Raw genomic sequence first — 57,671 nt, 5'->3', positions numbered from 1 at the left:
GTGAACTGGTATGTGCTGAAAACCCCGGTCGAGCTGTCGGCGGCGCAGTTGCGCCGCTTCACCAGCCTGTATCCGCACAACGCGCGACCGCTGCAACCGCTGCTCGGCCGCGCCGTGCTGGAAAGCGCCGATTAAGGCGCTACGCGGATTTATTTCACCGTCAGCTTGCCCGTGCCGGCGTTGCCGAGCACGGACTGCTTGACGTTGGCCGCGCTCAGCAGGTTGACGCTGTAAGGCACAGTCCAGCCCACCGCATTGCTGAAGCTGCATGCGCCGCCCGCGCTCAGGGCGCCGCCGTTCAGCAGCGAGCCCGACTCCACAATCGCGCCGGTCATGCTGGACGAGCCCGGATTCTTGATGATGTCCGGGCAGCTTGACGCGCCGGCGATGTCAAACGCGTTGTTTTGCGCAATGATCTTCGCTTTGTACGCCACGCCGATGCTGTACTGATGCTGGTAGATCGGATGCGTGCGCGAGCCTTCAAAGTAGTTGTTGTAGATGTGAACTTTGCCGAAGCGCACGCGCGGCGCGCGCTCGGCCACGTTCAGGAAGTAGTTGTTGTTGAAGGTCACGGTCAGATGGCCGTCGTCGCTGGTCTTGCTGTCGGATGAGCCGATCAGGTTGTTTTTCTCGTGCAGCTCGAAGCGGTTGTTGGAGATGGTCACGTAGTCCGAGCCATTCTTGACGTCCAGCGCGCCGTCGTGGCATTGCTTGATCTTGCCGTTTTCGATGGGCAGCTTGTCGTCGGTTTTGGGCGCGTCGGTGAATGCGTTGTGATCGATCCAGACATTCTTGGAGGCCAGCACGGTAATGCCATCGTACTCCGAATTCCAGTTGCCGGTGCTGCCGTCATCCGGGTCCCAGACCGGCGCGATATCGCACGGCATCACAATATTCAGGTTGCGGATGATGACGTTCTGCTTGCCGTTGATGACGAGGTTGGCGTTGACCAGCTTGGTGTCGCTGCCGATGCCGATCAGGGTGGTGTTGCTGCCGAGCTTGATCTGCAAGCGCGCGGCCTGATCGGTGGTGTCCTTGTAGGAGCCGCCGTTGTCGGCCGCGGTCGGATCGATGGTGCCGTACAGTTTGATGATCTTAGGATTATCGCCCTGCGCCTTGATGGCGGCGACCAGTTGCGCTGCCGAGTTGACCGTATAGATGGCCGTCGCCGGCGCCGCCGCGCCACCGGTGGTGCCACCGTTCTGGCCGGCCCAGCCGGTGGATGGCGCCGCCTCCAGGGTGGCGTTGGTTGGCGGCGGCGTTGGGGTCGGAGTCGGAGTCGGCGTTGGGGTCGGGGTCGGGGTCGGGGTCGGGGTCGGGGTCGGGGTCGGCGTTGGAGTTGGGGTCGGCGTTGGAGTTGGCGTTGGCGTTGGCGCGGCCAATGGTCCGACCGCGCATTTCTTGGCCAGCCCCGGATACGGATCGCTGCCAAAAGTGGAAACGTCACACAAGATGTCGCCCGAGAACGTCCCGATCACCCACTTATCCTTGATACCGAACGACACCTGCCGGCTGCTGGCGCCGACCTTGCAGGTGCCGCCGCTATCGGCGCATTTGGAAAAGCCGCTGGGCCAGTCCACCGCCGATGCACTGGCACTGCACAAGAGTGCGACCGCGCCAAAAATCACTGTGTGTTTTAGAGCCATTACCGTCTCCTCATGATTGTTATTGGAGACGTCATCATACAACTACGTGAAAACACTGACTTAAAATTAATCAATAAACCGCTTTTTTCTGCATATATCTGTAGTTATGGTGCCACATTGGCAATATCATCAGACAACTTTCCAAATGACAATTATGTGGCCGATTCGCCAAAATTCGCCGCGATCAACTCGCGCAGCCAGCACAAACCGGGGTCCTGGTGATAGCGACGGTGCCAGAACATATTGGTCTGCAACAGCGGCAGGCCCAGCGGCGACGGCGTCTGGCGCAGCTGGAACGGCCCGGCGGCGCGCTCGGCCAGCTTTTGCGGCACTGTCGCCACCATGTCGGTCGTACTGAGGATGTATGGCACGGCCGCAAAGTGCGGCACGCTAAAGGCGCGCTGTAGATCAATGCCGGCGGCGGTCAAGGCCTGATTGATGGCGTCATACGGGCTCTCCATCGCCGTGACCACCAGATGCCGGGCCGCCACCAGACGCGCCTGGGTCAGGCGTCCCGCCGCCAACGGATGGCCGCTGCGGAACAACGTGACCACCGACTGCCGGAACAGGCGGCGCTGAAACCACGCCTCGGGAGCATCCTCAAACGCGCCCAGCACCAGATCGATCCGTCCCTCCTCCAGCTCGCTGCGCAGATGAACCGCCCCCAGCCGCACAGTGGCGATTTCCACTTGCGGCGCCAGCGCCGCGCACTGCTCGATCAGGCGCGGCATGAAGTGGATTTCGCCGACATCGGTCATGGCCAGGGCAAATCGGCGGCGGCTGACTGCCGGCTCGAACGCCGGCGGCGGCCGCAAGGCTTGTTCCAGCTGCGACAGCGCCGCGCTGACGGCGTCCGCCATGCCTTCCGCCATCGGCGTCGGCTGCATGCCCTCGGCGGTGCGCACGAACAGATCGTCGCCGGTGCTCAGGCGCAGCCGCGCCAGCGCGTTGCTCACCGCCGATTGCGTCAGCCGCAGGCGCTTGGCGGCGGCGGAAATCTGGCGTTCGCGCATGATCTCGCGGAATACCAGCAACAGGTTCAAATCCAGGTCGCGCAAGTCCATTATTTACACCATAAATAGTCTACATTTTTGCATTTATATCGCAAATTTCACGTGTTTGCACTACATTGAGCCTCAGACATCAACAAGGAGACCTCCCTCATGAGCTACTTATCCGGCTTCGGCAACGAGTTCGCCACGGAAGCCCTGCCCGGCGCCCTGCCCGCGCACCAGAATTCGCCGCAACGCGCGCCCTACGGCCTGTATGCGGAACAATTGTCCGGCACCGCCTTCACGGCGCCGCGCTCGCACAACCGCCGCAGCTGGCTGTACCGCATCCGCCCGTCCGCCATGCACCAGCCGTTCAGGCAGATCGGCAATGGCCGCATCGTCAGCGACTTCAACCAAGTGCCGGCCCCGCCCAACCAACTGCGCTGGGACCCACTGCCGCTGCCGGATGCGCCAACCGATTTCATTGAGGGCTGGGTCACCATGGCCGGCAACTCCGGCTGCGGCATCCACCTGTACGCCGCCAACCGCGACATGCAAGGCCGCTACTTCTACGACGCCGACGGCGAACTGCTGATCGTGCCGCAGCAAGGCCGCCTGCACATCGCCACCGAAATGGGCGTGATCGACATCGAGCCGCAAGAGATCGCCGTGATTCCACGCGGCGTGCGTTTCCAGGTCAGCCTGCCGGACGGCAGCGCGCACGGCTACATCTGCGAAAACTTCGGCGCCCTGCTGCGCCTGCCGGACATGGGACCGATCGGCTCCAACGGCCTGGCCAATCCGCGCGACTTCCTGACCCCGCAAGCGGCCTACGAGGACAAGGAAGGCGACTTCGAACTGGTGGCCAAATTCAGCGGCAACCTGTGGAGCGCCAACATCGGCCACTCGCCGCTGGACGTGGTGGCCTGGCACGGCAACTATGCGCCGTACAAATACGACCTGCGCCACTTCAACACCATCGGCTCGATCAGCTACGACCATCCGGACCCGTCGATCTTCCTGGTGCTGCACTCGCCATCCGACACGCCCGGCGTGGATACGCTGGACTTCGTGATCTTCCCACCGCGCTGGCTGGCAGCCGAGAACACCTTCCGTCCGCCCTGGTTCCACCGCAACGTGGCCAGCGAGTTCATGGGCCTGATCGAAGGCCAGTACGACGCCAAGTCGACCGGCTTCCGCCCCGGCGGCGCCAGCCTGCACAACTGCATGAGCGGCCACGGCCCGGACGCGCCGACCTTTGAAAAAGCCAGCGCCATCGACACCAGCACGCCGCAAAAAGTCGACAACACCATGGCCTTCATGTTCGAGACCATCAACGTCATCCTGCCGACCGCGCACGCGCTGGCCTCGCCACAACTGCAAGCGGACTACTATCAGTGCTGGCAGGGCTTCAAGAAATTCTTCAACGGGAACCAGGCATGAGCATCCAACTGAACGAAACCCACGACCCGGCGCTGCGCAGCTGGGTGGCGTCGGCCAACACGCCGGACACCGACTTCCCGATCCAGAACCTGCCGTTCTGCCTGTTCCGCCGGGCCGGCCGCAATGCCGTGTTCGGCGGCGGCGTGGCCATCGGCGACCAGATCGTCTCGCTGGCCGCGCTCGGCCGCGCGCTGGAGGACGCCGATCCGCTGGCGCGCTCGGCCGCCGTGCTGGGCGCGCGCTCCAACCTCAACGCGCTGATGGACGCCGGGCCGGCCGCCTGGTCGGCGCTGCGCCTGGCCCTGTCGCGCCTGCTGCGCAGCGACGCCGCGCCGCGTCCGGAAATCCTGGTGCCGCAGGCCGAGGCGGAATTCGCCGTGCCGGCGCAGATCGGCGACTACACCGATTTCTACACCTCGATCCATCACGCCACGGCGGTGGGCAAGCTGTTCCGGCCGGACAATCCGCTGCTGCCCAACTACAAATGGGTGCCGATCGGCTACCACGGCCGCGCCTCGACCATCGGCGTCTCGGGCCAGACCTTCCACCGTCCGCGCGGCCAGACCCGTGGCGCCACCGAGGCCGAACCAGTGTTCGGCCCGAGCAAGCGGCTGGATTATGAGCTGGAGGTGGGCATCTTCGTCGGCGGCGGCAACGCGCGCGGCGAGCCGATCGAGGCGGCCGACGCCGAGCGGCACGTATTCGGCCTGTGCCTGTTGAACGACTGGTCGGCACGCGACCTGCAAGCGTGGGAATACCAGCCGCTGGGGCCGTTCCTGTCGAAGAACTTCGCCACCACCATCTCGCCGTGGATCGTCACGCTGGAAGCGCTGGCGCCGTACCGCGCCGCATGGCAGCGCGACGCCGCCGATCCGCAGCCGCTGCCCTACCTCGATTACCCGTCGCTGCGCGACAGCGGCGGCTTCGATATCGAACTGGAAGTGCTGTTGCAAACAGCCGCCATGCGCCGCGACGGTATCGCGCCGGCGCGCATCTCGCTGTCCAACTTCCGCCATTCCTACTGGACCGTGGCGCAGCTGCTGGCGCACCACACCGTCAACGGCTGCGCCTTGCAGGCCGGCGACTTGCTGGGATCGGGCACGCAGTCCGGTCCGCAGCCGGAAGAAGCCGGCTCCCTGCTGGAAATGACCGCCGGCGGCAAACAGCCGCTGACGCTGCCCAACGGCGAGCAACGCATCTTCCTGGAAGACGGCGACACCATCGAAATGCGCGGCTGGACCAAGGCCGGCCGCCATCCGCGCATCGGCTTCGGCGCGGTGGCAGGCACGGTGCTTCCCGCGCGCTGAGCGGGCTTGCCCCGAACCTGAAGGTGCGGGGCAAGCCCGGTTCACGAAACACTCATGACCGTACCGACATGCTAACCGCCGCCTCATTGCAGCGGTTGGGCACCATGGTGCCCGGGTCAATGGCGACGAGGCGATCGGCTGCGGCTATCGTCTCATTGTGGTGCGCGAGGATGACACGGGCAATGGTCGATATGGATTACCTGAGCTGCTCCTGCACCTTGGCAATGCCTGCGACGGCGCACTGTTCATCCAATTGACCACCCGGGGCACCCCCCACTCCCACGGCACCGATCACTTCATTACCCACCTTGACAGGCACACCTCCGCCCAGTAACAGGTAGCCTGGAATGTGCACGAGGTTGGCAGCGGCAGGGTTCTTTTGCGAACGCTCCCACATGGCCAGTGTCGTTTCCCTTGCCGATAACGAAGTGTATGCCTTGAGGCGGCTGGAGTCGATCGTGTGAGGGCCTCCATTGTCTGCGCGTTGTACCGCACGAACAACGCCAGCGCGATCGACTACGGTGGCGCTCACGGCATAGCCGTTGGCAGCACAGGTGGCCACAGCTTGAGCGGCAATTTGCGTTGCCAGTTCTAGTGATATGTTCTTCTCGATGCGCACGCCGTCGGCATGAGCTCCAGCGCAGGCGATCAGTGACAGAGTGATAGCGGCGGCTTTTATAAGAGTGTTCTGCATGGTTTCAGTTAGTTGGGTTTGAGCTGTTTTGCTCCGGAACCACCCAATGTGGTGCCGTATGAGAACTGTAGAAGGTGCGGCTGGTTTTGCCTATCCGTGCGACTACCTACCCCCCTGTAAGACTAACAAGCCACAGCGATATGCAGGGATGGAACACGGACAATGCCCAGTCTCGCATGGTGTTGGAAGGCGGCTTGAACCGTTCGTGGCCGACCGTGAGGTTTCCCCAGCTTCTGGCCCATAGATGTTGAACCACTACTGGACCAGCGAGGCATATTGCCGCACCAACTGCGCTAACGATTCCACGGCAAGCTTGGCGTACAGGCTGGCGCGATGGTTTTCCACCGTGCGAGGAGAAAGCTCCAGCGCGCGACCAATTTCCTTGTTAGTCAGGCCGTCGACGATAAAGCAAAGCACCTCGCGTTCGCGAGGCGAAAGCTGGGCGTGTCGCTCGCGCGCCCGCTGGCTGAGTTGGTGATTCTGTCGCGAATGAAGGTGCTGACGAACGGCGCTCTGCAAGGCATCGATAAGTACCTCGTCGTCCACTGGTTTTTCCAGGAATTCTACTGCACCAGCCTTGAAGGAGCGACGACACATGTCGACAGTACCATGGCCCGTGAGCATGATGATCGGTTGATCCACACCCCGCGCAATGAGTTGCTCCATCACTGTCAGGCCACTGATGGCAGGCATGCGCATATCCAGCACGATGACGCCGATGCTGGTGGGATCGAACTCCGTTATGAACGACCGCGGGTCAGCCCAGGTCTGTACACGCAGTCCCACGGTGCCGATTAACATGCTAAGGCTGTCTCGCACAGCGGTGTCGTCGTCCACCAAATGGATGAGGGGTGAAGAAGCTTTATTGGACATGGACTAAGGTGCGGCGGCAAGGGTCAGGACAAACTCGGCACCGCGCCCTGTTGCAGTAGGGAGGGGTACATCAGGTGTCAGTACCAGTTGAGCTCCCATGGCCTGTGCCAGACTCTCGCACAGCGTGAGGCCCAGGCCCAAGCCCCCCGAGCGGGTGGTGTAAAACGGCTCAAACAAGTGCGGGCGAGCTTCTGGTCGTACGCCGGGGCCATGGTCGCACACCGACAATGCGACATGCCTCGCACCCAAGTTCCGCATGACAATTCGAAGCTGGCGCTCGGCAGGGGGCACTTGTGACAAAGCATGCAAGGCATTCATCAGGAGGTTATGGACGATCTGCTGCAAGGCCACAGGATCGGCGAGCACCAATGGCAGCGCAGGCTCGGAACAGATGGTCGGCGTGATATTCCCCCGCTCCAGTTCTGGCTCCAGCAAGCGCAGAACCTCCTGCACGGCGGGGCCCAACGGCAAAGGCCGCACTTGCTGCGCCAATTCCGGGCGCTCGACCAAGCGACGTAAGCGTCGTACCACGCTGGATGCCCGGCGGGCTTGTTCCACAGCGCGGACTATGGCCGTCTGTACGCTGCTCAAATCGGGCGGATCTTTCGCCAGCAGACGCTGCGCAGCCTGTGCGCTGGATAGCAGCGCGGTGAGCGGCTGGTTCAACTCGTGCGCCATGCCAGCCGCCAGTTCGCCCAGCGTGTTTAGTTTCGCCACTTGGTTCAGTCGCAGCAGTTCTTCGCCCCGGCGGCGCGACGCCCGCTGGCGCCGCCATCCAAGACTGCCCGCCCATAGCATCCCCGTGAGGACACACCAACCAAGCATGCGAAACCATGGAAGCTCCCGCGGGCTGACCGTGCGCCGCGCCACCACGTCCAGCGGCTGGCTCGGGATAGTAAGCCGCTTGTGAAAGGTGTAGGTCCAACCAAAATCAACTCCATGGGGGGGGCCGGACTGCACCACAAATGCCGCTCCCCCCAATTCCAGAATCACACGCACCGGGCTGCTGTCCATATCCATAGGCCACTCGTTGTACGGCACTGTAGCGCGCAGGTCGATATTCAACGCATAACTGGCCGGGGTACTGGCCATCACCAAGTGATAACGGCCAGCGGGCAAGTCGATCAACGCCATCTCAGGCCGCCCGGACCGGCGCGACGCAGCCTCGGCCTTGGCAAGCGGGATTTGCAGCGCTGCGGGCCACTTCCCTTCCTCGGTCCGCTGCAATACGGACGGTATCTGAGGGTATACCGATGACAATCGAGCGAGCGCCGGCGGAAAGTTTGCTCCCGCACCGATGGTCGGCACGGATGACGGCTGCAACAAAGCCAGCGTGGAGATCACCGCGTCATGCTGCACCACCCGTTGACTCAGCCTGCGATGTGCGATGCGCCCGTCTGTCTCAAAGGCCGCCCGCAATTCCTGCAAGCGCGAATGTGCGAGCCAGACGGCACCGCTAACCGCTACGACAGCCCATAGGAACCAAGTAGCGGCATGAAGTTTTGCGCTTTCGCGGCGACTTGCCTTGATCATGTGTCGCAACCAGCTGGCACTAACTTGGCGCAAGACTCAAGACCTTCGACCACGAATTCAATCTGGGGGCGTAGTCGCCCGTTGATTTAGAGGCCATTTACCATCCGCATTTTTATAATATTCCAATAATCGTGGTGGTTCATTTTAAAAAAATTTCCATCTCGGCTGTAGGCAGCCCGAGTGCATGCCGTCCAACTCAAGTCCGGCCATCGCAGATCCCCCCCAGGCACGCGGCGATCGAGCGCCGCCACGTGCCGATATGCGACGCTGAACTACCTCTAGAACTTGGTGCGGACGCCGATCGCCACAGCGTGCGGCGAAGCGCCAACACCGTCCGCGACAACGGCCACGCCATTTGCCGAGCCCACACCATACGCGGCAGCACCTTCATTGGACACGCGCGAATAACCGCCATACACGCTGCTGCGCTTGCTGAACAAATATTCGTACAGCAGACCGTAGCTCTTGGCGTCGGCGTTGGCCACCGTGCGGTTCTTCAGATTGCCGTAGCTGGCTTTCCATTTGCCCTGACCGAACGGCACTTCCAGCTCCAGCGACCAGAAATTGAAGTCCGGCGTGGCGGCGGTGGCGGTATCATTACGCACCGTCTCGTAGATCGCGTACGGCTTCACGGCGCCGAAGTCATACGCCACGGAACCGGCGGCGTACTTGGTGTGGTTGCCCGGAATCGACGGCGCCTTCTTCTTGTCGGCATAGCTCAGCGCGGCCAGCAACTGCCCGCGCTCAAGGTTCAGTTGGACGTTGAAGACGTCGCCATAGCGCTTGTCCGGCGCGGCGGCGCTCGGCACCGTCACGTTCTCGCCTAACGCGTAGAACACATTGGCGGTCACGCCGTTGTACGAAGGCGACACATAACGGATCGAGTTATCGAAGCGCACGTCGTCGATCTGCGGAATGAACGATGCCGTGGCGTCCGCAAAGCCGACCTGGTGCGTGGTGAATTTTACGTGCAGCAAGTGCAGCGGCATGTACTGGCGGCCCAGCGTCAGCGTGCCCACCGCATCGCTGGCCAGCCCGACGTAAGCGTGACGGCCAAACAGCAAGCCCCCCTGCGCGGCGACCCCGCTGTCGACGTTGAAGCCGTTTTCGATGCTGAATACCGCTTTCAGCCCGCCACCCAGGTCCTCATTGCCCATGAAGCCGAGTCGGCTTTGGCTCAGGCTGCCGCTTTGCAGGCTGTTCTGATTGCCGATCTTGCCGCCGCCGTTGGCGAACTGAAGGTTGGTGTCCACAATGCCGTAGACGGTGACGTTGCTGGTGTTCTGGGCTTGTGCGGCGGCGCTGCTGGCGACCAGACCCAGCAGGACATATTGCATTGCTCTCAAGATTATCTCCGATTGTTATAGGGCTGCGCATCATATTGCTCCCCTGCCCGGACGGTGTGCGCCGGTGCGAACGGCTGGGGTGGATTGAGTATCGAGTCTGGCATCTTGAAGGACAATCAATTAATATTGATTAACTTTTCATAAAAACTTAACAATTACGTATCATGCCTCTGCCACGCTATACCCTCCGCCAGCTGGAAGCTTTTTCGACCGTTGCGGAAACGCTCACCTTCACCGAGGCGGGCAATCGCCTCGGCCTGACGCCGTCCGCGGTGAGCCAGCTGGTGGCGGAACTGGAGGGCGCGGTCGGTTTCCGCCTGTTTGACCGCAGTACACGCAAGGTGGCGCTGACCTCGGCCGGCAAGGAATTCTTGCAGGCGGCGGAGTTGGTGCTGCGCCACCTGCGACTGGCGGAAGCGGCCGCGGTGGACCTGCGCAAAGGGTCCACCGGCCTGGTGCGCATCGCGGCGCCGATGGTGATCGCCGGGGCGATCCTGCCGCGCATCATCAAGTCGCACGCCGAGGCTTTCCCCGATGTGACGGTGCGCATCCGCGATGCATCAGTGGAAAGCATGACCGAAATGGTGTCGACCGGCGAAGTGGACTTGGCCATGGGGCCGGACCGCAACAGTGGCGCCGCCGCCACCCACGTCAATTTGTTCGAGAGTCCGTGGGTGCTGTGGTGCGCCCCAACCCACGCGCTGGCCGGCAAGACGCTCCTGCGGTGGCAGGATTTGCGTGGCGAGGCGCTGGTGGCGGCCGGCCGCGACCATGAGCGCGCCACCATGCAGGCCCGCGGCAACGCCCCGGACGGCGAGGGGATCACCCCGGCCGACATCGTCGACAATATCTCGACCGCGCTGGGGATCGCCGCCAGCGGCCTGGCCGCGACGCTGTCCCCGGCCTACGTGTCGCTATGGGCCGAGCGCTTCGGCCTGATCATGCGCCACATCGAGGAACCGCGCGTGACGCGGCAAGTGTGCCTGTACCTGCCGACCCACCGCACCATCTCGGCCGCCGCGCGCGGCTTTGCCAGCTACATCGCGCAACAGTACGGTGTCGGCGAGGCGCTGGCGCACTACGGCTCATAAGGCCTTGCCACACTCGATCAGGCTATCGGTCATGATCAGCGTCAGCGGATTGTCGCTGTCCGCCTTCCAATGCGCGGACACCTGCGCCAGCAGGCCGTCGGTCGCCACCGGCAGCATGACGATGCGGTGCTCCAGCACCAGCCGCCGCGCGTAGCTCAGCGGCAACAGGCACACCAGCTCGCTGGAGTCGAGCATGGCGACATTGGTGGTCAGCGACATCGATTCCACCGCCACGTCAAGCGCGATCTGCTTTTCCTGCAACAGGCGGGCCAGGGCTTTGTAAGCGAGCGAGCCTATCGACGGCACAATCCAGCCGGTGGTGGCCAGCTCGCCCCAACCCAGTTCGCGGTGGCCGGCCAGCGGGTGATGCAAGCCGCTGCACAAGACCAGCGGGTCGTGCGACAGCACGGTCGACTGCGTGGATGGCGGGCCGTCTTTCTCCGTGCCGCGCGCCACCACGACGTCCAGCTTGCCCTCCTCCAGCATTTCCAGCAGCCCGTCGGCCGGCCCCTCGTGCAGCTTGATGCGGGCGCCTGGCGCCAGCTCGCGGAAACGGCGTATCGCCTGCGGCACCAGCACCTGCGCCGCCGTGGTCACGGTGCCGATCGCCACCGTGCCGGAGACGCCCTGCGCCAGCGCGGCGATCTCGACCTCCGCGTTGGTCAGCTGTTGCAGGATTTCGCCGGCGCGGCGCGCCAACCGCTCGCCCATCACCGTGAACTCGATGCGGTTGCCGGCCCGCCGAAACAGGCTGACGCCGGTTATGTTCTCCAGCTCCCTTAACTGTTTCGATATGGCCGGCTGGGTCACGTGCAGCGCGTCGGCCACCCTGTACACCTGCCCCAGTTGTTGTAACGCCACAAGAATCCGCAGCTGATTGATTTTCAGGCCGCCTTCGGAAAAGCGCCGTATCGGCATCAGCCGGTTGCTCTGGTTCATACCCTCTCCATAACTTTTTTTCATTATGGCAGAAAAATTGCTCAATCGACGAGTCAGTGCCGCTTCGCTATCGTTCCGGCATCGGCAGGAGACAACATAGATGAACGAGCATACTGGGCGGGACAACATGGCGGGCTTATGCGGGACCTTGGCCGCTTGCGCACCGCTGCATAACCAAAACGACATGGAGCGTTACCAGCGGGGGTGGGGCGCCAGCGCTACGGAAATCGCCAAGACTGTCGCGACCTGCCGCCGTCCGCACCAGCCCCACCCGCTCCAACAACCTCATCCCGGACACATTTTCAATTGACCTGTCGCGTGCCCCCCACGCATTTCGCAACTGCCGGCTCCTGCCAGCCGGCGCCTATAAAACCATTGGAGACTTTCATGCCACTCAAACCGCTCATCGCCGTACTGCCAGCCGTGTTCGCGTTCACCCACGCGGCGGCCCAGGCCCAGGTCAAGGTCGGCGTCAGCCTGTCGGCCACCGGCCCGGCGGCCTCGCTGGGCATCGCCCAGAAAAACAGCGTGGCCCTGCTGCCGACCAAGATCGGCAACACCACCATCGAATACATCGTGCTGGACGACGCCTCCGACAGCACCACCGCCGTCAAGAACGAGCGCAAGCTGGTGACCGAGCAAAAGGTCGACCTCATCCTCGGCTCGACCACCTCGCCCAACTCGCTGGCCATGATCGACCTGGCCGCCGAATCGGGTACGCCACTCATCACCATGGCCGCCGCCGCGTCGCTGGTCGAGCCGATGGACGCCAAGCGCAAATGGATCTTCAAGACGTCGCCAAACGATGCCCACATGGCCAGCGCCATCGTCAACAGCATGGTCGATCAAGGCGTCAAGACCGCCGGCTTCATCGGCTTCGCCGACGCCTACGGTGAAAGCTGGTACCGCGAGTTCGCCAGGCTGGCGGAACAAAATCACATCAAGATCGTCGCCAGCGAACGCTTCGCGCGCACCGACACCTCCGTCACGGGACAGGCGCTGAAGATCATCGGCGCCAACCCGGACGCGGTGCTGATCGCCGGCGCCGGCACCCCGGCCGCGCTGCCGCAAAAGACGCTGAAGGAACGCGCCTACAGGGGCAAGCTCTACCAGACCCACGGCGTCACCAACAACGATTTCCTGCGCGTGTGCGGCGCCGATTGCGAAGGCACCTTCGTCGCCGCCGGCCCGCTGGTGGTGGCGGACCAGCTGTCGGACGCGTTCCCGATGAAGCAGGCCGCCCTGAGCTACAAGAACACCTACGAAAAGGCCTACGGCGCCGGCAGCGCCAGCACCTTCGGCAGCCACGCCTGGGATGCCGGCCTGCTGCTGAGCGCCGCCCTGCCGGAAGCGCTGAAGAAGGGGAAGCCCGGCACGCGTGAATTCCGCCAGGGCCTGCGCGACGCGCTGGAGAACATCAAGAACCTGCCGGTGTCGCATGGCATCGTCAACATGGGGCCGAACGACCACGTCGGCCTGGACCGCCGCGCCCGCGTGCTGGTGAAGATCACCAACGGCAAGTGGACCTTGCCTGAGGCGAAGTAACAGACACGGCCCCTCCGGGGCTGGTCCATTTTCTTTCCCGCCGCCGCCGCCCCGATCCGGGCGGCGCGCCGGCTGTTTCGCGAGTTTAATCATGGATATTTCGATTGCCGCCATCCTGACCCAGGATGGCATCACCAACGGCGCGGTGTATGCGCTGATGGCGCTCGCGCTGGTGCTGGTGTTTTCAGTCACGCGCGTCATTTTCATTCCGCTGGGCGAGTTCGTCGCGTTCGGCGCCCTCACGCTGGCCACCATCCAGGCCGGCCGCTTCCCGCAGGCCGCCACCCTGCTGGCCGTCCTGGGGTTGCTGGCCTTCCTGCAGGAGGCGTGGCACCTGTGGCAGCGCGCGGCCGGCCGCCGCCTGGCGCTGGCGCCGCTGCGCACCGCGTTCGGCAAGTTCGTGCTGGCGCCGGCCGCCATCTATGCCCTCGCCCACTTCGGCGCCCGCCCCGAGCTGCCGCTGGCGCTGCAGGTCGCGCTGGCGCTGATCGTGGTGGTGCCGCTCGGCCCGCTGGTGTACCGTCTGGCGTTCCAGCCGCTGGCCAGTGCCAGCACGCTGGTGCTGCTGATCGTCTCGGTCGGCGTGCATTTCGCCATGCTGGGGCTGGGCCTGGCGCTGTTCGGCGCCGAAGGCTCGCGCACCACGCCCTTCACCGAGGCCCGCTTCGACCTCGGCACGCTGGCCGTCTCGGGCCAGAGCCTGGTGGTGATCGGCGTCTCGCTGGCGCTGATCGCGGCGCTGTACTTCTACTTCGAACGCACGCTGGCCGGCAAGGCGCTGCGCGCCACCGCCATCAACCGCCTCGGCGCGCAACTGGTCGGCATCGGCACCACCCAGGCCGGCCGGCTGGCGTTCACGCTGGCGGCGGGCATCGGCGCCCTGTGCGGCATCCTGATCGCCCCGCTCACCACCATCTACTACGACTCCGGCTTCCTGACCGGCCTGAAAGGCTTTGTCGGCGCCATCGTCGGCGGCCTGGCCGCCTACCCGGCGGCGGCGGCCGGCGCCCTGCTGGTTGGTGTGCTGGAATCGTTCTCGTCTTTCTGGGCCAGTACCCTCAAGGAAGTCATCGTGTTCACCCTGATTATTCCCGTGCTGCTGTGGCGCTCGCTGAAATCCACCCATATCGAAGAGGGAGAAGAATAATGAAACGGCCTCTTTACCTGTTCATCGCCGCCATGGCGGCGGTGCCCCTGCTGCCGACGCCGGAATACTGGATCACGCTGGCCAACTATGTCGGCCTGTACGCGCTGGTCGCGCTCGGCCTGGTGTTGCTGACCGGCGTGGGCGGGCTGACCTCGTTCGGCCAGGCCGCGTTCGTCGGCCTGGGCGCCTACACCTCCGCCTACCTGAGCACGCGCTACGGCCTGTCGCCGTGGTTCGGGCTGCTGGCCGGGGTGGTCATCACCGCCGCCGCCGCGCTGTTGATCGGCATGATCACCATGCCGCTGTCCGGACACTACCTGCCGCTGGGCACCATCGCCTGGGGCCTGTCGCTGTTCTTCCTGTTCGGCAACCTCGACTTCCTCGGCCGCTACGACGGCATCAACAGCATCCCCGAGATCCCGGTGTTCGGCTACGCCATCGCCAGCGGCCGCGAGATGTACGGCCTGATCTGGCTGCTGGTGCTGCTGGCCGTGTTCGCGGTGCAGAACCTGCTCAATTCGCGTCCCGGCCGCGCCATCCGCGCGCTGAAGGGCCGCGGCGTGATGGCCGAGGCCATGGGCGTGGACACCACCTGGATGAAGATCGCCATCTTCGTGCTGGCGGCGCTGCTGGCTTGCCTGTCCGGCTGGCTGTACGCCCACATGCAGCGCACCGTCAACCCGACGCCGTTCGGCCTGAACACCGGCATCGAGTACCTGTTCATGGCGGTGGTCGGCGGCGCCGGCCACGTCTGGGGCGCCCTGCTCGGCTCGACCTTGCTGACCTTGCTCAAGGACCAGCTGCAAACCGTGCTGCCCAAGCTGCTCGGTTCCAACGGCAACTACGAGATCGTGGTGTTCGGCGTGCTGATGGTGCTGCTGCTGCAACGCGCCCGCGACGGCGTCTGGGCCTTCGTGCGCAAGCGCTTCCCGGCGGCGCCGCCGGCGGTGGCGCCGGACGACGCGCCGGTGCTGGTGCGCCGCGCGCGCCACAAGGCCGGCACCACGGTGCTGGAAGTCGACCTGGCGCGCAAGATGTTCGGCGGCCTGGTGGCGGTGAATGACATGCAGTTCGAGGTCAAGGCCGGCGAGATCGTCGGCCTGATCGGCCCCAACGGCGCCGGCAAGTCCACCATGTTCAACCTGGTCACCGGCCTGCTGCCGCTGACCTCGGGCGAAATCCGCTTCCGCGTCGGCAACGAGATGCGGCGCATCAACGGCCAATCGTCGCGCCAGATCGTCCGCCACGGCATCGCCCGCACCTTCCAGCACGTCAAGCTGATCCCCGACATGAGCGTGCTGGAGAACGTCGCCCTCGGCGCCCACCTGCGCGGCCTGCATGGCGAGATCGGCGGCCTGGCCGCCGCCATGGTGCGCGGCAACCGCAGCGAGGAGCAAGTGCTGCTGTTCGAGGCGCGCCGCCAGTTGGAGCGGGTCGGCCTCGGCCATCTGATGTACGAGGAGGCGGGCAACCTGGCGCTGGGCCAGCAACGCATCCTCGAAATCGCCCGCGCCCTGTGCTGCGATCCGACCCTGCTGTTGCTGGACGAGCCGGCCGCCGGCCTGCGCTACCAGGAAAAACAGGCGCTGGCCGAGCTGCTGGCCAAGCTGCGCGCGGAAGGCATGAGCGTGCTGATCGTCGAACACGACATGGACTTCGTCATGAACCTGGTGGACCGCCTGGTGGTGATGGAATTTGGCACCCGCATCTCGACCGGCCGCCCGCAGGAAGTCCGGTCCGACCCGGCGGTGCTGCAAGCTTATCTCGGCGGCGTGGACTAAGGAACCGACATGAATACTACACAACCAATTTTGCATGTGCGCGACCTGCATGTGGCCTATGGCCGGGTGGAAGCGCTGTACGGCATCAGCCTCAAGGTCGGCGCCGGCGAGATCGCCACGGTGATCGGGCCCAACGGCGCCGGCAAGTCGACCATGATGAACGCCATCGCCGGCGTGCTGCCGGCCTACGCCCGCACCGCCGGCAAGGTGGAACTGCAAGGCGAGGACATCGCCACCGTGCCGGTGGAGGACCGGCTGGCGCGCGGCCTGTGCCTGGTGCCGGAGACCCGCGCGCTGTTCGCCACCATGCCGGTCGAGGACAACCTGCTACTGGGCAGCTACAGCCGCTACCGCGCCGGCGACCGCCACTACGCCGACCAGCTCGACATGGTGTACGAACTGTTCCCGCGCCTGAAGGAACGCCGCAAGCAGCAGGCCGGCACCCTGTCCGGCGGCGAGCGCCAGATGGTGGCGCTGGGCCGCGCGCTGATGGCCAAGCCGCGCCTGCTGATGCTGGACGAGCCCAGCCTCGGCCTGGCGCCGCGCATCGTCCAGGAAATCCTGCATATCGTGGCGCGGCTGAAGCAAACCGGCGTCGCCACCCTGCTGGTCGAGCAGAATGCCCGCGCCGCCCTGCAAGTGGCGGACTACGCCTACGTGCTGGAAACCGGCAACGTGGCGCTGGAAGGCCCGGCGCGCGAGCTGGCCGGCGATCCGCGCGTGATTGAAACCTATCTTGGCCTGTCGACCAAGGCCGCCTGACGCCCCTCACATCTGAATGGAATGACTATCATGACCGATCTGTTTGACAACCCCATGGGCCTGCAAGGCTTCGAATTCGTCGAATTCGCCTCGCCCACCCCGAACGTGCTGGAGCCCGTGTTCGAGATGCTCGGCTTCACGCTGGTCGCGCGGCACCGTTCCAAGGACGTGGTGCTGTACCGCCAGGGCGGCATCAACTTCATCGTCAACCGCGAGCCCAACAGCCCGGCCGCCTACTTCGCGGCCGAGCACGGCCCGTCGGCCTGCGGCATGGCGTTCCGCGTCAAGGACGCGCACCGCGCCTATGCGCGCGCGCTGCAACTGGGCGCGCAGCCGCTGGAGATCCCGACCGGGCCGATGGAGCTGCGCCTGCCGGCCATCAAGGGCATCGGCGGCGCGCCGCTGTACCTGATCGACCGCCACCAGGAAGGCCAGTCGATCTATGACATCGACTTCGGGTTCATCGCCGGCGTCGACCGCAACCCGCCGGGCGTCGGCCTGCGCCTGATCGACCACCTGACCCACAACGTCTATCGCGGCCGCATGTCGTACTGGGCCGGCTTCTACGAGAAGCTGTTCAATTTCCGCGAAATCCGCTACTTCGACATCTCGGGCGCATACACCGGCCTGACCTCCAAGGCCATGACCGCGCCGGACGGCAAGATCCGCATCCCGCTGAACGAGGAAGCCAAGCAAGGCGGCGGCCAGATCGAGGAATTCCTGATGCAGTTCAATGGCGAAGGCATCCAGCACATCGCGCTGCTGACCGATGACCTGACCGCCACGCTGGACCGCCTGCAGCTGGCCGGCGTGCCATTCCCGCCGCCACCGCCGGCCACCTACTACGACATGCTGGCCGAACGCCTGCCCGGCCACGGCGCAAACGTGCCGGAACTGCAAACGCGCGGCATCCTGCTGGACGGCTCGACCACCGGCGGCGCGCCGCGCCTGCTGCTGCAAGTGTTCTCGACGCCGATGCTGGGCCCGGTGTTCTTCGAGTTCATCCAGCGCAAGGGCGACGACGGCTTCGGCGAGGGCAATTTCAAGGCCCTGTTCGAGTCGCTGGAGCGCGACCAGATCAGCCGTGGCGTGCTGCAGACTGAGCGTGCTTGACGATAGCGAGCGAAAGCATTCGTCGCAATAAAACGGCGGGGCGATCGGAACGTCAGGATAGGGGGAGCCGGTGGCCCAGGTGAGCTTTGCTTCGCGTTCCTGGTCGGCAAACAGGCTGTGTTTGATCATCGGAATCAGGTAGGAGTCAGGTCGTCAATATCAGGCCAGAACTGGGTGGTTTTTCAAGGTGCCCTACAGACGAACTCTCGCAACAGCGGAAAAACAAGACGGAACTGCGGTTGTGTTAAATGTCGCGGCCGGTCCGGCCGGATTTCAGTCTGAACGGCGCGTCAGCCGGGTTTGGATTTGCGCCCGCCCGATGTGGCGCCTGCTTTAACGGCTTAAGAACGTGTTCACGATCTCCGAAGCAGTATCGCCAAGAAGGCCAGGTGGATGAACTGTAAGCTGGTGTTGAGCCACCGCTCGCAGTTCTTCCTTTGCGGTCCGTCACCTCGGCCGTCGTCACGGCAATGGCGTGGGGCAGCCCCTGCGTGCCCACACAGATGTGGCGTTTGATGCCAGACAACCTTCTTACCCGCGTCGTAGCCTTTGCTACCAGCCGTGTCCGTGTTCTTCACACTTTGCGCGTCAACGATCAGGAGCGTTGGCTTGGCGCTGCGCTCCAGTTTCTCGCGGGCCGCGCCAACCTGATTTTTTTAACGCCCGCTCCATTTCGCAAAGCATGCATGCACCGTCCTCCATTTCGGAAAATCCCTCGGCAACATCCTCCACGCTTTCTCACCCCGCAATTATCCGACTATTTGGCGAGATCGTGAACACGTTCTAAGCCGGTTTTTTATTCCACGGCACCTCCAATCCCAATTTCGGCGGTTCCGGCTTCCCCCCATGTGTTCGTTGTTTAACCGTGTCGCACCACCTAATCGTTCTATTGACTTATAGTTTATCGATAAATATAATATATTTATGTGATATAAAATAGGAATGCTTGACCATGAACCGACCCGTCCAGTTTGACCCAGCCACGATGCGCGCCGCAGCATCGCAGGCATGCGGCCTCCTGAAAGTGCTCGCCAACCCTGACCGACTGCTGCTGCTGTGCCAGCTTTCGCAAGGCCCTCTTTGCGTAAGCGAGCTTGAAACCATTTTGGGGATTCAACAGCCAACGCTTTCCCAACAACTCGGCGTGCTGCGCGACGAGGCGCTGGTGGCGACGCAGCGCGAAGGCAAGCAGATCTTCTACAGTATCGCCAGCAGCGACGCGATGGCCGTGATGCAAGTGCTATACCAACTGTATTGTGAAAAACCGAACGGAGCAACGTCACGATGATCGATTGGGTAAATTTCACGCCGTGGGCCTCGCTGGCCGGCGGCGCATTAATCGGCTTGGCTGCGGCGCTGCTCGTCCTGTTCAACGGCCGCATCGCTGGCATCAGCGGCATCGTGGGCGGCTTGCTGCAATTGCCGAAGGGCGACATTGCCTGGCGCGTCGCAATCCTGCTTGGCCTGATCGCCGCCCCCGCCGCGTACGACCTGTTCGCCCCGCTGCCGGCGGTGCAGGTCGACGCCGGCACTGCCACGCTAGTGGTGGCGGGCCTGCTGGTCGGCTTCGGCACGCGCTATGGTGCCGGCTGCACCAGCGGCCACGGCGTTTGCGGCCTGTCGCGACGCTCGCCGCGCTCGCTGGTGGCGACAGCGGCCTTCATGGCGGCAGGCTTCGTCACCGTTTTCATCGTTCGTCATATCATCGGATAGGGAGCACATCATGCACATCATCATGGCACTCGTTGTCGGCTTGGTCTTCGGCCTCGGCCTGATCGTCTCCGGCATGACCGATCCGTCCAAGGTCATCGGATTCCTCGACCTGACGGGCCGCTGGAATCCGTCGCTCGGTTTCGTCATGGGCGGGGCCATCCTGGTCGGACGGGTCGCGTTTCGCTTCGCCGCCGGGCGCGACAAGTCGCTGCTCGGCGACGTCATGCGACTGCCCACCGCAACTCAAATCGATCGCCGGCTGGTGTTGGGCGGGCTGGCCTTCGGTACCGGCTGGGGGTTGGCCGGTTACTGCCCCGGCCCGGTGCTGGCATCACTCGCAAGCGGCGGCAGCAAGCCATTCATTTTTGGCGCGGCAATGATGGTCGGCATGGGGATCTTCGAATTACTGGAACGCCTGCCGGTGCGCCGCAAGCAAGCCGCCTGAGGAGCAACGCCATGTTGATCGAGCTCGGACTTGGATTAGTGGTCGGCGTCATCCTTGCCCTTACCGGCGCCGGCGGCGGTATCCTGGCGGTGCCACTGCTGGTGTTCGGCATCGGGATGGGTGTCGCCCAAGCCGGCCCGATCGGCCTGCTGGCCGTCGGCATGGCAGCTGCCCTCGGCGCAGTGCTCGGACTGCGCGAGGGAATCGTGCGCTACCGCGCTGCCATGCTGATCGCCGCGTCCGGCATGCTGCTGGCGCCGCTCGGTTTGTGGTTGGCGCACCGGCTCGACAACCGCTGGCTCAGCGTTCTGTTCGCGATGATCCTGTTGCTGGTGGCGCTACGCACATTCCTCCAGGTGACGCGCCCGCCAGCCGCCGTCCCGGCCAATGTCCATTCCGCACATCCTTGCAAGCGCGATGGCGCAACCGGCCGTTTCATCTGGACCAGCAGTTGCGCGCGCGCGCTGGCGCTGTCGGGCACCGTTGCCGGCCTGCTTTCAGGTCTGCTTGGTGTCGACGGCGGCTTCGTCATGGTGCCCGCGTTGCAGCGCTACACGGACCTGGCAATGCGATCGGTGGTGACCACCTCGCTGGCGGTGATCGCCCTCGTCTCGGTAACCGGCGTCGTCACCAGCGCCGCAACTGGCGGCATGGCGTGGAGCGTGGCGATACCGTTTTCCGCCGGCGCCCTCGCTGGCATGCTCGGTGGCCGCATAGTTTCGGCTCGCCTGGAGGGCCCCCATCTTCAGATCGGCTTCGCCGCTGTATCGGCCGCGGTTGCCGTCGGCATGATCGTCAAGTCGGTATTGTGAAACTGTCTTTAACTTCGCCTCTTTGGAGATCCGCCATGAATATCAATCCTGTTCAACTGTTCGATGTCGAATCGTCGACCTTTACCTACATTCTCGTGGCCGACGACAACGAGTCGGCGGTTATCATCGACCCGGTCGAGCGCCACTGGGAGCGCGACTTGGCGCATCTTGAGCGGCTCGACCTCAAGCTTGCATACGTGCTGGAAACCCACGCTCATGCCGACCATGTGACGTCAGCGGGCAAGCTGCGCGAGCTCACCGGCGCCCAGGCCGCGGTTCCATCCGGCTGCGGCATCGCGCCGGCCGAGGTGCAGTTGAACGATGGCGACGTGATCCGCTTCGGTCCGCATGACCAGATCGAGGTGCTGCACACGCCTGGTCACACCGCAGGCAGCGTCAGCTATGTCTGGCGCGGCAACGTGTTCACCGGCGACACCTTGCTGATCGACGGCTGCGGTCGCACCGATTTCCAGAGCGGCAGTTCGGCTGCGCTGTTCGACAGCGTCGTCGGCAAGCTGTTCGCGCTGCCCGATGCCACACGCATGTGGCCTGGCCACGACTACAAGGGGCAGTCGGTGTCGACCATCGGATGGGAGAGGCGGCACAATGCCCGTCTCACCAATCGCAGCAAGGAAGATTTCGGCGTACTCATGGCGGCACTGAACCTGCCGAAGCCGAAGTTGATCGACATGGCCGTGCCCGCCAATCAAAACCTGGGGCTGCCGCATGGCGCATGACAATTATTTCAATGATCCGGTGCAAACCTGGGACGCGCGCTTTGGCGCCCCGGATTTTTTGTTTGGAACCGGGCCAAACGCTTTTCTGGCTAGCCCTCGCCGGCTGCTCGCTGCCGGTAAATCGGCCAGCCACAAACGGCCAAGTTATTTTGGACACGTTTTTTAATGCTACCGTAATCCGGCCAGGCTGCGTCACCGCGATGACTGGTTCGCTAGCCAGTGCTGGCCGCGCCGCGATCATTCAGATGGACCAGGTGACCCAACAGAATGCCGCGCTGGTGGAGGAAGCGGCCACCGCAGCGGATTCGATGCAGGAGCAGTCAAGACAGCTGGCGGTGGTGGTGGGTACCTTCAGGCTGCCGGAGGAAGCTGCCGCACAGCGCACCAGAGGGGTCGATGACCGCGGACGTGGCCTCGCCAACGTGAAGCGTCGATGAGTCCCGCCGATCAAATCGCTATGGAAGAGGCGGCGCTTGAGAGAAGCCGGCAGTTTATCGGACGAATCAGGTATCGGGATACAGACCATGAACGCGGCCGAACAAACGCGTCATGCCGAGGATGGCGTCGATATGGGGCGTCGGCACGCCAAGGTGCCGGCCCATGTCGCGCACGATGCCGACGATGCCATCGAGCTCCAGCGGCCGTCCGGCTTCCGCGTCTTGCAACATCGAGGTCTTGAACGCGCCCAGCTTTTCCGTCACAACGTGGCGATCTTCCGGTGTCTGCTGGATCTCAAGGCCGATGCGCGCGCCGATGTTCGCCGCCTCGTTCATGGCGGCGCTGCACAACTGCCGCACCAGCGGATCGGCCAGTACGCGGTCGCCGGTGGCGCCGGTGATGGCCGATAGCGGATTCATGGTCAGGTTACCCCACAATTTGTACCAGATGTCATAGCACACCCGCTCGGAGTGCGTGACATCGAAACCGGCATTGGTAAACAGCTCGGCCAACCGCTGCACCCGCGCGTCGCGTCCACCGGCCGGCAGGCCAATGACGAGCCCGCGCCCCATGTTGTGCTGTATCAGCCCCGGTTCCACGACCGACGCGCTGGCATGCACCACCGCCCCCACCAGTTGCCGCTGAGGGATGCAACGGGTGACCACGCCGCCCGGGTCCACACTGTCGAACGACATGGTGGCCAGGCCGGGAATCGCACCGGCAAACCACCAGGGCACGCCATTCATGGTGGGCAACACCAGGGTCTGCGGCCCGATGAAGGGCGCGACAGCTGCCGCCACGCCGGCCAGCGCCGGGCCTTTTACGGCTATCACCAGCAGGTCGGGCGTTCCCAATACGGCCATGTCGTCGCTGGCGCGCACCGGGGCCCGCAACAAGCCGTCGACGCTGCGAAGGCGCCAGCCATGCTGCCGCAAGGCTTGCAGCGTTTGCCCGCGAGCCAGCGCACAGACCTCCGCATCACCCGCCGCCGCCAGCCGGGCTCCGAACAGACCACCGATGGCGCCCGCTCCCGCAATGCAGACCTTCATCGAGCAGCACCTGTGCCCGCGTGCCTGAGATTCGCCCTGAAATGCGCGGGCACGCACCCATCGAAGCCCAGCTCGGCACAGCTGACCTCAAGCGTATCGGTGGACGCCTGGCCCAGGCTCACCGTGGTCCCAGCCGGTTCCGGAGCAAAACCGCCGCTCTCGACCGAGTAGCACCATTGACGGCGGATCTCGCCGGCGCATGCGACCGGCACAATGACAGTAGTGAGGTTCAGGCCAAGCGCACCTTGCCTGAAGAGGATGTTGGTTGATTTTGTTTTCATAGGAATCTTCTCGTGTTCACCAACGATAACCAACTGAAATGGTAAGTGTCGACTGAAGAATTTTTCTATTGGAATAACTTAAAGTTATCCGCGTCGGAAATCGGCGGCGTCGGCCGGAGAACGACGCCGCCAACCGCATTTTGAATCAAACACAGTCAGAAGGTATGGCGCAGGCCGGTCAACAGGCCGTTCTGCGTTTTCCCGGCGCCCACCGTGCCGCCGGCGTCCAGCGATACCGCCGCGGTGCCGCCATTCTTCATCCGGCCCAATGCAGCATAGACGGCGGTGCGTTTCGAGAAGTAATAGGTCAGCCGGCCAACCAGCATGGTCACGTCATTGGCGCTGTTTTTCTGGTCGCGATGGGCCAGCTGCGTGTCGAGCGTCACCACCGGCGTCAGCGGATAGCTGACGCCGAGGTAATACAGATCCGATTCGGTCAGCCCCGTGGCCGCGTGCGTGCTGCGGTCCATGACGCCACCGCCTATCTTGGCCTCTCCCGCCTTCACATAGCCGTTCAACATCACGCGCTTGTCGCTGTTATTGCTGCTGGTCAGGCCATTGGCCGCGCCCGTGTTGCCGTACATGATGTCATAGGCGACATTCAAGCCGTAGGACGGGGTTTCGTAACCCAGCAACCCGGTCACCTGCCGGCACGCTTTGGCGTTGCCCGCGACCTCGCCGCCGCAGTTGGTGGCGCCCGGACCGCCGGCCGACGAATTGTCGCGCCCGGTGCTGTAGGTGGCGCCGGCCACCACGTTATTGAAGCTGCCATAGTAGCCAATCGCGTTGTCGCTGCGGGCATTCGGGATGTAAGGATCGATGCTGCTGATCGAGAACAGGTTCGGTCCCAGTACATCCGACTTGAGCGTCGCCATGAAGGTCATATTGACCTGGCGGCCTATGGTGAGCGTGCCGAAGTCTCCTTTCAGGCCAAGCGAGGCCTGGCGGCCAAACAGGCGGTTGCCCTGGCTCAGGCCGCCGGTATCGAGCAGCAGGCCAGCTTCCAGCGTGAAGACCGCCTGCAAACCGCCGCCCAGGTCCTCGGTTCCGCGAAAACCGATGCGCGAAGGGAATGAGCCGGTCAGGCTCGGCATTTTGGTGATGGAATGGCCAGCGGCGTCGGCATTGGTCGTGTGCACGATGCCTTCGTCCAGCAGCCCGTAAACCGTCACCGTGCTTTGTGCCATGGCCTGGCCGGCGCTGATGACAGCCAGCGCTGCCGCCGCGCCTTGAATCGCATATTTCATAGTTGTCTCCCTTGTTATGTTTTGGAATTGCTGATAACGCCGCTTATTCGGCGTCGGGTTGGCGCGCGGGATGGGCTTGCGCGAATGCTTCCAGCTTCTGGCATTCGGCATCAATCGCCCGCAGCGTCGGGTAAGGCGCAAGATCGATGTTGAAGCGTTGCGCGTTGAACAGTTGCGGCACCAGGCAGCAGTCCGCCATGGTGGGCGTGTCGCCGAAACAGAAGCGGCCGCGTTGCGGTGCGCGCGCCAACTCCTGTTCCAGCGCATCCAGCCCGGCCTTGGTCCAGTGCGCGATCCACGCTTGCTTGACGTCGTCGGCCTGCCTCATCGGGCCGGAAAGGTATTTCAGCACGCGCAGGTTGTTGAGTGGATGGATATCGCAGGCCATCGCCAGCGACAACTGGCGCACGTAGGCACGATCGGCCGCCGTTGCGGGCAGTAGCGGATGTTGCGGGTATTGCTCATCCAGGTATTCGATGATCGCCAGCGACTGGCTGATGTCGACGCCCCGCTCACTCAGCACCGGCACCAGCCGCTGCGGGTTGAGCGCCGCGAATGGCGCCGCGAATTGTTCCCCGCCGTTGCGGTTCAGGTGCACCGGCGTATACTCGTAGGCCAGTCCTTTGAGGTTGAGCGCGATGCGGACGCGATATGCGGATGAACTGCGAAAATAATTATGGAGGACCCGTTCTGCCATGTTTAAACTCCAAGGTATTGATGAATGATTTCCGGCCTGGCGCGCAGTTGATCGGAATCGCCGTCCCACACCACGGCGCCCCGCTCCAGCACGTAGTGGCGATCGGCCAGCTTCAGCAGCGCGCCGATGTTCTTGTCGATCACGATTTGCGACAGTCCTTCTCGCTTCAATGCCGCCAGCGCGTTCCAGATTTCGGTGCGGATGATGGGCGCCAGCCCTTCGGTCGCCTCGTCCAGCACCAGTAGGCGCGGATTGGTCATCAGCGCGCGCCCGATCGCCAGCATCTGCTGCTCGCCGCCGGACAATTGCCAGCCAAGATTGGCGCGCCGCTCCTGCAGGCGCGGGAACAGGCGATACACGCGCTGCAAGGTCCAGGGCGCCAGCGGATTGCCGGCGCGCGGCGCGCGGGCGGTGGCCACCAGGTTTTCCTCCACCGTCAGGTCATGGAAAATCTGCCGTCCTTCCGGCACCAGCCCCAGGCCCAGCCGCGCGATCTGGTGCGATGCCATGCGCGCCAGCGGCTGGCCGCCAAACGCGATGCTTCCAGCCTTGGCGGTCAACAGGCCGAACAGGCACTTGATGGTGGTCGAGCGCCCCATGCCATTCCGCCCAAGCAGCGTGACGACCTGGCCGTCTTCCACCGCCATCGATACCCCGAACAGGGCCTGGGCATGGCCGTAGGCGGCCTGCAAGCCGTCGATATTCAACAAGGTGCTCATGCTTCGATGCCCTCCTCTCCCAGATAAACCGCCTTGACTTCGGGATGGTCGCGAATCTCATCCGGCGTACCGGTGAAGATCACCTTGCCGTACACCAGCACCGAGATGCGGTCGGCCAGCGCGAACACCGCGTCCATGTCGTGTTCGATCAGCAGGATGGCGTACTGGCCTTTGAGTCCCGCCAACATGCGCACCACGGCCTGCGACTCCTGCGCGCTCATGCCGGCCATCGGCTCGTCCAGCAGCAGGAATCTCGGCCTGGCGGCCAGCGCCATGGCCAGCTCCAGCTGGCGGCGCTGGCCGTACGCCAGATCACCGGCCAGGGTTTCCGACAACGCGGCCAGCCCGCAGGCAGCCAATGCCTCGTCGGCCTGTTGCGCGAGATCGCGGCGCCCCAGCAGCGGCTGCCAGAAGCGGAAACCATGTTCGCGCGCGCCCAGTGCCGCCAGGGTGGCGTTCTCGCGCACGGTAAATGGCTCGAAAATCGAGGTGATCTGGTACGAGCGCAGCAAGCCGCGGCGGGCGCGCTGGTCGATCCGCAATCCGGTCACGTCCTCGCCGTTGAAATGAATGGCGCCGCTGTTGGATGCCAGCTCGCCCGACAGCTGATTGATCAGCGTGGTCTTGCCGGCGCCGTTCGGGCCGATGATGGCGTGCAGCTCGCCCGGGCGGATATCCAGCGACACGTTATCGGTCACCAGGATGCCGCCATAGCGCTTGACCAGCGCCGAGGTCTGGAGCGCGCTCATGGGTGCTCTCCCGCCGGCAGCGCGGCCGTGGCAGGCGGTGGCACCGGCGTGCGGCGCACGACGCGCGTGCCCCAGCTCTCCAGCAGCCCAACAAGACCGGTCTTGCCCAGCACGCTGATCAGTACAATCGACAGCCCAAACACGGCCATCCAGTGCTCGGTCAGCATCTTCAGCAACTCCTCCAGTCCGAGGAAAGCCAGCGCCCCCAGCAAAGGGCCGGCCACCGTGCCGATACCGCCCAGCACGATCATCACGATCAGATCGCCGGACATCATCCAGGTCAGCGTCGACGGCGAGGCGAACGCGGTCAGGTTGGCCAGCAGCATGCCGGCCACGCCACACAGCACCGCCGACAGCACATACGCCGCCAACTGATAGCGCTTGCCACGCAGGCCGATGGCGTCGATGCGGCGCGGATTCTGGCGCGCGCCGCGCAGCACCATGCCGAACGGCGCCACCCGCAGGCGCGCCATCCACCACAGCACCAGCGCCAGCAGGCCGAAGGCCACCCAATACACCGTGCCGGCCTGGCCCAGGTCGGCGCCGAGGAACTTGCTGGTGGCGGCGATGGTGGTGCCATCGTCGCCACCGTACTGCTTGAGGCTGACAAACACGAAATAACCCATTTGCGCGAAGGCCAGCGTAATCATGATGAAGCCGATGCCGGAGGTGCGCAGGCTGACCGCGCCGGTCACCAGTCCCACCAGACCGCATACCGTTACGCAGCACAGCAGGTGCAGCCAGCCGTTATCGACGCCATGGAAGGCGGGAATCGCCACGCTGTAAGCGCCCAGTCCCAGGAACAAGGCATGGCCAAGGCTGACCAGGCCGCCAAAGCCCAGCGCCAGGTTGAGCGCGCTGGCCGCGATCGCATAAATCATGATCCGCGCGAAGAAGGCCAGGTAAAACGGCTGTTCGGCAAGCTGGGCGGCCAACGGCACCGCGGCCAGCGCCGCCATCAACAGCACGGGAACCAGCGTCGCTGGCTTGGATAATATGGAGGACATCAGTTTCTCCCGGCAGGGAACAGTCCCTGCGGACGGACGGCCAGTACCAGCGCCATCAACACATAAATCAGCATCGAGGCCAGCGCCGGACCGGCCGCATTGGCCACCTCGCGGCTGGCGACTTCGCGCAACAAGGATGGCAGGAAAGCGCGGCCCAGCGTGTCGGCCACGCCGACGATCAGCGCCGCATAAAAGGCGCCGCTGATCGAGCCGATGCCGCCGATGACGATCACCACCAGCGTGGTGATCAGCACCGGTTCGCCCATCCCCGACTGGATCGACAGGATAGGCGCCGCCATCACGCCGGCCAGGCCGGCCAGCGCCGAGCCCAGCGCGAACAGCAAGGCATTCAGCAACTTGATATCCACGCCCAGCGCGGCGACCATGCCCGGATTGGTGGCGCCGGCGCGGATCAGCATGCCGAGCCGGGTTTTATGCATCAGCAAATGCGCGCCCAAGGCCACCAGCAGGCCGACCACGATGATGGCGAAGCGGTACGACGGGTAGCTGATGCCGAGCAGGTCGACCGTGCTTTCCAGGAAAGCCGGCACCGGCAGGAAATACGGCTGCGGCCCCCAGACGATGCGCACCAGCTCGTTAAAGAACAGCACCATGCCAAAGGTGGCCAGCACATGGTCCAGGTGATCGCGCCGGTACAGCCGCGCAATCGCCAGCCGCTCCAGCACAAAACCCAGCGCCACGCAGCCGCCCACCCCGGCCAGCAAGGCCAGCCCGAACGACTCGGTGTGGGCGTAGGCGCTGGCCGCGAAATAGGCGCCCAGCATGTACAGCGAGCCGTGGGCCAGATTCACGAAGCTCATGATGCCGAACACCAGCGTCAGCCCGGCCGCCAGCAGGAACAACAGGACCCCGAGCTGCAAGCCATTCAGCAGCTGGGTCAATAGCAGACTCATGCTCATGATCCGCTCCGTCAAGGCAAGCGACACTGGGCGGCGTAGGCGTCGCGGTGCTGGGTCAGCGGTGTGCCGACGTTCTTCACCACCGCCGCGCCGCCCTCCTTCACCACCTGGAAGGCGTAATAGTTCTGGATCGGCAGATTGTTCTTGTTGAAGCTGAACGGTCCGCGCACCGAACGGAACTGGTCGCCGGAAGCCTTGACGGCCGCGGCCAGCGCGCGCTTGTCGCCAACCTTCCCTTGCAGCTTGCCGAGCGCGACATGCAACAGCCGGCCGGCGTCGTAGGCGGCCGCCGCATATTCGCTCGGCACACGCTTGTACTTTGCCGTGAAGGCGGCGACGAAGGCGCGATTCTCGGGATTGTCCAGCGCGGCGTCCCACATGGCGCCAAAGGTGGCACCGACGGCGGCGTCGCGCAGCGCCGGCATGGTGACGCCATCCACCGTGAACACGGAATAGTTGGGCAGCTTGGCCAGCATGCCGGCCTGGCTCAGCTGGCGGATATAGTTGACGCCCATGCCGCCCGGATAAAACGCGAACACGGCGTCCGGTTTGGCGGCTTGCAGCTGGGCGATTTCGGAAGAATAGTCGGACTGGCCAACCTGGGTGTAAACCTCGTCCACCACCTCGCCCTTGAAGTAGCGCTTGAAGCCGGCCAGCATGTCCTTGCCGGCCTGGTAGTTCGGCGCCATCAGGTAGACCCGCTTGATGCCCTTGTCCTGCACGTATTTGCCCATGCTTTCGGCGGCGCCATCATTCTGCCAGGCCACCGAGAAGATATTCGGCGCGCAGCTGGCGCCGGCCACCGGCGACGGTCCGGAATTGGTGAGGATGGCCACCGTGCCCGATTCGGTCAGGCTTTTCAGGCTGGCCATCATCACATTCGAGAAGCTCAGGCCGACGATGGCGTCGACCCGGTCTTTGTCGATCAGCTTGCGCACGGCCTGGCTGCCGATTTCCGGCTTGAGCTGGTCGTCTTCCTTGAACACCTGCACCGCCTGGCCGCCCAGCTTGCCGCCGGACTGTTCCAGCGCCAGCATGAAGCCATCCACCTGATCCTGTCCCACCACCGCCTGGCTGCCGGTCAGCGGCGCCATCAGCCCCAGCTTGACCTGCGCCATCGCACTGCCGCCGGCGCACAGCATGCCGCATACCGCCAGGGTTGCCCAACCGTTCTTCGTTTTCATCTTTTGTCTCCTGTTGATTTTTTAGTGGTTCAGATGTCGCCGAGGTCGACGTAGACGCGCCCGTTTTCAATCTTGACCGGGTAGGTCCGCAGGTCCACCGTCAGCGGGGCGCACATGGCTTTGCCGCTGCACACGTCAAACTTGCCCTGATGCAGAGGGCATTCGATTTCGCTGCCTTCCAGAAAACCATCGCTCAGGCGCGCGTGGCCGTGGGTGCAGATGTTGTCGGTGGCGTAGACCTGGCCGCCGACGCCGTAGAAGGCCAGCTCGCGGCCCTGTACCTCGACCGCCGTGACGTCCTCGTCCGGGACGGCGTCCTGCGCCAGCGCGTCTGTCCAAAGTTGTGTCGTCATGGCTGCCTCAGATTGGATAAATTAAAGAATTGGGGATCATCTCGGTGTCGTAGACGCACAGGCGCGAGGCCAGCCGCAGGCCGTCGGCGGTGCGGCGGACGCGGTCCAGATAGCGGCCGGCATTGAACACCGTGGTTTCCTGGCTCAGCTTGGTGCGGAACACCGTGTAATTGGTTTCGGTCACGATAAGATCGCCATCGTCGCTGACGATCAATGGCTGGCCGACCACGTGCCGCTGGTAGTACGGATCGTGGAACAGCGTTTCGCGGATGCCGTAGGCGCGATCGCGCAGCATGCCCTTGCTCAGCAGGGCCAGCGTGGCCAGCGGGAAGCCGCGCTCATGGTTCTCGCGCGGCTGCACCTTGTACTCGCAGTCGTCGGTGAACAGCGCGATCCAGCGCTCCCAGTCGTTGCTGTCGACCGCCGCGCTGTAGGCCGCATGCAGCTGGCAGATCTCAAAATAGGTTTGCGGTTGGCTCACGGTCATACCTCCATCACTTTGCGCCAGTAGTTGTACATGCCGCGTATCAGCGTCTCGGTGACCATGTGCTCGGTGTCCTCGCATTCCAGGCCGCCCAGTTCCGCCAGCGCGCGGTGGAACGGCTTCTGCTCGAAGCCCTGCTGCGAAAACTCGATCACCTCGCCGTCGTCGGCCGACACAAAGCCTGCCGGGCCGAACAGATTGGCCTGGATCAGGCGGCGCTGCGTCATTTCCTCGGTGTCGTCCTCGAAGCCGAAATGGGTCCAGACGAAATCGAAGGAACCCTCGCCGTTCGGCTGGATGTGGCGGGTCGACACGCTGTTGACCTGCTGCTGGAAGATCACGCTCGGGAACACCGTCATCATCACGGCGGTGGGGCCGCCCCACCATGGCTCAGGCACGATATCGAGCAGGCGCTTGTCCTCGATCTCCATGCTTTCCTTGAAGCTGGTCACGCCGGCGGTGACCTCGGCCTTCTGGCCGCCGCTGCCGCGGGTGGAGATCATGGCGGCGTGGCGGAAGTGCTCATCCATGCGCAACGCCGACTTGTTATCGGCGCGCCACAGGCCGTAGGTCACGAACCAGGTGTGCAGCAGGCCCGGATGATAAGGGTCCTTGATGTTTTCCTGCATCAGCTTCCAGTTGCCGGGAATGCGCTGGCGGTTGTAGCCCAGGATCTTCAGCTGCCGGCCATTCAACAAGCGGTCGAAGTACGACAGGATTTCCGGGCCGAGGAAGTCCTCCAGCGGTTCGACGTCATGATCGAACGAGGCGAACACCACGCCGCCCCGGGTGGCCACCTTCAGTCTGGTCAGGCCGTGATCCTCGGTCTTGAAATCCTTGGGCATGCCGCCGTTGACCTTGCCATCCTGCTTGACGCCCCGGCGGAACGGCACGCCCTGCAACTCCCCTTGCAGGTTGTAGTTCCACTGGTGATACGGGCAGACCAGCTCTTTGCGGTTGCCGTGACGCTCGCGGCAGAATTGCATGCCGCGATGGGCGCAGACATTTTCCACCACGGTGATGCCGCCGTCCTCGCGGCGCACCATCACCACCGAGCGCTCGCCGACCACGGTGCGCTTGAAGTCGCCGTGGTTGGGAATCTCGGCTTCCAGCCCGACATAGCACCAATGATTCTGGTAGAAAAAGCGCTCCAGTTCGCGCTTGTACAAATCGCTGTCGGTATAAGCCCAGAATGGAATCCGGCTGGAACCGGCCTGCTCCCATGCCGGCTTGATCGGAAAGACCGGATGCTTATTCATGATGTTTCCCTTTGCCGACCCGCACCACAATCTCGCCCAGGCCGGCGATGGCGCCGCGCATTTCGTCGCCGGCCACCACCGCGTTGACGCCCTCCGGCGTGCCGGTCATGATGATGTCGCCCGCCTCCAGCGTTTCATAGCGCGACAGATAGGCGATCGATTCCGCCACCGACCAGATCAGCTTGTCGATATCCGAGGACTGGCGCGGCGCGCCGTTCACGCTCAGCGTGATGGCGGCGTGCTGCGGATGGCCGATGGCGCTTGCCGCGTGCAGCGGGCCGATCGGCGCCGACTGCGAGAACGATTTGCCGAATTCCCACGGGCGGCCTTTGTCGCGCGCTTCCAGTTGCAGGTCGCGGCGCGTCATGTCCAGGCCCACCGCGTAGCCGTACACATGCTCCAGCGCCTGCTCCACCGGAATATCGGCGCCACCCTTGCCGATGGCGACCACCAATTCAATCTCGTGATGATAATTGGCGGTGTTGGGCGGATAGGCGATGGTGACGGCCTCGGCGCCGGCGCGCACCACGGCGTTGGCCGGCTTCATGAAGAAGAATGGCGCCTCGCGGGTTGGGTCCTTGCCCATTTCGATGGCGTGGGCGGCGTAATTGCGGCCCACGCAGAAGATGCGGTTGACCGGGAAGACGGCGTCCTGGCCGGAAATTTCAAGGGTGTTGATGGCCGCTGGCGGGATGGCGTATTGCATGGTTGGCTCCAATCGATGGTCGTTATGGGTGGTTATGCGTGGCATCAGCGCTTTTCTTCGCGCCACATGCCCAGCGCCTGCTGGACGGGACGGTCGGAGAAGCTGAAGAGGATGGTTTCGCTGCCGGCGGTCAGGGTCAGCGTGTACCACGGCGGCACGACGAACACGTCGTTCTCCGCAAAATGGAAGCTCTCCTCGCCGATCTGCGCGCTGCCCGCGCCCTCCAGGCAAACGTAGACCGTGCCATCGGTGCAGCGGTACGGCGCGGTCTTGAAGCCGGCCGGCAGCAGCTGGGCGTAGGCGCCGATGGTCGGCATGGGCGAGGCGCCGGTGGCCGGATTCACATAGCGCATCTTGTGGCCCAGATGGGGATCGGCCGGCCCGCCGGCGGCGATCGCGCTCAACGCCGCGCGCGTTTGCGCGTAGGGATAGACGAAGATCCTGGTCGGATCGCTGGCCTGCTGCTGAAAGTCCACCGGCAACAGATTGCTGCCATAGCGCGCCAGCGCATCGCCCTCGGGGCGCGTGGTGGCCTGGCTGGCGTGATCGCCATGCTCGTGGAAGCCGGTGTCGAAGAAACGCACCAGCGGGATATCCAGGCCGTCCAGCCACACCACCGGTTGATCGCCCGGGTTGCCGTGGTCATGCCAGGTCCAGGCCGGCGTGATGATGAAGTCGCCGCGATGCATGGTGGTGCGCTCGCCGTTGACGGCGGTGTAGGCGCCCTCGCCGTCCAGCACCAGCCGCAAGGCGGTCTGAGTGTGGCGATGGGCCGGCGCCACCTCGCCCGGCAATATCATCTGCAAGCCGGCGTACAGCGACTGCGTAATCGAGGACTGGCCGCGCAGCGCGGGATTTTCCAGAATCAGCACACGACGCACCGCCTCCTCGGCGGTGATCAGCTGGCCGGACGCCATCACATGTTCGCGCACGTCGGCGTAGCGCCACAGCGCCGGCACCTGTTTGGGACGGGGCGCATTCGGCACCAGCGTCCCCAGCACTTCCCACAAGGGCGTCAGGTGATACTGGTCGATGCGGCGGTAAAATTGTTCGCGCGCTGGATCGGGCGCCGCGGCGCTGGTAGTCGGGTTCATCTGGGTCTCCATCAGGTGGCACTGGCATAGAACGCGTCGGCATAGACGTGTTCCGGTTGAATTCCGCGCCGGCGCAGCAGCAGCGTGGCGGCATCGACCATGGGCGGGGCGCCGCACAGATAGGCGCGCCAGCCTTCGAGATTGGGCAAGTCTTCGGCCACGGCATCGGTGACCAAGCCGCGGCGGTAAGCGCCATCGCGCACGCCCATCGCGACAATAATCCGTACCCGCAGGTTGGAATGGCGTTGCGCCAGGCTGGCCAGCTCGTCGGCGCAGTAGATGTCGGCCGGCGAGCGCACGCCGAAGTACACATGGATCTCATTGCGCATGCCGGCCGCCAGCGCGCCGCGCAAGATGGACAGTACCGGCGCCAGCCCGGTGCCGCCGGCCACGCACAGCATCGGACCTTCATGCTTGCGGCGCAGATAGGCCGTGCCCATCGGACCGCTGACGCGCACGCTGTCGCCGACTTTCAGGCGCTCGGCGATATAGCCGGTCACACGGCCATCCGGCACCAGCCGGACGTGGAATTCCAGCAAATCGTCACTGTCCAGGCAGGCCATCGAATAAGGCCGGACGTGTTCGGGAGTGAATTGCAGCATCGCGTACTGGCCGGGCGAAAACGACAACGGCTTGGCGCTGCGCAGCACGATGCGCTTGATGTCGTGGGTGGCATCCTCGATGAAGACCACCTCGGCCTTCACGATCCGCGCCGGATGGGTGACGATCTCGTCGGGCTCGGGGACTTCGATCACGCAGCTTTCGTTCAGGGTGCTCATGCACGCCAGCACGTACTGGCCTTCGTTGGGGTTGGTGATCTTGGCTTCCTGCCCGGATTCCACCACCCGCCCTTCCAGCACCTTGCAGCGACAAGTGCCGCAACGGCCAGCCGTGCAGCTGTAGGAAATCGGGATATTGTGTTCGCGCAGGACCGCCAGCAGATTGTCGCCGGCGGTGACGGGCACGCTTTGGCCCAGCGGTTGTACGATCAGTTCCATCATGCGATCCATGTCTCGTCGTTCTATTTTTGACGAGTATAGGAACTGAGGTAATATAAATATATAGAATCTGGTGAATGAATAAAATCACTCAAATGAATATTACTTTATGGAACTAAAAGACGTCGACTTGAACTTGCTGCTGGTGTTCCATCAGCTGCTGATGGAACGGCGGGTGTCGGTGGTGGCGGAAAAGCTGGGCCTCAGCCAGCCGGCGGTCAGCAACGCCCTCAAGCGCCTGCGCCTGCTGCTGGGCGACGAGCTGTTCCAGCGCACTTCGAAGGGAATGGAGCCGACACCGTACGCCAACCAGCTGGCCGAACCGATCGCTTATGCCTTGAGCACCATCCACAGTTCGCTCAACGACAAGCAAAGCTTCGATCCGCTGACCAGCAATCGCAAGTTCACGCTGGGAGTGACCGACATCGGCGAGATTTACTTCCTGCCCAGGCTGATGGTCTTGCTGGCCACGGTGGCGCCGAACGTGACCATCAGCTCGGTGCGCAATACGGCGGTCAACCTGCGCGACGAGATGGAAACCGGCCACGTCGATCTGGCGATCGGCCTGTTACCGCAATTGAAGGCCGGCTTCTTCCAGCGCCGGCTGTTCCACCAGCAGTACGTGTGCATGTTCCGCGCCGGCCATGCGTTGGACAAGGCGGAAATGACGGTCGATGAATTCTGCGCGGCCGATCACGTGGTGGTGGTGGCGGCCGGCACCGGCCACGCCGACATGGACGCCACCATCGAGCGCAAAGGCATCAAGCGCAAGGTCAAGCTGACGGTGCCGCACTACGTGGCGGTCGGCCACATCATCGGCAGCACCGACATGATCACCAGCGTGCCGGAACGCTTTGCCCGTGCCTGCGTGCAGCCGTTCAAGCTGCGCTACGTGCCGCACCCGGTGGTCAGGACGCCGATCGACATCAATGTGTTCTGGCATGCGAAGTATCACCGCGACCCGGGCAACCAGTGGTTGCGCAGCCTGATCTTCGAGCATTTTTCCGATCAGGCCGATGCGGCCGCGTAGTGGCCGGGGAAGCGGCCAATCAGCGCGCAGCCTCCCGACGGAAAACACCTACGTGATTTGACTACAGCAGTTTAGGGATTACCCCATATCGCCCCTGCGGTCTCTTGGTTAAACTATTTTCAATATTATCAGGAGACGCATTTATGGGAATCGGCAAGCGCATGACATTGGGATTTGGCGTGGTGGTCGTGCTGTTGGCCGTGGTTGCCGTCCTCAGCGTGCTGCGCTTGAAAGAAAGCGCCAGGATGTCCGACGAGATCGTCAACGACCGTCACGTCAAGGCCATGCTGGCATTGCAGGTCAAGAGCGATGTCAATGAGATGGCGCGCAATCTGCGCAACGCCTCGCTGGCCCGGGTGCCCGAGGACAGGAAAAAATTCCTCGACAAGCTGCGCGCGGCCAACGAGAGCACCAGCCGCCACCTCGCTGAACTCGACAAGATGATCAACACCGCGCGGGCGCGGCAAATCTACACCCAGATAACGGCGGCGCGCAACGCCAACACCGATGTCTCCGAACGCATCGTCAAACTGATCGAGGGCGGCACGCCGGAACAGGCGATCGACCTGTTATTCAGCGAAGGCGTGCCGCGGCAGAACGCCTATTTCACCGAGCTCGATACCATGGTTTCCTTCCAGGAGTCGCTGATGACCGAGATCGGCAACAAGCTGATCGAACGGGCCGAGTCCGGGGCCGTCCTGGTGAGCATCATCTCGGTGCTTGCCGGCCTGCTGGCCGTCGGTGTTGGCGCGGTGATCATCCGCAAGCTGCTGAAGGAACTGGGCGGCGAGCCGGCCTACGCCGTCGAGATCGTGAAGCGCATCGCGTCGCGCGATCTGAGCATGACGGTGGCGACCCGGCCGAACGACCACGACAGCATGCTGGCGGCGATGCGAAGCATGCGCCAGGACCTGGCCGGCGCCGTCGCCGAGATTCGCGGCGGCAGCGAAGCCATCGCCGTCGCCTCCCAGCAGATCGCATCCGGCAACGCCGACCTCTCCGCGCGCACCGAGGAGCAGGCCGGCTCGCTGGAGGAAACCGCCGCCTCGATGGACGAACTGACCGCCACCGTCCGGCACAATGCCGAGAACGCGCAGCAGGCCAACCAGCTGGCCGTGGAAGCCTCCGCGCTGGCCCGCAAGAGCGGCGCGGTGGTGGCCGAGGTGGAACAGACCATGGGCGCCATCAACGCGTCTTCGCGGCAGATCGCCGACATCATCGGCGTCATCGACGGCATCGCCTTCCAGACCAATATTTTGGCGCTGAACGCCGCCGTGGAAGCGGCGCGCGCCGGTGAGCAGGGACGCGGCTTCGCCGTGGTCGCCTCCGAGGTGCGTACCCTGGCCCAGCGCAGCGCGGCGGCGGCCAAACAAATCAAGACCCTGATCGATGATTCGGTCATCAGCATCAACGCCGGCAACACACTGGTTGAACAAGCCGGGGCCAGCACGCGCGAGGTGGAGGGCGCGATCCAGCGCGTCACCCATCTCATGGGCGAGATCAGCGTGGCCTGCCAGGAGCAGACCGCCGGCATCGACCAGGTCAACCAGGCCATCTCGCAGATGGATCAGGCGACGCAGCAAAACGCCGCCCTGGTGGAGGAGTCGGCGGCGGCGTCCGAGTCGCTCAGGGAGCAGGCCGGCAAACTGGCGCGGGTGGTCAACCAGTTCAAGCTGGCCGACGGCGGTGCGGCGACCACGCCACGCGCGGCTGCGGGGCGGTTGCTGGCCCTGCCCCGCCACGCCAGCACCTAGCCTCGCTCATTTTTGCGACAGCACCTCCGCCAGCTGGCGCTGCGTGGTGGCGGGCGGGATTTTGGGGTTGTTGAAGTAGTCGGCCACGATATCGATCCAGCCCTGCGACATTTGCGGCGGCATCAACATGGATTGCGCGAACACCTGGCCGTGCTCGCGCGAAATCAGATCCAGGCCGATCTTGCCGCAGGTGTCGAGATGGCTGCGCTGGATATCGGTCCGTGGCGGTATCGATCCCTTGATACGGTTGAATGCCAGCTGGTGGTTGACATTCATGAGCTGGCGCGCGAACAGCCGCTGGGAGCGACGCACCTGTTCGTTGTTGGAGACCGGGAACGCGAAAGCGTCGATCACGACAAAATAGATCGAATTCGTCCCCGGCGCCAGGCTGCACCGGAAATCCTTGTCGACTTTCAGGCCGGCCTGTTCCAGCTCGCCCTTGGCGTAGTCGCCCATGAACTGCATGGCGGCCCGACCACGCCCGACCGAGAGCGTAGCGTCGACCCAGGTCTTGCCACCCCGGGCCGGATCGACAAAAGCGCTTAAGCGCCGCAGGATGTCCAGCGCCTTGAGCATCGCCGGCTCCATGGCGGCATTCGAATCGCCGCCGGCCAGCAAGCGGTTATAGCCGTCGGGGCCGTAGACGGCATACACAATGTCATTGAACAGCAGGGAGATTTCCCACGCGCCCGATCCGAGCGCGATGGGGGTGTAGCCGGCCTGCTTGATTTTGGCGGCGCTGGCCAGCACGCCGTCCCAGCTTGTCGGCACCGGCAGTTTCAACTGATCGAAGATCTGCTTGTTGGTCCAGACCCAGTTTTCGGCATGGATATCGACCGGCGCGAAATAAATGTGCCCCTTGTAGCTGATGTGATTCACCAGGTTCTTGGGCAGGAAATCGCGCCAGTGGTCGGCGGCCGCGACATCCTCGATATCCTGGATCACCCCCATCGACGCCAGCTCCATGCTTTCCCGATTGGCGTTCCACTGGATCACCGCCGGCGGATAGCCGTTGGCGATCATGTCGGTGGCCATGTTCACTTCGGCCAGCTTGTTTTTCGAAGGGAGATCGAACCATTTGCCGCCCAAGCCTTGCCAGGCATTGCGATAGACGTCGAGGGCCTTGCGCTCGCTGGGCGAAACCCAGTAATGCGCGACCTCCACCGACGGCGCGGATGGCTGCTGGGCGCGGGCAAGTGGCATGCAACAGATCGCCAGCATCAAGGTCGCGCGGGCTGCGCGCATGGAGGATCTGCGTGTGCTCATGGTCTTCCTCGTCATGAGATGGCCAGGGCGGACGCCAGGCCTGGCGTGGCGACCTCGAATGGCAGCGGTTGTGCAAAGAAATAGCCCTGCGCAATGGCGCAGCCGGCCTGCTGCAAGAACAGCACCTGCTCTTCCGTCTCCACGCCCTCGGCGACGCAGCGCTTGCCGAGATTGGCGGCGAGATTGATCATGGCCTTGATGATCTGCTCCGATTTGACGTCCTTGCCGATTTCGGACACGAAGCTGCGGTCGATTTTGATGTCATCGAAATGGAAATTCCTGAGATTGGTCAGCGAGGCGAAACCGGTGCCGAAATCGTCGAGGGCGATCGACACGCCCCGATCACGCAGCTTGAGCACGGTCGCCAGGATTTGCTTGGCATATTTGTTCACGAACACGTCTTCGGTGATTTCGATCGCGAGATCGTGCCATTCGATCGCGTGGCGCTGCACCGCGTTGCTCAGCATGGTGTAGCCGGCATCGGAAATGAGGGTGGTTTCCGGCAGATTGATGGCCACGCTGCCAAACTCCAGGCCGGCATCACGCCAAACGCGGATATCGTGCGCCACCCGGTTCACGACAATCTCCGTCATCGCTGTCATCAAGGGCGCCGTGTCCAGCAGATGCAGGAAGCGTCCCGGCAGCAGAATGCCTAACTGCGGATGGCGCCAGCGCACCAGCGCTTCAAACGCCAGGTGCCGGCCGGTCCGGATGTCGATCTTGGGCTGGTAATACACCAGGAACTCGCCCTCCTCCACCGCCTGGTACAGGCCGGCGCGCAGCTGGCTTTCCGCCAGGCGGTCGGCCATGAGCGCCGCGTTGAAAATGACCTGGCTGTTGCGCTCTGTTTTGGCGGCATACAGCGCCAGATCGGCGCAGCGGATGAGGGCCTTGCCATCGGCGCCGTGATCAGGGAAGATGGCGCCGCCGATACTGGCACAGATGCGGTGGGTGTGCCCTTCGAAGGCGAACGACACGGCCAGCTGCGCGCGTACGCGCGCGACCAGCGCCTCGACCGCCGCGTTATCCGCAAGACCGGGCGCCAGGATCGCGAACTCATCGCCGCCCAGCCGCGCCGCGACCGCGCCGGCCACCAGGCTGGCGGCGATGCGCTGCGCCACCTCGACCAACAGCCGGTCGCCGGTCTGATGGCCGAAGGTGTCGTTGACGGCCTTGAAATCATCCAGATCAATCAACAGCAGCGCGAAGGGGGCCGGGGCCGGATCGCCGTCACCCGTATGGACGGACTGGACCAGCCGGCTCAGCTGTTGATTGAACGAGCGGCGATTGCACAGGCCGGTCAGACTGTCTTTGTTGACCAGCACCGAGAGTTCGCGCTCGAAGGCTTCCTTCTTGGTGTTCTCGGTGCGCAGCTTCCTGAGCAGCGGCAGAATCACCAGCGCGCCGACCAGGCAGAGCGCGACCAGCAGCGACAGGATCAGCAAGGCACTGATGCGCTTGGCCGCGACGATGCTCTCCTGGCTCTTGCCGAACGACTGCGCCACCTCCAGTTGAAAGCCGCGCATGATGGCGCCGTCGGAGGCGGCGGCGAAATCAATCGGTCCCCAAAACGAATAATGCCGGCTGCGGATGTCATTGCTGAACTTGCCCAGTTTTTCGGCCCGGTCGATGAAGCTGCCGAGACGAAGATCGAGGTCGCTCGGCTTGGTGTCCTTGTCAAGCTGGAGACGCAGACGGTATAGCTGGGCGCTGGTGTCGCGGATTTTGGCGATTTGCTGATTGAGGTCGTCAATCATGTGGTTCAGCACGTTGTCTGGAACCACGTCGGTGGTAGAGCCGCGCATCAATGCCCGCGCGGTCCCCTTGAGCTGCTGGAATTCGATGAATTGGTTACTGGTGAGGAAGCTGATGCTCTGCTGTACCGAATGCCGTTCAAGCACCACCTGCATCGCGGCATAAATCATCAGCACGATGACGATCACCGCAACCAGTGTGCCCAGGTAGTAACGGGAGATGGACTTGATATGCCGATCCAGCGGGATATAGTCCGTTTTATTGGAATCTCCGGGGCTCATGGTTCATCCCTGCCAGCGCACGGCCAGTCTTATATTGCAAATAAGAAATTATAGTAATTTCAGAGCAATATCACTATCAGGAAATCCTGATTTCCGGGTCAGGAAAGTGGCGGACCAAGAGGCCAGCCGACGCGGCCGCGTGTCTGAGAAAGATTTCCCTAAACTTCTCTAAAAATCCCTGGATACATTGTTTAGAACGGGCGTCATGGACAGTTGCCCCAATAGACAAACGCGGCATATGCCGCATTCAGGCGAGAGAATACGAATGGTAGCGATTGTTAGCGGAAATGGTCTTGGCTTGGCAACGGGTTCGGGCGCAACCCTGGGACAGTTGGGGGTGTTTGGCAATGCCAACCTGGGCAACAGCAAGGAAGCGGCGTATGTCAACGTCGCCACTGGTAATCTGGTGCTTCAGGATCAAGACGACTTCGTCGCCTCCATCGCCGGCAATATAGCGATGACGCGTACCTACAATGCACAGGGTAGTTACAACGACGGCAATGGCAACAGTTGGAGTATGGGACTGGTCAAGCAGATCACCAACTTGACGGGTACCGCCAACACCGCAGGCAGCACAGTCACCCGGATTGATGGCGACGGCAGCGCGGCGCTCTATACGTTTGACGTCACATTAGGCAGTTATGTCAGTTCCGATGGCGCTGGCGGCTACCACTATCTGACCATGAATGATAACGAGTATGACCATAGCTGGAAATGGGCAGCTGACAGCCGCGACGATCCTAGCTTCCGCGAGATCTACGACGCTCTTGAAGATGGTGGCCGTATTTTCCTCAGAGGCGATTTCGAGCGCTATAACTATTATGCTTATCAGTACGACGACCTTGGCCGCCTGACCGCAATCGTCGGTGCAGGAGATGCCCTAGCCACTTTCGAATACGACACTAACAACGACCTGAGCCAAATACAAACTTTCGGCGATACCGGTGCCACCACGCGTACCCATTACGCATACGACAACCTACACCGTCTTACTCAAGTCATCACCGACCTTTCGCCTGACGACAATAGCATTGCTGATGGTAAGGTCTACACCACGACCTACAGCTATAGCGACAACGCCAGCAACCAAGTTGCCCGTGTGACTCAAAGCGACGGGACGACGCTGTCGTTCACCTATGTCCAGGTCGGCGGCGTATCGAAGATCGCCAGCGTTCAAGATGGGCTGGGCCAGACCACCTTGTTCGCCTATGCCGCAGGGCAGACCACGGTGACCGATCCACTGGGCAATCGCAGCGTGTATACCTACGATGCTACCGGTCAGCTACTCAGCGTCACGGCGCCGGCCGTGGGCACGGCTCCAGCCCAAGTCACCACATTCAGCTATGACGCCAAGGGCAATGTCCTCAGCGTGACAGATGCACGCAATCAGACCACCTCATACAGCTACGACGCCAACGGAAATCGCGTCATGGAAACTAATCCTGCCGGCGACGTTATCACCCGTAGCTACGACCCGGTCAGTAATAATCTGCTGAGTGAAACACGATGGCCGGAGGGGAATGTCGCGACGGTTCAACAGCCGTCCCCACCCGCCCTGACCACGAGCTATGTTTACAATGGTCACGATGAACTGCGTTTTGTGGTCAGCCCAACAGGGCGCGTTCGAGAGTACACCTATGACGACAACGGGCTACGCCTGAGCGCAATGGAATATGCCGATGCTCAGCTTCCGGCCGGTACCGCTTTCACTCAGATGGCATTGATCAACTGGGCTGCCGCATTGCCAGTTACTTCGACCGTTAGCCGCACCGATTACAGCTATGACGCACGTGGTCTAGTCAGCAAAACCAGCAGCTACGTCAGCACGCGCCCGCCAGCGACGGCGGCCACAATGCCCGCCACGTTACCAACCGGTATTGCGGGCAACAGTAATAACTTGGTTTTCACCTCGACCCGAACGAGCACGGTCTCCAGCCCTTCCCTCAGCGGTATGCCAAGTCTGCCGCTTGGTACCGATCTGCAGTTCGACGTGACGACACCAGCAAAAATAACAGCTTCCTTGCTCAGCATGGGACTCGACAGTAGCAGCGCCCCATCCAATGCCCAAAGCTTGCGCGTCTATTTCGACATCAATGGCATTGAACTCCGGTCCCAGACTGGTTCCGGCGGCGCCTATAGTTACCCCTTTGGGCCCGCCGAGCCCAATACGACCTACACCGTGCAAGTGGCCACCCAAACGAACGGCCAAAGCTATATCAAGGTCTATAAAAAAGGCGCTGACCCTTCGAAGGCGACGAGACTCGACCTTACCTTCTCCCCTGGCGCAACGCTTCGCCTCGGAGCCTCCACCTATAATGGTCCGAGTGCCGCCGGCGGCGTCGCAGGCGCGACCAACTCCATCACGGTCAGCAATATCACCACGCGCGCGCCAATCGTCATCGCTCCTGCCACCGTCACCACCCGACAGTATGTCTACGACGCGCATGGCCAATTGCTGCAATCGATAGACGGCAACACCAAAACCAGCGCCAGCTACACCTACGATGGCCTGGGTCGGCAACTGACGGTGACCGACGCCTTGGGCAACGTCAGCCTCACTACCTACGACGACGCAAACAACCGCCGCCAGCTGACGCTCGCCAACGGCCTGGTCACCCAGACCAGCTACGACGCCGCCGGCAACCTCACCACCACGAGCCATGCCGATGCAAACGGCGCCGTGCTGTCGGTCGCCCGGAACTTTTACGACATCGACGGCCGCCTGCGGCAAAGCAACGGCCCGGACGGCAGCACGTACTTTCTGTATGACGCCGCCGGCCGCCAGAGTGCGAAGATTGATACCAACGGCAACCTGACGGCGTATTACTACAACGCCGACAACCAGATCACACGCACGATCCAGTACGCGCGTCCGGTCAACGTGGCACAACTGCGCGACGCCAATGGCAACTGGCGCGAACTCAGCGTCGCCGATCTGGGCGCCGATGCCTCCGACGCCAACAACCGCAGCACCTGGGACGTCTACGACAGCGCCGGTCGTTTGTCCCAAAGCGTCGATCCTACCGGTGCGCTGACCAGCTATGAGTACGATCATGCCTCCCGCGTACTGAGGGTGAACCACCGCGCCACCCGCGTCGATCTGGCGCCGCTGGCCGGAAACAACGTGCCGACCAGCGTGGCCGAGAAAATCGCCGCCAACGATCAGATCACCCGTAACTTCTATGACACCGACGGCAATCTGGTCACACAGATCGATCCGGCCGGCTATGTCACCGAGCGGCGTTTCGATGCCATGGGACGGTTGATCGAGACGATCCAGCACATCAACCAGCTGAGCGCTGCGGCGCAGAGCGGAGCGTTATCGACAGTGCTTGCCCAAGCTGGCGGTATTGCCAGCCACGAACGCTATTTTTACAACTTCGAGGGCCAACTGGCCGGCACGCTCGACAACGCCAATTATCTGACCGAACTGAAGTACGACCTCAACGGCAACGTCATGAGCCGCCGCCATTACGGGGTTGCCGTCACCAACCCCAATGCGGCCAAAATGGCCGACCTCGGCTTCTCCGTCAACAACAGCGTCGACCTGGTGACCAGCTACACTTACACCACGCGCAACCAGTTGGAAACGGAAACCGCGCCCGGCGGCCTCGTCACCCGTTACGCCTACGATAAGCTGGGCAGGCTGACCGAAACCCGTGTCGGCAGCGGCACCACGCGCGCGCGGCAAGAGCGCTACGACCTCCAGGGCAACCTCACCGCCGAACTGAGTGCGGAGGGCGTCGCCGCATTGGATGTCGCTACGGCGACACAGGTCGAGGGCATCTGGCAACGTTACGCCACCCACTACACCTACAATGGGAACGGCCTGCGCCTCAGCGCCACCGATCCGCTCGGTAATAAGACCCTCTATTATTATGATGCGCAGGGCAAGCCGATCTACACCATCAACGCCGCCGGCGAGGTAACCGGCCTGACCTATACCGTCTTCGGCCAGGTCGACCGCAAGACCAGCTACGGCGCCCGCATCGACGCCGCCACCCTGAGCGGCCTGAACGGTGGGCAGAACGACGCCGCCATCGCCGCCGTGGTAGCGCATCTGGCCTCAAGCGGCGCCGACAGCGTGACACGCTACGAGTACGACGGCGACGGCCACCAGACCGCCGTCGTCGACGCCATGGGCAACCGCAGCACCACGCATTATGACGCCTTCGGCCAAGTCGACGCCACCGAACAGCAGAGCGTCCCCAACGCCAATGTGCCGTCTGCGGCGACCAATCCCGGCGGGCGTAACTTCTATGACCTCGACGGCCGCCTCAAGGCCACGCTGACCGCCGGCGGCAGCCTGACGGCTTACACGTATGACGCCCTGAACCAGCTCACCGACCGCATTACCTACGCCAAGCCGGTGGATTTCACGATCACGTCGGCCAACCTCAACACGCTGCTGGCCGATCCAGGGCAAGCCGATCCGGCGCAGGACAGCCATCAACGCTTCTTCTATGACGCGCGCGGCCTGGTGACCACCCAGATGCAATCCGAAGGCGTCGCCGACGGCAAGGTGCAGTGGTCGGTGACCAAGAAGGATTACGACGCCAATGGCAACCTGATCAGGAATACCGCTTACGCGACGCTGCTGCCGACCGCCGATGCCTATCCCGTCGCCGCCGCTGCAACCCCGAGCGGATCGGACAGCATTGTCGTCTACGCCTATGACAGCGCCAACCGCCTGGCTGCCACCGCCACCGCGCAGAACACCCCCACCCCGACCGGCGGGCGCAGCGGGACGGTGGCCCGCATCGAGTCCGATGTCCGTAACTGGTCCGTGGTCCGCAACACTTATGACGCCTTGGGCAACCTGAGCGCCACCACTGCCTACGCCACGCCCTACACCGGCGCCGCGCCGGCGAGTGCCACGCTGCTGACCTATGCGGCAACGGCGGCGGGCGACGCCACCACCTTCTACACTTATGACAACGCCAACCGCGTCAAGACGACAGCGGTAACGCAGAACATTGTTAACGGCAAGGTGCAGTGGGCCATCACCGGCCGCAGCTACGACATCGCCGGCAATCTCAGCGCCACCACCCAGTACGCCACCGCGGCAACGACCAGCTCGGCTTCGGTCTATCCTGTCGCCGCGCCGGTGACCGATCCGGCGCGCGACCGCACTACAACCATGACGAGCTACGACGGCGCCGGGCGCCTGCTCAGTAGCACCGACGCGGAAGGCACGGTCAGCACATTCCAGTATGACGCCAAAGGCAACCTGATTCAAAGTAGCGTCCTGGGCGCGAACCGCGCGGACGACCGCGTCGTCCGCACTGTGTACGATCTGGACAACCGTCCGCAATACGACATCGACAGTCTCGGCGGCGTGACCGAGCATCGCTATGATGCCCAGGGCAATGTCGCGGCCATCGTGCGCTACGCCACGCCGATCAACGCCGCTCTGGTCAGCTCGCCGCTGGTTGGCGAGCGCGCCACCAGCGTGCAGAACCAATTGCCCAACAGCGGAGACGACCGCGTCATCACTTACGTCTACGACCAGAATCAGCGCCTGCGTTTTACCATCGACGGCGCCGGCTACCTGACGGAAAACCGCTACGACACCCTGGGCCGCGTTACGCAGCGTCTGACATATCCGAGCCTGGTGCCGCATGCCGATAACAAGCTGGCCACGCTCACCGCTGCGGTCGCGTCGGCGTCGGTGGCCGCCAGCGCGCGCGGCGCCGTTTACGCCTACGATGCGCAAGGCAACGTCATGAGCGTCACCGACAAGCTGGGCTTCGTCGAAAAATACACCTATGACGCGCTGGGCCGCAAGCTCACCTACACCAACCAGCTGAACAACGTCTGGACTTATACCTACGACGGCGCCGGCCGCGTGCTCACCGAAACCGCACCGGCCGTCAACGTCTACCCGACCGGTTCCGATGCGAGCACGGCGGGACCACTCACCGCGCTGGTCACGAGCTATGTGTACGATGCGCTGGGCAACCTGATTTCTCGCACCGAAGCCAAGAACACGGCACAGGCGCGAACCACCAGCTATGCCTATGACCTGGTCGGCCATCAGGTGCGGACCACGCAACCGGCACTGGCCGTCTACAACGCGGCGGCCACGGCCGACGCCACCGGCCGCACCGAAGATGCGGCCGCCACCCACAGCGTCAACGTCACCTACGACATGCTGGGCAACGCCGTCGCCAACACCGACGTTGGCGGCGCCACCAGCTACAAGGTCTACGACAAGCTGGGCCGCGTGCGCTACGACGTCGACGCCATGGGCTATGTGACCGGCTACGAGCGCAACGAATTCGGCGACGTCACCAAACTGACCCGCTACAACGACGTCCTGCCCAACCTGGCCACCTTCATCGCCGACGCCAGCGCACGCACGCTGGCGGCCGTGCGGCAGGATCTGGACCTGAGCAAGAATCCACGTCCTCATCCGGAACTCGACCGCGTCGTCAGCACCAGCTACGACCAGATGGGCCGCGCCACCAAGGTCAGCGAACCGCAGGCCACGGTGTACGACCAGTTCGGCATCAACGGCCAGTACACCTACCTGTCGGCCCGCACCACCGAGACCCGGTACAACGCCTTTGGCGACACTGTCCTGCAATCGGTCTACGGCGCCTACCACCTGGGCGACGGCGGCACTGGTAAAACCTCGCCCGCCAATACCCGCTACTACTTCGACCAGGACGGGCGCAAGAAGGCCCAGATCAACGTCCTGCGGGAAGATACCGGCGGCAAAAAAGGCTACCTGACCACCTACATCTATGACGGCGCCGGCAACATGCTGTCCCAGCTGGACAGTGCCACCGCCACCACCTCCTGGAACGATGCGGACTATGGCACCATCCCCGCCGGCGTCCCGGCCGACCGTCAGGTCAGCTACGTCTACGACGCCGGCAACCGCAAGGTCAGCGAAAACCACGTCCAGGCCCAGGCCAACGCCACCTTCGGCGCGCAAGGTGCGGACATCGTCACCAGCTACGCCTACGACGCCACCGGCAACCTGACCCAGACCACCGACGCCAACGGCATGGTCACCATCAATTACTACGATGCGCTGGGCCGCTTGACCGGCATCGCCGAAGTGGCCTCCGTCACGCTCTCGCCCGGCACGGCCTGGCGCATGCCGATCACCGAGCTGCGCCTGGACGCCTACGGCAACACCGTGGTGCGCGTCGACTATGCCATGGGCAATACCGCCACCGGTTTCACCGCCGCCATCGGCACCACGGCCGCCACCCGCGCCATCCCGTCGTCCATCGCCGCCGATGACCGCGTCACCCTGGTCAGCTACGACCTCGCCGGCCACGCCACCAAGGTCACGGATGCGGAAGGCAACGTTTCCTACAACTCCTATGATGTGTACGGCCGCCTGGCCAAGCACTGGCAGACCGTCACCAACACCCTGCCTTCGGGCACGGTCACGGAAACGGCGTTCCAGATCAACACCTACGACCAGCTGGGCCATCTGATCAACATCGAAACGCCGGGCAATGTGGACCTGGTCACCAATGGCGCCACCAATCCGCCCGCCACCGTCGACACGATCCAGAGGTTCACCTTCAACGCCTTTGGCGAAGTCACCACCCATGTCACGGGACGCATCGATGGCGGCGGCGTCATCCAGACGGAAAAGACGGAGTACGACAACGCCGGCCACGCCTGGCGCAGCAACGCGGGCGACGGTGTCACCAAAGTTACCATGTTCGACGCGCAGGGCAACGCCACCGTCATCATGCGCAGCAGCGCCACCGGCGCCGATCCGCTGAAGGGGATCGCCCGCGCCAGCGATGCGCTCATCATGAACGACATCCAGCGCACCGACACGCGCTACGACCTGCTGGGCCACGTGGTGGACGTCAACAACCTGCACGGCAACGACCTGTACTACCTGTACCGTCAACCCGACGGCAGCTGGGCCAAGGACATGCTGCCGCCGCAGCAAAACGACACCAACAGCTTCCTGGTGATCGGTGAACCCGGTGAGGCCAGCAACGCGTTCGCCGTTCAGTACCGCCTGCAAGGCAGCGACGCCTGGATGTCCGCGCCCTCGCGCGTGCAGAGGGTGAATGGCTACACGGTCTTCAGCATCAGCGGCCTGACCAGCGGCAGCTATGAATATCAGGTCACGGTCACGCCGGTGGGCGAGCCGGCCTACACGCGCGACGGCGGCCAACTGACCATCCAGTCGGCCACCAGCAGCGCCAAGGCCGAGCAGCTGATTCGCATGTACCGGCTGATCCTGGGCCGCGCACCGGATGCCGAAGGACTGGCCAACTGGATGGGCCGCCTCAACGACGGCGGCACCATGGCGCAGGTCGCCGAGGCAATGCTGGCGGCGGTAAAAACCGATGGCATTCATCCGCAGTCGTTCGGGCCGGGCGACAGCAACGACGTCATTCTAAGCGCCATCTACCAGAACGCCTTCGGCGTCGCTCCCGATCCGCAATCGGCCGACTACAAGAACTGGCTGGCACGCATGAACCTGACGGTGGTCACCACCGCCGTCAACCCGCAGAACAGCAGCCAGATCGTGACTGCCACCACCGACAACCGGGCCCAAACCATTGCCGACCTGGCACAAGACGCCGCCGTCAAGGCGCGCCTGAAGCCGCAGGTTGATGCGCTGTACAACTACATGGTCGTGCAAGGCGGCGGGATCTCCAACGGCGCCTACAGTGGCGTCACCAACTCCGTCACCTTCGCCGCCAAACTGGTCGCGGACGCGATGTCGGGCAGCGTTGACGCCATCGCCGAGGGCACCGCCCAAGCGGCGAAGGAAAATCAGCCCGCGCGCATTGCCCACATCTTCATCGGGCTGCTCGGCCGCGCTGCGGAAAAGGACGGTTTCGACTTCTGGCTCAACAACCTCAATCAAACGACGATCGAAGCGGTCGCCAACGACTTCTTCACCCAGGACGAGTGGAGAGCGATACAGCCCAATCCGGCCGTCAACGCCCAGACCAACGATCAGCTGATCAACCGCGTATTCAACAACCTGGTGGGCCGCGCGCCGACCAGCGACGAGCGCACGCTGTGGACGGCCAGGCTGAACGCCGCCCCCTCCAGCGCCAACTACATCTCGCGCGGCGCCTTCGTGGTTCAGCTGTCCGATCAGATCGCCAACTACATGGGCAGCGACAACAGCAAGCTGCTCGACCGCGGCAACCTGTACAACAAGACCGTCATCAGCCTGGGCTTCGCCCAGATGCCGCAGTTGAGCCAGGATGTGCCGACGCTGATCGCCGTGGGCCAAGCCATTCTGAGCGGCATCAGCCCGAACGCCACCGTGGCCAACACGGTCAGCCAGGTCATGCTGTATGTGCAGGCCATGAAGAGCTCCGCAGCCGGCTACAGCGGCGCGGCTACCGCCGGCGCCCTGGCCACGCCGCGTGAAAACGCCCAGTTGCAGCTGGCGCGCCTCTACGCCGCCGTGCTGAATCGCGCCCCGGACAACACTGGATTCAACTACTGGCTGAACCAGCTCACCAGCGGCACCAGCAGCTTTGAAGCGGTCGCCAACAACATGCTGCAAGGAGAAGGCGCGGCCGCCTACCCTGCCAGCCTGTCGCCTGCCGACTTCGTGCAGAAAATCTACCAAACCGCCTTTGGCGTTCCCGCCACCAGCCACCAGTTGATCCAATGGACCGACGCACTGGCAAGCAAGACGCGCGGCGCCGTGGTGCTCGACATCCTGACCGCCGCCATTGGCGGCGGCATCTTCGTCGACCAGAACGGCGTCGGCTATCTCAACAGCAAAGTCGGCGTTGGCCTGACCTACGCGCTCAACGCCGGCGGCAACGACCTGGCGGAAGCCGCCAAGGTCACCGGCCTGGTGAGCAACACCGGCGGCACGGTCGATATTTCCGCCGCCATGAAGGAGGTCTACAACAACACCGCCGCGCTGATGCTGGCCAACGCCGTGGCCACGGCCAACGCCGCCAACTCGGCAGCCACCCTGACCAGCAACGCCCTGGCGGCCGCCCAGACCCTGAGCGCGGCCAACAGCAGCGTCGATAGTGCCACCACGGCAGCGGCCAAGGTGCCGATGGCCAGCTACGCCCTGCGCGCCGCGCAGCTGTACGCGGCCTTCCTCAACCGGGGCGCCGCCGGTGTCGACGGGCTGGATCTGTCCGGCTTCATCAACATGAGCAAGGGTTTGATGAACGGTACCAGTGACGCGGCGGCGGCCCAAGGCATGATCGATTCCAATCCGGAAGGCCAAAAGCTGTTCCCGCTCGCCATGACCGGCGCGGCCTTCGTGAGCGCGCTCTGGCGGCAGATGACCACCAGCACCCAGTCGCCAAGCGGCGTACCGCTGTCCGCCGCCGACCAGGCCACCTGGACCGCGATGGCGTCCAGCCGCGGCCAGTTCGGCGCCACGGCCATAGCCATGCTCAACAAACTGCTGCTGGTGCAGCGCTCCGACATCAACGCCGATCCATCCAACCCGGCTGAACTGTCGGCGCGCCAGGGCTTCGACACCCGCCTGGCCAACCTGCTGAATGGCCTGCGCACCCAGGCCGACAGCGCCGCCACGCTGGCGGTAACCGCGCTGAACGCCGCCAACGACGCCCAGAACAAGGCCAGCGCCGCCACCCTGGCGGCCAATGCGGTCACTGCCGCGCGCGCGGCCGCCAGCGGCTCCAACTCAAGCTACGTGCTCGACGTGGCCCGCCTGTATGTAGGCATCCTTAACCGCGGCACTGGTAATATGCCCAACGGCACCGCGCGCGCCGGCCTTGATTACACCGGCATGCTCGGCTCTGCCTTGGCCGACAAGCAAGGCTATTCGCTCGCCGTCCGTGCCCAGAACTTCATTGATTCGAGCGAAGGGCAAAAGTTCTTTGGCGGCGGCGCGTATGGCCCTGTCCTTAGCAATCAGCAGTTCGTCGACAAGATTTTCATGCAAGTACTGGGGCGTCCGGCCGCCGCCACCAACGTCTGGCTCAGCGCCTTGAACGGAGGCCAAAGCCGCGGCGCCATCGCCAGCGGCATCATCCTCGACATCACGGAAAACACCGTTCAGCAAGCCAGCGAGTTCGACGCCGCAGCCGCTTTCGACCAGCGCGTGGCCGATGCCCTGACCGCCTTCAACAACGATCCCGCCACGGCGGCAGGCATCGCCAAGAGCAGCAGCGACGTCACGGCGGCGTCCACCAAGTTGAGCAACGCAAACACCACGCTGCAAAACACGCCCAACCCGACCAGCGCGCCGGCGGTGGTGGCGGCCCAGCAGGCCAAGGATTACCTGGCCTCCCCTAACACTGCCAATTTGATCAAGCTGCTGGTCGGCTTTGGGAGGCCTGCGGACTACAACACGGTGGTCAACTATGTTGAGCAGATGAAGGCCGGCACCGCGACGTTCGCCTCCATCAGTGCTGGCTTCAGCCTGCCGATAACCGACCTCGCGGCGTTCTACCGGAACCTATTCTCTCAGATCCTGCACCGCGACCCTCAACCCAGCGGCTTGGACGGGTGGGTCAGCAGCACCAGGCAGCAACAGCAAAACGGCAATCCCAACTACAGCAATGCCGGTTTTCTCGCCTACGATTTCTTCACAGCTTGCCAGGCCGAGTTGTATGGCACAGCGGCAAGCTTCCCGACGCGCGTGCGTTCCAACTTCCCGGGCGAGGTATCGGCCGTTCAAACCCCGGATAACAACCAGGCCAGCGCCCTGGCAGCGGGCTACGACACGGCACTAGCCAACGCTCAACAGGCTCTGGTGTCCCGTCCGCACTACGGACACCCGTTTTTCAAGTGTCCAAAGACCCCATTTTTTTGATGGGATCTTTGATTTTTGTTCGCGTACAGGCCCCAAAAGCCGGTGTGCGGTGAATGTCTGCCTTCAAAACAGGCAGCAGGGTGATGAATGGCCGAGCTTACCCTCGGCCACCTGCGTCCGTGCAGATCTTTAACAATTCGAGCATGAAGGCTAGTGGCGCAACACCATGCCCCGCAACCGTCCTCCCCATGCACTAAAGGAACACGATGCACGTGGAGCCGTCCTCCATGGATCGACACCCTGCCAGGCTTGCTGCGGCGTCTGCCCACCCAAATGCTGATGTGGGCGCGTGACGTTGTACCAGAACTGAAACGCTGGCAAAGCACTGCGCAGATGATGTGCGTCCCGTATCAGATAAGCGGAGAGGCTGCGCTTAAAGGTTCCAAACAATCTTTCGATATAACCGTTTTCCCATGGCCGTGCTGGACGTGAATGGCGCAAGCCGATGCCGCACCACTGTAAGATCCGTTTCACCATCGCGCTGCGAAATACCGGATGGTTGTCGGTCTTGATCATCGCCGGCGCGCCAAACGTTCCGATGGTCAAAAACAAGCACCCTAGAAATGTCCAACGATTAAAGCGCTGCACATGCCGCAGCATCAGGTTGAGCCGGCTTCCGTGATCAATCGCGCCCAGCACGATCCGCTGCACGCCCAGCGCATCCGTCACGGTGGTGCTGTCGACACCCCACATGTGGTTGTTCGGTATCCGTGCCGGCACCACATGTTTCAATTCACGCTGACGATGCAAGGCGCGGTGCGCTTCCTTGATCAGGAGTTCCCGCACCCAGGTGCGGCCGACCGATACCCCTGTCTCGGCAAGGTGAAGCTGGTTGAACAGGTCCGCCAGCTTGCGGTGCGACAGGCCGTGGCGCTCGTGTAATTCCAGGACGCGATGCCGTACCCACGCCGCCTTCCTGGCGCGCAGGCCGGTAACCTTTAGCGCCCTGCCCGAGCTTCGCCGCCGCCAGACCTGGCGCCGGCCGACATGATGGCTGAAGCACAGGCCGATCAGAAATCTCCAGGCCATGCAGACGATGCAAAAGATCATAACGATGCCATATTGACGTTGACATCAATTTATCCAAGTATTGCAAGCGATGTTTAGGCTGCGAAGAATTTCAGGCGTCCGCCCCCTTTCACCACCGATCTGCAAAGCAAGCTGAGCGACGCCCTGCACTACTACATCGGCCGCTCCGCCGACGGCGTCGACAGCACCACTACCGCCACCGCCCAGCTGCACACGGCCCCCAACGCCATCGAGGTCGACCGCTGGGGCAACGTGCTGCGCCAGTACGACGCGCGCGACCGCAACTGGTACACCGCCATCGACTACAACGATGCCGGCCAGGCCATCCGCACCGTGCGCACCGGCATGACGCAGGACATCGACGGCGCCGTCAGCGGCAACCGGACGCTGACCACCGCCGCCAGCTACGACAAACTCGGCCATGTGCTCTCCACCACCGACGCCAAGGGCTACGTCAACCGCTACGCCTACGATGGCCAGGGCACGCTGTGGCAGGAATTCCACGCCGATACCGTCAGCAGCGCGACTCCCGGCCTGGCGACGGTGTCCTACTATAACGACGCCTTCGGCCAGCACCTCCAGGTCGTCGAGAACGCCAGCGACACCGCTTTCGTCGCCACCCAATACACCTTCGACCGCCTGGGCCACCAGAAGACCCGCACGGTGGGCAACGCCACCGCGCTCAACGTCTCCAGCTTCGACGGCGTCAGCGAGACCCGCTCCAGCGGCGCCGTCACCGAGACCTACGGCTACGACCAGCTGGGGCGCCGCGTCAGCGACACCCTCGGCACCACCGCCGCCGGCATCGCGGCCGGCCCGACGCTGCGCGTGCGCTACGACCTGGGCGGTAATATCGTCAGCACCATCGACGGCAACGGCCTGGCCACCCACACCGCCTACGACGCCCTCAACCACAAGGTCGGCGCCCTGCTGGCCAGCGGCGAGCGCGCGACCTGGCAGGTGGACGCCTTCGGCCGCATGCTGGCCCAGACCGACATCGCCGGCAACAACAGCTATTTCGCCTACAACGCCGGCGGCCAGCTGACCCACCAGTACAGCCTGACCTGGGACGGCGTTGGCCGCCAGGACCAGGCCTACACCTACGAGGACGGCACCGGCCGCCTGCTGCGCATCGACCAGAGCATCAACCACCTCGGCGATCCGGTGCAGCACGCGGTCACCACCTACAGCTACGACCTCGACGGCAACCGCGTCAGCGAGAAGACCATCGCCGCCGACGGCCACGCGGTGCAGGACCAGGTCATGCTGTACGACGGCTTCAACCGCCTGAGCAACATCGTCTCGCGCGTGACCAACGCCGCCTACAACGTCCACTACACCTACGACGACAACGACAACCGCCTGCGCGAGCGGACCACCTTCGTCAACGACAAGGGCGACGCCAAGACCGTCGACGTCAACTACGGCTACGACAGCATGAACCGCGAGACCCGCGTGGCCGGCACGGTCCACACGGCGCCGGCCAATCCGGCCGCCGCGGCGGGCGACGTCGCCATCGCCAGCCACGTCATCACCTACGACTGGCGCGGCAACCGCCACACCGACAACGGCGACACCTACAACTACGACGCCGCCGGCCGCCTGGCCGGCATCGTCAACAGCGGCGGCGCCAGCTACCGCCGCTACGACCTCGCCGGCCGCCTGGTGTTCTCCTCCGACAGCGGCGCCGACGAGTCGCGCCTGAGCCAGTACGACACCGGCGGCCGCCTGGTGCTGCAGCGCGTGGCCAACGCCGCCAACACCGCGCTCCGGCAGACCATCCGCTACACCGTCTACGACAACCTCAACAACGTGCTGCAATCCCAGGTCACCCTGGCCGACGGCAAGACGGCGCAGACCACCAACACCTACAACGAGCGCATCGGCACCGGCCACCTGCTCGACACCTCGACCGTGCAGACCAGCGGCAGCACCCAGATCCGCTCCAGCCGCCAGACCTACGACGTCAACGGCAACCTGCTGCGCGTGCAACAGTTCGACGACGCCGCCCAGACCCAGGCCAGCGTCAACGGCCTGAGCACCTTCATCAACGACGCCAGCGGCCACGTGCTCGAGCGCGCCCAGGGCGGCGTGGTCACGCACAGCCTGTTCGCCAACAACGAGCTGATCGGCAGCAGCGGCGCCGACGGCGAGAGCTTCAGCAGCGTCTACCAGCCGGTCACCATGTCGGCCCAGTCCGGCGTCTACAGCGTGCAGAGCGCCGGCGAGACCCTGTTCAGCATCGCCAAGGCCCTCTGGGGCGACGAGCGCCTGTGGTACCTGATCGCCGACGCCAACGGCGGCATCGGCAACACCGGCCTGCAGCCCGGCCAGCAGTTGGTGATACCGCACCGCATCAACACCATCTTCAACGGCGCCCGGTCGTTCACGCCCTACAGCCAGACCGACGCCGTGAGCCTCAACTGGGTCGGCACGGCGCAGGCGGCCAACAGCGCCGCCCAAGGGGGCGGTGCCGTCATGGGCGCGCTGGACGGCTTCAACTGGGCCGGCGCGGCCGCCAGTGCGTTGGGCCAAAATGGCGGCTATTTCGCAGGGGATGCGCGTCAGCAGTACGTGTATGACCTCTACTCGATGCGCATGCGCACCGGCAATCTCAGCAACATGGGGTCGTCGTTGCAGGGGACATACGTCATGGAGGCGCCGCCGTTACACGACAAATTCTTCTATAACCCTACTTCCGATTCCGACCAGGCGCGCTCTGACGCGCAAGCGGCGGCCGCTGTCAGGGCGTTCCCGCAACTCCCCGGCCAGTACCTGAGAAGCGCCCCCGGTACCCCCGACTACCTCGGACGGCTGGAGGCGAATGATTTCCAAACCATGACGGACGCGTTCGGCAATGCGCTGGGTAGCAGCCTGGCCGAGAACTTCAATAACGGCGGCCGCCTGCTCGCACCACGCCCGGTCAACTATTCCACCAGCATCGAGCCGGTCACGTTCGATGCTCCGCAGGTGGATCTGACACAGACAATGGCAGGCATGGCTCCGATCACCACCGACGCTGGCAACCTTGCCGCAGCGTTGAAGGAATTCGAGCCGTCGTTCCTTGATCGCAACGCAACCGCTCTCGCCGGACAAAAGGCAGCTGCCGACAACGCTGCATACTTTGCGGCTGTTGCCCAAGAAAATGGCCAGCGCTTGGCGAATAACGTCCCGAATTTGCTCTCGAATGTTCCTCTACCACCTGCATTCTATGACCAAGCGAATCCGTTGGGTCTGCAAACCTCGTCGGTTCCACCGGTGTTGAGTCAGATGGAGATTTGGAAACAACAAGCGCAGCAACCAATTGGGCCTCAGTTTGTTCCGCTGAATGATTCGGTTGATCCGTCCTACCAGCGAACCACAAATCGACTGGAGACAGTTCTTTTGGGGCAGTTCCCTGGGGCAAGTCTCCCAGGCGCTATCGCTACTTGGGCAGGACAGAGTGAATCGCAGATTCACGCCGCCAATCAGGTGGGGGGATCGATTGCAGGCGTCGAAATGGCACTCTCCGGTATTCAGCCGCGTCAGCCAATTAGCGTCGGGCCAAGGAGCTTCTGAATCGCCCCGGGTTTGAAGGAGGCTCCAACATTTGAGAAAATGGAGCCACCATGAAAAAATCAGTCCGATATTCCCCCGAAGTGATGGAGCGCGCCGTGCGCATGGTCCAGGAGGCCGGCAGCGA

Annotated in this window: 44 protein-coding genes and 1 pseudogene (1 of these 45 running past the window's edge); 19 read left to right on the top strand and 26 right to left on the bottom strand. The window is 63.6% G+C overall.

The features are described 5' to 3' along the window. Positions 1-135 carry the final stretch of a carbonic anhydrase gene (locus tag GM676_RS00225; RefSeq protein WP_211923119.1) on the top strand. It extends 615 nt beyond the left edge of the window, so the window shows 135 of its 750 coding nt (coding positions 616-750); its start codon lies off the left edge, out of view; it ends in the stop codon at positions 133-135. A gap of 14 nt (positions 136-149) precedes the next feature. Here the strand turns inward: GM676_RS00225 and GM676_RS00220 are convergent, their stop codons facing one another. Continuing rightward, a complete protein-coding gene (locus GM676_RS00220) occupies positions 150-1,646 on the bottom strand; it encodes a pectate lyase family protein (protein WP_155461372.1) in 1,497 nt (498 codons plus the stop codon). A 152-nt stretch (positions 1,647-1,798) separates the two neighbouring features. Next, positions 1,799-2,710, bottom strand: coding sequence for a LysR family transcriptional regulator (locus GM676_RS00215; RefSeq protein ID WP_155461371.1), 912 nt, complete (start codon positions 2,708-2,710; stop codon positions 1,799-1,801). A gap of 99 nt (positions 2,711-2,809) precedes the next feature. On the opposite strand from GM676_RS00215, the gene hmgA reads away from it, so the two are divergent. Together hmgA and fahA are read left to right on the top strand one after the other, a co-directional pair. Continuing rightward, a complete protein-coding gene (hmgA, locus tag GM676_RS00210; protein ID WP_155461370.1) occupies positions 2,810-4,081 on the top strand; it encodes a homogentisate 1,2-dioxygenase in 1,272 nt (423 codons plus the stop codon). After that, on the top strand, positions 4,078-5,388 hold the full coding sequence (gene fahA / locus GM676_RS00205) for a fumarylacetoacetase (RefSeq protein ID WP_155461369.1): 1,311 nt from the start codon (positions 4,078-4,080) through the stop codon (positions 5,386-5,388). The genes hmgA and fahA overlap by 4 nt, the downstream gene beginning before the upstream one ends. A 196-nt stretch (positions 5,389-5,584) precedes the next feature. Here fahA and GM676_RS00200 read toward each other — a convergent pair whose 3' ends face one another. The 4 genes from GM676_RS00200 to GM676_RS00185 all read right to left on the bottom strand — a co-directional run bounded on the left by GM676_RS00200 (position 5,585) and on the right by GM676_RS00185 (position 9,825). Beyond that, positions 5,585-6,082, bottom strand: a complete 498-nt coding sequence (locus GM676_RS00200) for a GlcG/HbpS family heme-binding protein (protein WP_155461368.1) — start codon at positions 6,080-6,082, stop codon at positions 5,585-5,587. 255 nt (positions 6,083-6,337) lie between these two features. Next, positions 6,338-6,955 carry a response regulator transcription factor gene (locus GM676_RS00195; protein WP_155461367.1) on the bottom strand — a complete coding sequence of 206 codons (618 nt, stop codon included), beginning with the start codon at positions 6,953-6,955 and terminating at the stop codon, positions 6,338-6,340. 3 nt (positions 6,956-6,958) lie between these two features. After that, entirely contained in the window at positions 6,959-8,488 is a 1,530-nt protein-coding gene (locus GM676_RS00190; protein WP_155461366.1) for a sensor histidine kinase, read from the bottom strand. 278 nt (positions 8,489-8,766) lie between these two features. Then, positions 8,767-9,825: a porin gene (locus tag GM676_RS00185; protein ID WP_229262490.1), complete on the bottom strand. Its 1,059-nt coding sequence runs from the start codon at positions 9,823-9,825 to the stop codon at positions 8,767-8,769. A gap of 173 nt (positions 9,826-9,998) precedes the next feature. On the opposite strand from GM676_RS00185, the gene GM676_RS00180 reads away from it, so the two are divergent. Next, positions 9,999-10,925 (top strand): LysR family transcriptional regulator, encoded by a 927-nt coding sequence (locus GM676_RS00180; protein WP_155461364.1) that lies wholly within the window; start codon positions 9,999-10,001, stop codon positions 10,923-10,925. On the opposite strand, the gene GM676_RS00175 is transcribed toward GM676_RS00180, so the two are convergent. Then, complete coding sequence (locus GM676_RS00175) at positions 10,920-11,864, bottom strand: LysR family transcriptional regulator (protein WP_170304179.1); 945 nt, start codon at positions 11,862-11,864, stop codon at positions 10,920-10,922. The genes GM676_RS00180 and GM676_RS00175 overlap by 6 nt on opposite strands. A 387-nt stretch (positions 11,865-12,251) precedes the next feature. Here GM676_RS00175 and GM676_RS00170 point away from each other — a divergent pair, with 387 nt between their 5' ends. The 5 genes from GM676_RS00170 to hppD all read left to right on the top strand — a co-directional run bounded on the left by GM676_RS00170 (position 12,252) and on the right by hppD (position 18,212). Beyond that, on the top strand, positions 12,252-13,409 hold the full coding sequence (locus GM676_RS00170) for an ABC transporter substrate-binding protein (protein WP_155461362.1): 1,158 nt from the start codon (positions 12,252-12,254) through the stop codon (positions 13,407-13,409). A 91-nt stretch (positions 13,410-13,500) separates the two neighbouring features. Beyond that, a complete protein-coding gene (locus GM676_RS00165; RefSeq protein WP_155461361.1) occupies positions 13,501-14,556 on the top strand; it encodes a branched-chain amino acid ABC transporter permease in 1,056 nt (351 codons plus the stop codon). After that, positions 14,556-16,337, top strand: coding sequence for a branched-chain amino acid ABC transporter ATP-binding protein/permease (locus GM676_RS00160; RefSeq protein ID WP_155461360.1), 1,782 nt, complete (start codon positions 14,556-14,558; stop codon positions 16,335-16,337). The genes GM676_RS00165 and GM676_RS00160 overlap by 1 nt, the downstream gene beginning before the upstream one ends. A 9-nt stretch (positions 16,338-16,346) precedes the next feature. Beyond that, positions 16,347-17,099, top strand: a complete 753-nt coding sequence (locus GM676_RS00155; RefSeq protein WP_155461359.1) for an ABC transporter ATP-binding protein — start codon at positions 16,347-16,349, stop codon at positions 17,097-17,099. Between the two features lie 30 nt (positions 17,100-17,129). Further along, positions 17,130-18,212 (top strand): 4-hydroxyphenylpyruvate dioxygenase, encoded by a 1,083-nt coding sequence (gene hppD / locus GM676_RS00150; protein WP_155461358.1) that lies wholly within the window; start codon positions 17,130-17,132, stop codon positions 18,210-18,212. Between the two features lie 433 nt (positions 18,213-18,645). Here the strand turns inward: hppD and GM676_RS00145 are convergent. Then, positions 18,646-18,961 (bottom strand): annotated as a pseudogene (locus GM676_RS00145) (transposase); the annotation flags it as partial. Between the two features lie 203 nt (positions 18,962-19,164). Between GM676_RS00145 and GM676_RS00140 the strand changes: the two are divergent. From GM676_RS00140 to GM676_RS00115, 6 genes are all read left to right on the top strand, one after another. Then, complete coding sequence (locus GM676_RS00140) at positions 19,165-19,500, top strand: ArsR/SmtB family transcription factor (RefSeq protein ID WP_211923118.1); 336 nt, start codon at positions 19,165-19,167, stop codon at positions 19,498-19,500. Then, the gene (locus GM676_RS00135) at positions 19,497-19,925 is read left to right on the top strand and encodes a YeeE/YedE family protein (protein WP_155461357.1); all 429 of its coding nucleotides are present in this window, start codon (positions 19,497-19,499) and stop codon (positions 19,923-19,925) included. Before GM676_RS00140 ends, GM676_RS00135 begins: the two co-directional genes overlap by 4 nt. Positions 19,926-19,935: 10 nt before the next feature. Then, the gene (locus GM676_RS00130; protein ID WP_155461356.1) at positions 19,936-20,370 is read left to right on the top strand and encodes a YeeE/YedE family protein; all 435 of its coding nucleotides are present in this window, start codon (positions 19,936-19,938) and stop codon (positions 20,368-20,370) included. Between the two features lie 11 nt (positions 20,371-20,381). Continuing rightward, the gene (locus GM676_RS00125) at positions 20,382-21,182 is read left to right on the top strand and encodes a sulfite exporter TauE/SafE family protein (RefSeq protein ID WP_155461355.1); all 801 of its coding nucleotides are present in this window, start codon (positions 20,382-20,384) and stop codon (positions 21,180-21,182) included. Between the two features lie 35 nt (positions 21,183-21,217). Further along, the gene (locus GM676_RS00120) at positions 21,218-21,919 is read left to right on the top strand and encodes an MBL fold metallo-hydrolase (RefSeq protein ID WP_155461354.1); all 702 of its coding nucleotides are present in this window, start codon (positions 21,218-21,220) and stop codon (positions 21,917-21,919) included. A gap of 200 nt (positions 21,920-22,119) precedes the next feature. Further along, positions 22,120-22,356: a hypothetical protein gene (locus tag GM676_RS00115; protein ID WP_371866044.1), complete on the top strand. Its 237-nt coding sequence runs from the start codon at positions 22,120-22,122 to the stop codon at positions 22,354-22,356. 66 nt (positions 22,357-22,422) lie between these two features. Here the strand turns inward: GM676_RS00115 and GM676_RS00110 are convergent, their stop codons facing one another. The 15 genes from GM676_RS00110 to GM676_RS00040 form a co-directional block, all read right to left on the bottom strand. Beyond that, positions 22,423-23,406 carry a 2-dehydropantoate 2-reductase gene (locus GM676_RS00110; RefSeq protein WP_155461353.1) on the bottom strand — a complete coding sequence of 328 codons (984 nt, stop codon included), beginning with the start codon at positions 23,404-23,406 and terminating at the stop codon, positions 22,423-22,425. Continuing rightward, positions 23,403-23,687, bottom strand: a complete 285-nt coding sequence (locus GM676_RS00105; RefSeq protein WP_155461352.1) for a hypothetical protein — start codon at positions 23,685-23,687, stop codon at positions 23,403-23,405. Before GM676_RS00105 ends, GM676_RS00110 begins: the two co-directional genes overlap by 4 nt. Positions 23,688-23,842: 155 nt before the next feature. Next, positions 23,843-24,934 (bottom strand): porin, encoded by a 1,092-nt coding sequence (locus GM676_RS00100; protein WP_155461351.1) that lies wholly within the window; start codon positions 24,932-24,934, stop codon positions 23,843-23,845. Between the two features lie 43 nt (positions 24,935-24,977). Further along, on the bottom strand, positions 24,978-25,631 hold the full coding sequence (gene maiA, locus GM676_RS00095) for a maleylacetoacetate isomerase (protein WP_155461350.1): 654 nt from the start codon (positions 25,629-25,631) through the stop codon (positions 24,978-24,980). 2 nt (positions 25,632-25,633) lie between these two features. Then, on the bottom strand, positions 25,634-26,350 hold the full coding sequence (locus tag GM676_RS00090) for an ABC transporter ATP-binding protein (RefSeq protein WP_155461349.1): 717 nt from the start codon (positions 26,348-26,350) through the stop codon (positions 25,634-25,636). After that, entirely contained in the window at positions 26,347-27,099 is a 753-nt protein-coding gene (locus GM676_RS00085) for an ABC transporter ATP-binding protein (protein WP_155461348.1), read from the bottom strand. The genes GM676_RS00090 and GM676_RS00085 overlap by 4 nt, the downstream gene beginning before the upstream one ends. Then, positions 27,096-28,106 carry a branched-chain amino acid ABC transporter permease gene (locus GM676_RS00080; protein WP_155461347.1) on the bottom strand — a complete coding sequence of 337 codons (1,011 nt, stop codon included), beginning with the start codon at positions 28,104-28,106 and terminating at the stop codon, positions 27,096-27,098. Before GM676_RS00080 ends, GM676_RS00085 begins: the two co-directional genes overlap by 4 nt. Then, the gene (locus GM676_RS00075; protein WP_155461346.1) at positions 28,106-29,026 is read right to left on the bottom strand and encodes a branched-chain amino acid ABC transporter permease; all 921 of its coding nucleotides are present in this window, start codon (positions 29,024-29,026) and stop codon (positions 28,106-28,108) included. The genes GM676_RS00080 and GM676_RS00075 overlap by 1 nt, the downstream gene beginning before the upstream one ends. Positions 29,027-29,037: 11 nt before the next feature. Further along, entirely contained in the window at positions 29,038-30,210 is a 1,173-nt protein-coding gene (locus tag GM676_RS00070; RefSeq protein ID WP_155461345.1) for an ABC transporter substrate-binding protein, read from the bottom strand. Positions 30,211-30,239: 29 nt separating this feature from the next. Next, entirely contained in the window at positions 30,240-30,563 is a 324-nt protein-coding gene (locus GM676_RS00065) for a non-heme iron oxygenase ferredoxin subunit (RefSeq protein WP_155461344.1), read from the bottom strand. 7 nt (positions 30,564-30,570) lie between these two features. Beyond that, positions 30,571-31,050 carry an aromatic-ring-hydroxylating dioxygenase subunit beta gene (locus GM676_RS00060; protein WP_155461343.1) on the bottom strand — a complete coding sequence of 160 codons (480 nt, stop codon included), beginning with the start codon at positions 31,048-31,050 and terminating at the stop codon, positions 30,571-30,573. Next, a complete protein-coding gene (locus GM676_RS00055) occupies positions 31,047-32,306 on the bottom strand; it encodes an aromatic ring-hydroxylating dioxygenase subunit alpha (RefSeq protein ID WP_155461342.1) in 1,260 nt (419 codons plus the stop codon). Before GM676_RS00055 ends, GM676_RS00060 begins: the two co-directional genes overlap by 4 nt. Continuing rightward, positions 32,299-33,012, bottom strand: a complete 714-nt coding sequence (locus tag GM676_RS00050) for a fumarylacetoacetate hydrolase family protein (protein WP_155461341.1) — start codon at positions 33,010-33,012, stop codon at positions 32,299-32,301. The genes GM676_RS00055 and GM676_RS00050 overlap by 8 nt, the downstream gene beginning before the upstream one ends. A 44-nt stretch (positions 33,013-33,056) precedes the next feature. Continuing rightward, a complete protein-coding gene (gene gtdA, locus GM676_RS00045) occupies positions 33,057-34,106 on the bottom strand; it encodes a gentisate 1,2-dioxygenase (RefSeq protein ID WP_155461340.1) in 1,050 nt (349 codons plus the stop codon). Between the two features lie 11 nt (positions 34,107-34,117). Continuing rightward, positions 34,118-35,104: a 2Fe-2S iron-sulfur cluster-binding protein gene (locus tag GM676_RS00040; protein ID WP_155461339.1), complete on the bottom strand. Its 987-nt coding sequence runs from the start codon at positions 35,102-35,104 to the stop codon at positions 34,118-34,120. A gap of 109 nt (positions 35,105-35,213) precedes the next feature. On the opposite strand from GM676_RS00040, the gene GM676_RS00035 reads away from it, so the two are divergent. Together GM676_RS00035 and GM676_RS32715 are read left to right on the top strand one after the other, a co-directional pair. Beyond that, the gene (locus GM676_RS00035; RefSeq protein WP_155461338.1) at positions 35,214-36,134 is read left to right on the top strand and encodes a LysR family transcriptional regulator; all 921 of its coding nucleotides are present in this window, start codon (positions 35,214-35,216) and stop codon (positions 36,132-36,134) included. Positions 36,135-36,277: 143 nt separating this feature from the next. Further along, positions 36,278-37,888 carry a methyl-accepting chemotaxis protein gene (locus GM676_RS32715; protein ID WP_155461337.1) on the top strand — a complete coding sequence of 537 codons (1,611 nt, stop codon included), beginning with the start codon at positions 36,278-36,280 and terminating at the stop codon, positions 37,886-37,888. Positions 37,889-37,894: 6 nt separating this feature from the next. On the opposite strand, the gene GM676_RS00025 is transcribed toward GM676_RS32715, so the two are convergent. Together GM676_RS00025 and GM676_RS00020 are read right to left on the bottom strand one after the other, a co-directional pair. Next, a complete protein-coding gene (locus GM676_RS00025; RefSeq protein WP_229262465.1) occupies positions 37,895-39,154 on the bottom strand; it encodes an ABC transporter substrate-binding protein in 1,260 nt (419 codons plus the stop codon). Between the two features lie 11 nt (positions 39,155-39,165). Continuing rightward, the gene (locus tag GM676_RS00020) at positions 39,166-41,190 is read right to left on the bottom strand and encodes a putative bifunctional diguanylate cyclase/phosphodiesterase (RefSeq protein ID WP_155461336.1); all 2,025 of its coding nucleotides are present in this window, start codon (positions 41,188-41,190) and stop codon (positions 39,166-39,168) included. Between the two features lie 298 nt (positions 41,191-41,488). On the opposite strand from GM676_RS00020, the gene GM676_RS00015 reads away from it, so the two are divergent. Further along, positions 41,489-52,960 (top strand): DUF4214 domain-containing protein, encoded by an 11,472-nt coding sequence (locus GM676_RS00015; protein WP_170304178.1) that lies wholly within the window; start codon positions 41,489-41,491, stop codon positions 52,958-52,960. Between the two features lie 150 nt (positions 52,961-53,110). Here GM676_RS00015 and GM676_RS00010 read toward each other — a convergent pair whose 3' ends face one another. Further along, a complete protein-coding gene (locus tag GM676_RS00010) occupies positions 53,111-54,010 on the bottom strand; it encodes an integrase core domain-containing protein (protein ID WP_155461334.1) in 900 nt (299 codons plus the stop codon). A gap of 231 nt (positions 54,011-54,241) precedes the next feature. Here GM676_RS00010 and GM676_RS00005 point away from each other — a divergent pair, with 231 nt between their 5' ends. Further along, positions 54,242-57,547, top strand: a complete 3,306-nt coding sequence (locus GM676_RS00005) for a LysM peptidoglycan-binding domain-containing protein (RefSeq protein ID WP_155461333.1) — start codon at positions 54,242-54,244, stop codon at positions 57,545-57,547. Positions 57,548-57,671: the final 124 nt, after the last annotated feature.

The sequence above is a fragment of the Duganella radicis genome (assembly GCF_009720825.1).
GTDB lineage: Bacteria > Pseudomonadota > Gammaproteobacteria > Burkholderiales > Burkholderiaceae_D > Rugamonas > Rugamonas radicis.
The sequence above is the reverse complement of the archived record's forward strand: the minus strand, read 5'-3'. Positions and strand labels throughout refer to the sequence as shown.

What these genes read in the sequence shown, in the direction of transcription:
- GM676_RS00200 (WP_155461368.1), bottom strand. Translation starts at nt 6,082, where the DNA reads ATGCAGAACACTCTTATAAAAGCCGCCGCTATCACTCTGTCACTGATC.
- hmgA (WP_155461370.1), top strand. Translation starts at nt 2,810, where the DNA reads ATGAGCTACTTATCCGGCTTCGGCAACGAGTTCGCCACGGAAGCCCTG.
- GM676_RS00140 (WP_211923118.1), top strand. Translation starts at nt 19,165, where the DNA reads ATGAACCGACCCGTCCAGTTTGACCCAGCCACGATGCGCGCCGCAGCA.
- GM676_RS00130 (WP_155461356.1), top strand. Translation starts at nt 19,936, where the DNA reads ATGCACATCATCATGGCACTCGTTGTCGGCTTGGTCTTCGGCCTCGGC.
- GM676_RS00125 (WP_155461355.1), top strand. Translation starts at nt 20,382, where the DNA reads ATGTTGATCGAGCTCGGACTTGGATTAGTGGTCGGCGTCATCCTTGCC.
- GM676_RS00020 (WP_155461336.1), bottom strand. Translation starts at nt 41,190, where the DNA reads ATGAGCCCCGGAGATTCCAATAAAACGGACTATATCCCGCTGGATCGG.
- GM676_RS00075 (WP_155461346.1), bottom strand. Translation starts at nt 29,026, where the DNA reads ATGAGCATGAGTCTGCTATTGACCCAGCTGCTGAATGGCTTGCAGCTC.
- GM676_RS00060 (WP_155461343.1), bottom strand. Translation starts at nt 31,050, where the DNA reads ATGACCGTGAGCCAACCGCAAACCTATTTTGAGATCTGCCAGCTGCAT.
- GM676_RS00165 (WP_155461361.1), top strand. Translation starts at nt 13,501, where the DNA reads ATGGATATTTCGATTGCCGCCATCCTGACCCAGGATGGCATCACCAAC.
- GM676_RS00155 (WP_155461359.1), top strand. Translation starts at nt 16,347, where the DNA reads ATGAATACTACACAACCAATTTTGCATGTGCGCGACCTGCATGTGGCC.
- GM676_RS00120 (WP_155461354.1), top strand. Translation starts at nt 21,218, where the DNA reads ATGAATATCAATCCTGTTCAACTGTTCGATGTCGAATCGTCGACCTTT.
- GM676_RS00180 (WP_155461364.1), top strand. Translation starts at nt 9,999, where the DNA reads ATGCCTCTGCCACGCTATACCCTCCGCCAGCTGGAAGCTTTTTCGACC.
- GM676_RS00090 (WP_155461349.1), bottom strand. Translation starts at nt 26,350, where the DNA reads ATGAGCACCTTGTTGAATATCGACGGCTTGCAGGCCGCCTACGGCCAT.
- fahA (WP_155461369.1), top strand. Translation starts at nt 4,078, where the DNA reads ATGAGCATCCAACTGAACGAAACCCACGACCCGGCGCTGCGCAGCTGG.
- maiA (WP_155461350.1), bottom strand. Translation starts at nt 25,631, where the DNA reads ATGGCAGAACGGGTCCTCCATAATTATTTTCGCAGTTCATCCGCATAT.
- GM676_RS00070 (WP_155461345.1), bottom strand. Translation starts at nt 30,210, where the DNA reads ATGAAAACGAAGAACGGTTGGGCAACCCTGGCGGTATGCGGCATGCTG.
- GM676_RS00160 (WP_155461360.1), top strand. Translation starts at nt 14,556, where the DNA reads ATGAAACGGCCTCTTTACCTGTTCATCGCCGCCATGGCGGCGGTGCCC.
- GM676_RS00110 (WP_155461353.1), bottom strand. Translation starts at nt 23,406, where the DNA reads ATGAAGGTCTGCATTGCGGGAGCGGGCGCCATCGGTGGTCTGTTCGGA.
- hppD (WP_155461358.1), top strand. Translation starts at nt 17,130, where the DNA reads ATGACCGATCTGTTTGACAACCCCATGGGCCTGCAAGGCTTCGAATTC.
- GM676_RS00065 (WP_155461344.1), bottom strand. Translation starts at nt 30,563, where the DNA reads ATGACGACACAACTTTGGACAGACGCGCTGGCGCAGGACGCCGTCCCG.
- GM676_RS00085 (WP_155461348.1), bottom strand. Translation starts at nt 27,099, where the DNA reads ATGAGCGCGCTCCAGACCTCGGCGCTGGTCAAGCGCTATGGCGGCATC.
- GM676_RS00190 (WP_155461366.1), bottom strand. Translation starts at nt 8,488, where the DNA reads ATGATCAAGGCAAGTCGCCGCGAAAGCGCAAAACTTCATGCCGCTACT.
- GM676_RS00220 (WP_155461372.1), bottom strand. Translation starts at nt 1,646, where the DNA reads ATGGCTCTAAAACACACAGTGATTTTTGGCGCGGTCGCACTCTTGTGC.
- GM676_RS00050 (WP_155461341.1), bottom strand. Translation starts at nt 33,012, where the DNA reads ATGCAATACGCCATCCCGCCAGCGGCCATCAACACCCTTGAAATTTCC.
- GM676_RS00195 (WP_155461367.1), bottom strand. Translation starts at nt 6,955, where the DNA reads ATGTCCAATAAAGCTTCTTCACCCCTCATCCATTTGGTGGACGACGAC.
- GM676_RS00080 (WP_155461347.1), bottom strand. Translation starts at nt 28,106, where the DNA reads ATGTCCTCCATATTATCCAAGCCAGCGACGCTGGTTCCCGTGCTGTTG.
- GM676_RS00040 (WP_155461339.1), bottom strand. Translation starts at nt 35,104, where the DNA reads ATGGAACTGATCGTACAACCGCTGGGCCAAAGCGTGCCCGTCACCGCC.
- GM676_RS00105 (WP_155461352.1), bottom strand. Translation starts at nt 23,687, where the DNA reads ATGAAAACAAAATCAACCAACATCCTCTTCAGGCAAGGTGCGCTTGGC.
- GM676_RS00100 (WP_155461351.1), bottom strand. Translation starts at nt 24,934, where the DNA reads ATGAAATATGCGATTCAAGGCGCGGCGGCAGCGCTGGCTGTCATCAGC.
- GM676_RS00170 (WP_155461362.1), top strand. Translation starts at nt 12,252, where the DNA reads ATGCCACTCAAACCGCTCATCGCCGTACTGCCAGCCGTGTTCGCGTTC.
- GM676_RS00115 (WP_371866044.1), top strand. Translation starts at nt 22,120, where the DNA reads ATGACTGGTTCGCTAGCCAGTGCTGGCCGCGCCGCGATCATTCAGATG.
- GM676_RS00185 (WP_229262490.1), bottom strand. Translation starts at nt 9,825, where the DNA reads ATGCAATATGTCCTGCTGGGTCTGGTCGCCAGCAGCGCCGCCGCACAA.
- GM676_RS32715 (WP_155461337.1), top strand. Translation starts at nt 36,278, where the DNA reads ATGGGAATCGGCAAGCGCATGACATTGGGATTTGGCGTGGTGGTCGTG.
- GM676_RS00035 (WP_155461338.1), top strand. Translation starts at nt 35,214, where the DNA reads ATGGAACTAAAAGACGTCGACTTGAACTTGCTGCTGGTGTTCCATCAG.
- GM676_RS00175 (WP_170304179.1), bottom strand. Translation starts at nt 11,864, where the DNA reads ATGAACCAGAGCAACCGGCTGATGCCGATACGGCGCTTTTCCGAAGGC.
- GM676_RS00010 (WP_155461334.1), bottom strand. Translation starts at nt 54,010, where the DNA reads ATGATCTTTTGCATCGTCTGCATGGCCTGGAGATTTCTGATCGGCCTG.
- GM676_RS00055 (WP_155461342.1), bottom strand. Translation starts at nt 32,306, where the DNA reads ATGAATAAGCATCCGGTCTTTCCGATCAAGCCGGCATGGGAGCAGGCC.
- gtdA (WP_155461340.1), bottom strand. Translation starts at nt 34,106, where the DNA reads ATGAACCCGACTACCAGCGCCGCGGCGCCCGATCCAGCGCGCGAACAA.
- GM676_RS00215 (WP_155461371.1), bottom strand. Translation starts at nt 2,710, where the DNA reads ATGGACTTGCGCGACCTGGATTTGAACCTGTTGCTGGTATTCCGCGAG.
- GM676_RS00025 (WP_229262465.1), bottom strand. Translation starts at nt 39,154, where the DNA reads ATGAGCACACGCAGATCCTCCATGCGCGCAGCCCGCGCGACCTTGATG.
- GM676_RS00135 (WP_155461357.1), top strand. Translation starts at nt 19,497, where the DNA reads ATGATCGATTGGGTAAATTTCACGCCGTGGGCCTCGCTGGCCGGCGGC.